This window comes from Burkholderia sp. Ac-20349 (assembly GCF_017104865.1).
Taxonomy (GTDB): domain Bacteria; phylum Pseudomonadota; class Gammaproteobacteria; order Burkholderiales; family Burkholderiaceae; genus Burkholderia; species Burkholderia aenigmatica.
Window position 1 is genome coordinate 1 of record NZ_JAAGPM010000062.1, and the last position, 45,132, is coordinate 45,132.

Below are 45,132 nucleotides of genomic sequence, written 5' to 3' on the forward strand. Positions count from 1 at the left end.
CCGCTGTTCCGCAGCATCGTGAAAACGATGGCGTTGGGGACGTCGCACTGAGCGGCAGTCATGACGTCGGGGCGAGGTGCGCCGCGTTCAGGGCTGCGGAAGGCGCCGGACAACCTGATGGACACGACGCGCCAGTATCAACCGGACGAACTGACGATTCGCGGCTCGCGCGACGTGCAGGTCGCCGCCCGGCACCGCGAGCGCTTCGTCGCGCAGTGGGCACGCCATTACGCGCTGATGCGGCGGGCGTGGCCCGCACTCACGATCGGCCGCTTCATCGCGGTGGTCGCCTGTGTCGACGTCGCGGATCTCTGGTCGTACCGGATGTTGCGCGACGACGATCTGGCGGCCGTGCTGCTCGTGCTGGCCGGCTTCCTGCGTGTGCCGGACGCGGCGGGCACCGATGCGCCGGGTCCCGACCCGCGCGCGCCGACGGTGCGCTGGGTGCGGTTCTGGTTCGACGCGAGCGTGCGCGACGTCGGCGATCTGTGGACGGCCGGCAGCGGTGCGCCAGCGCTGTTTCGCGTCGACTATCGCGAACCGCTCGTCACGCCGTATCCGACCGGCGCGCAGGTCCATGCGTGGCAGCCGGTCGACGACATGCGCGACGCGTGGGCGCAACGGATCGATGCGCAAGAGCCTGCCGTCGAAGCGGCCGATGGCGCGGCGTTCGCGCGTTTCCTGGCGCGCGCGCCGGCGCCGGGCACGCACCTGTGATGGCGGTCGTGAAGGCGCCATGGCGCCATTTCTGAAGGAGACGCACATGAAGATGCGACGAAGCGGAATCGCGACGATCGTCTGCCTGCTGCTGGCAGCCGGTGCGCACGCGCAGGGGGGACGCGCGGCGGCGAGTGCGGCCGTGCCCGCGCCGGCCAGTCCGGGCTCGGCCGCGAAGCCGGTGTGTGTCGATGCGGAAGTCGACGGCAAGCGCGCGCTGTCGTACGACTGCCTGAGCCAGCAACTGAAGCCGAAGGCCGACCCGCAGGCGGCGGCATCGCAAACGGATTCGGAGCGGCTGTCGAAGCAGCCGTCGAACCGGCTCGGCACGTTCAACCTGTCGACCGAGCGGAACCGTTTCGGCTCGAACTGGGGCCGGTCGGTGACGCCGCAGCGGCCCGATGCGCCGGTCGCGGTGCCGCCGAAGTAATGCACGCGGCCGAGCGTGGGGCGCAGGTATCGACGAGCCGGCTGCGTTCCGGTGCGAACTGACGAGGAGCAGCAACATGACGGCGGGCAAGCACACGAACCGGGCGGCGATGCTGCGAGCGATGGCCGGCGGGCTGGCATTGGCCTGCGCGTGCGGTTGTTCAACGGCAACGGCTGCCGAGCGGCCCGCGCAGCCGGGCGCCGCATCGGCAGCGCCAACGCCGACCGTCGCGCTGCCGAATTTCGCCGCGCTGGTGCGGCGTGTCGGCCCGGCCGTCGTCAACATCAGCGTCACGCGTGAAGTCACGCAACTGGGCATCCAGTTGCCGCCCGGCATCGCGCCCGATCATCCGCTCGCGCCGTTTCTGGCGCGGCGCGTGATCGGCAACCGCGAGGAAGTGAGCCTCGGCTCCGGCTTCATCGTCAGTGCGGATGGCGTGATCCTGACCAACCGGCACGTGGTCGGCGACGCCGTTGCGATCGACGTGAAGCTGACCGACAAGCGGCAGTTCAAGGGGCGCGTGATCGGCAGCGATCCGGTATCCGATGTCGCGGTGATCCGCATCGACGCGCACAACCTGCCGGTCGTCGCGACCGGCGACCCGGCGCGCACCGAAGTGGGCGACTGGGTGATGGCGATCGGTTCGCCGTACGGGTTCGCGAACACGGTCACGCAGGGCATCGTCAGCGCGAAATCCCGCTCGTTGCCCGGCGAGCGGGCGATCCCGTTCATCCAGACCGACGTGCCGATCAACCCCGGCAATTCCGGCGGCCCGCTGTTCGATCTCGGCGGCCGCGTGATCGCGATCAACTCGATGATTTTCTCGAAGACGGGCGGTTATCAGGGGCTCGCGTTCGCGATTCCGATCGATATCGCGCTCGACGTGAAGGACCAGTTGCTGCGGACCGGCAAGGTCACGCGCGGCCGGCTCGGCGTGGCCGTGCAGGAGGTGAGCCAGGCGCTCGCGCGGTCGTTCGGCCTCGCGAGCCCGGACGGCGCGTTGATCACCATGGTCGAGCCGGACGGCCCGGCCGCACACGCGGGCCTGCAGCCGGGCGACGTCGTGCTCGCGGTCGACGGCAAGCCGGTTGCCGAATCGGCGGACCTGCTCGGCACCGTGGCGGGCATGCGGGCCGGGCGGCAAGCCGACCTGCTGGTGTGGCGCGCAGGACGGGCGATGCACGTGAGCGCGACGGTTGGCGCATTCGACAGCGGCACGGCGTCGGCCGGTGGCGAGCAAGGACCCGCGCGGTTCGGGCTCGCGCTGCGCGCGGCGACCGAGCAGGAGCGGCATCGGCTCGGTGTCGGCCAGGCGCTCGTCGTCGAGCAGGCGAGCGGGCAGGCCGCCCGCGCAGGGTTGCAGCCCGGCGATATCGTGCTGTCGGTCAACGGCACGTCGGTCGCGAGCATCGGCGCGCTGATGACCGAGATCGACGCCGCGCACGGCAACGTCGCGCTGCTCGTCCAGCGTGGCGGCACGCGCTTGTATGTGCCGATCGAGATCGGTTGAGGGTCGCATGACACGACACGACGCAGCACGACGGCGAACCGTCGAAACGGGAGACGGGATGAAGCGAATGCAGGAGTGGGGCGCAGCGGGACGGCTGCGGGCGATCGTCGTCGCGTGGGCGCTGGCCGTGTGCGCCGTGCCGGCCGTCGCGCAGACGGCCGACGTGCCGCAGACGTGGATCCGCTACGGACAGCTCGCCGGGCAGCAGTTCCAGACCTGGCTCGAAGCCGACGGCGACGCGGCCGACCGTCTGCACCGCTATCTCGAGGCGCGTGTGCTGAACGCGCGTGCCGATGCGCCACCGCCCGCGATCGTCGTGCGCGCGTGGATCGGCATGAACGGCGCCGTCACGCGCGTCGAATTCGCGTCGCTCGGCGATCCCGACGCGGACGCGACGCTGCGGCAACTGCTCATGGCCGGCCCGCTGGCGGAACCGCCGCCGCCCGACATGCTGCAGCCGTTGCGCGTGCGCCTGCGGCTCGCGCCGAATCCCGATGCGGCGGCCGCCGCGCCGGCATCGGCGGCGCGCATGCCGTGATGCCCGGGGGGCGGGCGTCGACGTCGCGGGATATCGTAATAAGATATGAGGTTATTGCGTTGGCGGGACGATGACGCCTCGCTTCTTCAACAGGAGCCACCCATGCAACTGACCCCGTTGGGCGCGCATGTCGCCCAGTTCGGTTTCCCCGAGCGGCAGAGACACGTGCAGGCGCTGATCTCCGGCACGGCCGATATCAACACGTATGTTTCCGCCGGCGTCTGCTACGATGCCGCAGCCTATGTGCGGTACCTGATGCGGGCTGACGCGATGATCACGCCCAACACGCTGCTCGACACGATCGGTCAGCACTGGCGGCCGCGGTTCAACTTCGAGAACGGCGGCGAATGGGACGGGCACGCGCCCATTCAGGCCGGGACCGCGGTCGGCTTCTCGCGTGGCGGCACGGTCTTTCATGCGGCGATCGCCATCGGCGGCACCCGGATCCGCGCCGTAAACGGCGGGCTTCTCGGCAGCGGATGGCGGTATGCGGTCGACCTGGCAAGCGTGCTCGAACCGGACGCGGCCGGCGGCTTCAAGTACGACCGCACGAACATCCGGGTTCATCTGTCGCACCTGTAGCCTGCGGGCGTCTCGGCGGTCTCCGCGGTACAGGCCACGGTGGTCTCGATCAGTCGGTGGCTCGCCTCGCACACGGCCAGGCGGCGGCTGTCCCGCCGTCCGGCGATTTCCGCATGGCGTCGCGCTGCCCATCGCTGCTATCCTCTCGACCGTGAATGACTCTTCCGGGAGTCGTGGCGGCGCGTGCTGCATCGCGGCGAAGTGCGCGGGTGCAACTGCGTGCGCGCCGGGGCGGCATGACCGGCCGTCCGCGACGATCCATGACCTGTTTCGTGATTGATTTCCTCCCGTCCATGCCCACATGGCCAAGACAACGATGAGCAACGCACCCGACCAAGCCGCGCCCGGCGACGATGAATCGTCCGGCGGCGGTTCGTCCTATCTGGTGCCGGGGCTCGAACGCGGGCTGCGGATTCTCGCCGAATTCTCCGCGCGCGAGCCCGTGCTCGGCGCGCCCGAGTTGTCGAAGCGCATCGGCATTCCGCGCACGACCACGTTCCGCCTGCTGCAGACGCTCGAAGCGCTCGGTTTCCTCGAGCGCGTGAACGGCGACCGTTATTTCCGGCTCGGCGTCGGCGTGCTGCGGCTCGGCTTCGAATACCTGAATTCGCTCGAACTGACCGATCTCGGTGCGCCCGTGCTCGAACGGCTGCGCGACACGACCGGCCTGTCGACGCACCTGCTGATCCGCGATCAGCGCGACGTCGTGTTCGTCGCGAAGGCACAGAGCAACGCGTCGATGTTCGGTTCGGTGAAGGTGCATGTCGGCACGCGCCTGCCCGCGCACGCAACCGTGCACGGCCACGTATTGATGGGCGACCTGACGCGCGACGCGCTGCGCCAGCTCTATCCGGAAAAGCGCCTCGAGCAGTTCACCGAGCGCACGCCGGGCACCGTCGACGAGTTGTACGAACGCGTGCGCCATTACGCGCGGCTCGGCTACGCGGTCAGCGAGGCGGCATTCGAGAGCGGCATTTCGGCCGTCACCGCGCCTGTGCGCGATCATTCGGGCTCGATCGTCGCGGCGATCACGGCGACGGTGCCGCGCTCGGAGATCGGCGAGGCCGGCGAGAAGGAACGGCTCGTCGAAGCCGTGTGCGGCGCGGCGGTCGACCTGTCGCAGCGGCTGAACTATCGTCCGCTCGAAAGCGACCCGACGTTCGCACACGCGCGCCACAAGGTCGCGATGTTCTGAGTGTTCCGATGTGCGGCCGGCGGCCGTGCCCGTGCAATGCGCGAAAGACAAAAGCGGCCCGCGGGCCGCTTTTGTCGTTTCAGGCGGCGAAGCGCCTGCCACCGTTCGTTCAGAACGAGTGGTGGATCCCGGTGAGCACGATCACCTGGTTCGCGGTGCTCGACACGCCTGCCGTGAAGAACGCGGCCTGTGCGCCGCCCGAACCGTGCTCATACAACACGTTCGCATACAGCTGCGTGCGCTTCGACAGCGAATAGATGTCGCCGAGCTCGACCTGCGTCCAGCGGCGGCCGGCCAGCGTCGTGGTCGCCGCGCCGCCCGCGATCGTGTTGAACGCGCTGCTGCGGTAGTTCACGCCCGCGTCGTAGCTCTGGAACGTATCCGAAAAGCCGTTCGACTGCATCTTCGTGCGCGTGTACAGGCCATGCACGAGGAAGTCGCCGAACTGGTAGGACGCGCCCGCGCCGATGTTTTCCACCTTGCTCGCGGTATAGCCGGTCGCGGTGTTCTGCCCCTGGAACGACGTGATGCCGGTCGTGCTGATCAGGATCGCGCGGTCGTGCTCGTTCGAGTACACGGCCGACGCCTTGAACGGCCCGTTCGCGTAGTTCAGCGCGACGCCGACCGACTTGCCGGTCGAGAAGTTCGTCGTGTTGCCGAGCGCCATCGTCGCGGCGGCCGAGAAGCCCGCGAAGGTCGGCGAGCGGTACTTGACCGAGTTGTTGTACGGCACGTTGCCGGTCGCGGCGAGCCCGTCGATGTTGCCGGGGTGGAACGCGTACCAGCTCATCGCGAGGTAGGCCGTGCTGAGCGGATCGAGATAATCGAACGACAGCGGCGTCTGGCGGCCGAGCGTCAGCGTGCCGTAGCGTTCCGAGCTGAGGCCCACGAACGCCGCGCGGTTCCAGATCGTGTTCGCGGTCGCGAACTGGCCGTTGTTCGTATAGAAGCCGTTTTCGAGCTGGAAGATCGCGGACAGGCCGTCGCCGAGGTCTTCCTTGCCTTTCAGGCCCCACCGATCGGGCTGCGTATTGCCCTGGATCATCGCCCACTTCGCATGGCCGCCGACGTTGTTCACGTACGCGACACCCGCATCCATGCTGCCGTACAGCATCACGCTGCTCTGCGCCCACGCGCCCGACGCGGCGCCCAATCCGATCACTGCTGCTGCTACCGCATGCTTGACCATTTGATCTCCTGAATCTCCAACCTGATGAAAACGTGCCGTGGCGGCATGCGCAGGAACGGCCGGCCGTCGCGCGTTTTCGCCATCGGGCGGGCATCTTCATGTTCCATATAAGGAACGATGTGCCTCTGATGGAATGGAGTATAGAGGCGTCACGCACCGGATCAAAAATAATTTTTTCGGGACGGATGGGTTTCAGACCGATGCCCGGCGTCGGTGCGCGAAGCTCGCGTAAACCCGGTAAATCCCCGTCACATAACAAAAAATTTCATTTAATGAGATGGATGGACGTGATCGCCAACCCGACGGTCAGTGTTTTCCCTAGGGCATACACCTTTTTGTTTTACTCGTGGAAAGTCGCTCCTATAATCACCATCCATAAACTGCTGTTCCGGGTATGGAACAAATCGGAACCAACCGAGAGTCGATCAGAAGGAAGGGTGTGAGATGTCTGAACAATGGGTTTGCGCCGGACACGCCGGCGCGCTGTCGGAAGACACGCCGATCGAGTTCAAGCGGACCGACGGCGTCGAGATCGGGATCTATCGCGTCGGCGATGAGGTGTACGCGCTCGAGAACGTGTGCCCGCATGCGTACGCGCTGCTGACGCAGGGGTTCGTCGACGAAGGCACGGTCGAATGCCCGTTGCACGAGGCCGTGTTCGACATCAAGACGGGCGAATGCCTGAAGGGTCCGGGCGGACGCGCACTGAAGCAGTACGCGGTGCGTCTCGCCGGCGAGGAAATCCAGATCAAGGTGGAATGACATGAAAGAAGCGACCGTCAACTTCAATCCCTTCCTGAAGCCGTGGGTGGCGCCGCAGCCGAACAACGTCGCGGGCAAGGGGCAGATCGAGATCCCCGGCCAGGTCGAGAACCAGGTCTGGCAGAACCGCAAGGCCGCACCGACCCAGTACGAAAACGACCTCGGCGATGCGCTCGAACGCGTGTTCGAAGCCGGCGCGATCGAGCTGGACGATGTCGTCGCGGGCCTGAACCGCATCGGCTTCCGCGCGCCGGACGGCACGGCGTGGACCGCCGAGCGCTTCCGCGCCGAAATGGCCGCGCTGGCGGAATGAGCGCTTGAGCGCCGATCGCCGACCCGACGACAACCGCATCCGGAGCACACTGATGACGTCCCCCGAACAACACGCAGCACAACACGACCCGGTCCGTGCCTATCTCGACCGCGGCATCAAGAACTACTGGTATCCCGTCGCGCCGAGCTGGCAGGTGTCGAATGCGCCCGTCGGCCTCACGCGCCTGTCCGAGCAGATCGTGCTGTGGCGCGATCACGACGGCAAGGTTCACGCGCTCGAAGATCGCTGCCCGCACCGCGGCGCGCGCCTGTCGCTCGGCTGGAACCTCGGCGGCAACATCGCCTGCTGGTATCACGGCATCGAAGTCGACGGCGGCGGCACCGTGAACCGCGTGCCGGCCGTGTCGAACTGTCCGCTCGAAGGCACGAAGTGCGTGAAGTCGTATCCGGTCGAAGAGAAGGCCGGCGCGATCTTCCTGTGGTTCGGCGATGAAGCGCACGGCGAGCCGGCGCCGCTGAACCTGCCCGAGGAACTGGTCGACGACGAATACGGCCACTTCCTGTGCGTGTCGAACTGGAAGTGCAATTACCAGTACGCGATCGACAACGTGATGGACCCGATGCACGGCGCGTACCTGCACGCCACCTCGCACTCGATGGCCGAAGGCGACAAGCAGGCCGACATGCGCGTGCGCAAGACGGAAACGGGGCTGATGTTCGAGAAGATCGGCCAGCGCGACGTGAACTTCGACTGGGTCGAGCTCGGCGAAACGGGCTGCCTGTGGATGCGCCTCGCGATTCCGTACAAGCAGAAGTTCGGCCCGGGCGGCAACTTCGGGATCATCGGCTTCGCGACGCCGGTCGACGGCGACAACTGCCAGGTCTACTTCTGGCGCACCCGCAAGGTCAGCGGCTGGCAGCGCGACGTGTGGCGCTTCATGTACCGCAACCGCCTCGAGGGCCTGCACTGGGATGTGCTCGAGCAGGACCGCTACGTCCTCGAAAGCCTCGCGCCGAATGCGCGCGATCACGAATACCTGTACCAGCACGATGTCGGCATGACGCGCGTGCGCCGGATGCTGCGCACGCGTGCGCAGGAGCATCTTTCCGCGCTCGACGCGCATCGCGCGGCGCAGGCGCAGGCCGCATCGGAGCCGGCAAATGGCTGAGCGCGCTCCGGTCGTGTCGCTCGCGGGGCGCCGCGTGCTCGTCACGGGCGGCGCGCGCGGGCTCGGCGCGGCGTTCGTGACGGCGCTCGTCGAAGCGGGCGCGCAGGTCGCGTTCGGCGACGTGCTGGCCGACGAAGGCCGCGTACTTGCCGCGCAACTCGCCGAAGCCGGCCATGTCGCGCATTTCTTCGCACTCGATCTCGCCGATCCGGCGAGCGTCGATGCGTTCGTCGCGCAGGGCGCGGCGGCGCTCGGCGGCATCGACGCGCTGATCAACAACGCGGCGATCACGAACTCGGGCGGCAAGCTGTCGACGGAGCTCGATGTGTCGACGTGGGACGCCGTGATGAACGTGAACGTGCGCGGCGTGTGGCTCGTCAGCAATGCGGCGCTGCCGCACCTCGCGCAGTCGGGCCGCGGCGCGATCGTGAACCTCGCGTCGGACACCGCGCTGTGGGGCGCGCCGAAGCTGCTCGCGTACGTCGCGAGCAAGGGTGCGGTGATCGCGATGACGCATGCGCAGGCGCGCGAGTTCGGCGCGCACGGCGTGACGGTCAACGCGATCGCGCCGGGGCTCACCGAAGTCGAGGCGACGGCCTACGTGCCGGCCGAGCGCCACGCGTTCTACATGCAGGGCCGCGCGCTGACACGCGCGCAGGTGCCCGACGACGTGACGGGCCCCGTGCTGTTCCTGCTGTCGGACGGCGCGCGCTTCGTGACGGGTCAATTGCTGCCGGTGAACGGCGGCTTCGTGATGAATTGATTGAATTGAAGTTTTCACTCTGATGAAGGAGAGGACGATGGCGGACGCCGATCTCGAACGCAAGTCGTGGGACCAGCCGGAAGGCGCAAGCTTCAACGACTGGATGGAAGGGCGCGTGGCGCGCTACGCGACCCGTCGCTACGACTGGGACGCACTGAAGTTCCAGGCCGACTACGACCCGAAGTACCGCCGCGCGCAGATGCGCTACGTCGGCACGGGCGGCACGGGCGTCGCGAAGGACGTCAACACGGTGCCGGCCGGCGGCTTCACGTTTTCGACGATGGTCATCCCGGCCGGCAACATCGGCCCGAGCCACATCCACATGGACGTCGAGGAAATCTTCTTCGTGCTGCGCGGCAAGATGAAGGTGATCTGCGAGCGTGACGGCGAGACGTGGGAAGCGATCCTCGGCGAGCGCGACCTGATCTCGGTGCCGCCCGGCGTGTATCGCACGGAAATCAACATCGGCGAGGAAGACGCGCTGATGTGCGTGATGCTCGGTTCGCCGAAGCCGATCACGCCGACGTATCCGCCCGATTCGCCGCTCGCGAAGATCAAGCGCTGAGACGGAGCGGGTGAAGCAATGAGTGTCATCGACAAACGTGAACGCGACCGCACCGCGGCGTTCGCCGCGCTGCTCGGGCAGTTTCCCGAACAGCGTTGCGCGGCCGGCGCGGCGGGCACGATCGGTTATCGCGAGGCCGGCGAGCAGCATGCGGGCCGTGCGCTGCCCGTCGTGCTGCTGCACGGCATCGGCTCGGGCGCCGCATCGTGGGTCCGCCAGCTCGACACGCTCGGCGCATCGCGGCGCGTGCTCGCGTGGGATGCGCCCGGTTATGGCGTGTCGACGCCGGTGCACGGCGCGTCGCCGGCCGCCACCGATTACGCGGCATCGCTGAACGCGTGGCTCGAGGCACTCGGCATCGAACGCTGCGTGCTGGTCGGTCATTCGCTCGGCGCGATCATCGCGGGCGGTCTCGCCCGCGTGATGCCCGCGCGGATCGCCGGCCTGCTGCTGGTGTCGCCCGCGGGCGGCTATGGCAGCGCACCGGCCGAAACCCGCGAATCGCGCCGTGACGCGCGGCTCACGATGCTTGCCGAACTCGGCCCGGCCGGACTCGCCGAGCAGCGCAGCGGCAACATGCTGTCCGGTTTCGCGAACGAGGATGCGCGTGCGTGGGTGCGCTGGAACATGGCGCGCATCGTGCCGGCCGGCTACGCGCAGGCCACGCATCTGCTCGCGAACGCCGATCTCGCGACCGATCTCGCCGGCTTTCGCGGCCGCACGGCCGTGGCCGTCGGCGCGAACGACGCGATCACGCCGCCCGCCGCGTGCGAGCGGATTGCCGCGGCCGCGCACGTCGGGCTGCAGGTGATTCCGCAAGCAGGCCATGCCGGCTACGTGGAAGCGCCGGCCGTTTATTCCGCACTGATCGACACGTTCTGCCGTCAGTGCGACCAACAGCGGGGACTGGCATGAACGAACCGCTACAACAACCCGAACTCGAAAACGGGAAAGCCGAAGCCAGCTACGTGGTGCCCGGCCTCGAACGCGGGCTGCGGATCCTCGCCGAATTCTCGCCGCGCGAGCCCGTGCTCGGCGCGCCCGAATTGTCGAAGCGGCTCGGCATTCCGCGCACGACGGTGTTCCGTCTGCTGCAGACGCTCGAATCGCTCGGCTTCCTCGAGCGCGCGGACAAGGATCGCAACTATAAGCTCGGCATCGCCGTGCTGCGGCTCGGCTTCGAATACCTGAGCTCGCTGGAGCTGACCGATCTGGGCCTGCCCGTGATCGAGAGCCTGCGCGACGCGACCGGCTTCACGACGCACATCGTGATCCGCGACGGCCGCGACGTGGTGTTCGTCGCGAAGGCGCAAAGCCAGGCGCCGGTGTTCAGCTCGATCCGCGTGAACGTCGGTACGCGCTTGCCTGCGCATGCGACGACGCACGGCCACGTGCTGATGGGCGACCTGTCGTTGAAGGAACTGCATGCGCTGTATCCGGAAGGCGCGCTGAACCGGATGACGAACGCGACGCCGGAAACGGTCGACGCGCTGTACGAAGTGATCCGCGAGGATGCGCTGCGCGGCTACGGCGTCAGCAATTCGTCGTTCGAGCGCGGCATCTCGGTGGTGACGGCGCCGGTGCGCAACGAGACGCAGAAGATCGTCGCGTGCATCACGGTGACGGTGCCGCGGCCGGAGATCGACGCGGCGCTGATCGCGGATGGTCTGATCGACAAGGTGCAGCGCGCGGCGGCGGAATTGTCGCGGCGGCTCAATTACCGCTCGGATGACGAGCACACGTTTCTGAAGGCTTTAGGACTGAAATGAGACCCCCACGCATGCTTCGCACGCTGCCCCCCGAGGGGGCGGTCAATCCTCTTGGGGCGGCCCGGCGAGGATTGACATGATTCAGATCGATCTGACCGGGCAGGTGGCGGTGGTGACGGGCGGTTCGTCCGGCATCGGCCTCGCGACCGCCGAACGGTTCCTGCAGGCGGGCGCGTCGGTCGCGATTTGCGGCCGCGACAGCGAGCGCCTGGCGCGCGCCGAAGCGATGCTCGGCGAGAAATACCCGGGTGCGCAAGTGCTCGCCGCGCGCTGCAACGTGCTCGATGAGCAGGATGTGGCGGCGTTCGCTCAAGCGGTTTCGACACGCTTCGGCCGTGCCGACATGCTGGTCAACAACGCCGGCCAGGGCCGCGTGTCGACCTTCGCCGACACGACCGACGACGCGTGGCGCGAAGAGCTCGAACTGAAGTATTTCAGCATCATCCGCCCGACCCGCGCGTTCCTGCCGCTGCTGCGCGACGCGCAGGCGCCGACGATCACCTGCGTGAACTCGCTGCTCGCGCTGCAGCCGGAGCCGCACATGGTCGCGACGTCGTCGGCGCGCGCGGGCGTGCTGAGCCTCGTGAAGTCGCTCGCGACCGAACTCGCGCCGCAGCGCATCCGCGTGAACTCGATCCTGATCGGCATCGTCGAGTCGGGCCAGTGGCGCCGCCGCTACGAAGCGCAGGCGCAGGCCGGCGAAAGCTGGGAAGACTGGACGGGCGCGATCGCCCGCACGAAGAACATTCCGCTGAACCGCTTCGGCAAGCCTGACGAGGCCGCCTGGGCACTCTTTTATCTCGCAACGCATCTGTCGTCGTACACGACGGGCAGCCATATCGACGTTTCTGGAGGCTTTGCACGCCATGTCTAAAAAAACCACGGTTGGCGAGCTGATTGCCGCCTTTCTCGAGCAGTGCGGCGTGAAGACCGCATTCGGTGTCATCTCGATCCACAACATGCCGATCCTCGACGCGATCAACTCGCGCGGCAACATCCGGTATGTCGGCGCACGCGGTGAAGCCGGCGCGTTGAACATGGCCGACGGCCTGGCCCGCGTGTCGGGCGGCCTCGGCGTCGCGTTCACGAGCACGGGCACGGCGGCGGGCAACGCGGCCGGCGCGATGGTCGAAGCGCTGACGGCCGGCACCGCGCTGCTGCACGTCACGGGGCAGATCGAGACGCCGTATCTCGACCAGGATCTCGCGTACATCCACGAAGCGCCGGACCAGCTGTCGATGCTGCATTCGATCTCGAAGGCCGCGTTCCGCGTGCGCACGGTCGAAACCGTGCTGCCGACGATCCGCGAAGCCGTGCGCATCGCGCAGACCGCGCCGACGGGCCCCGTGTCGGTCGAGATTCCGATCGACATCCAGGCTGCCGAAATCGAATGGCCGGAAGACCTCGCACCGGCACACGTCACGGTGCGCGAGCACGACACCGCACGCGTCGCGAAGCTCGCCGACGCACTGGCGGCCAAGCGCCGCCCGCTGCTGTGGCTCGGTGGCGGCGCGCGCCACGCACGCGAGGAAGTCGAACGCCTCGTGAAGCTCGGCTTCGGCGTCGTGACGAGCGTGCAGGGCCGCGGCGTGCTGCCCGAGGATCATCCGGCGACGCTCGGCGCGTTCAACGTGCACGCGTCCGTCGAGGCGTTCTACAAGACCTGCGATGCGCTCGTCGTCGTCGGCTCGCGCCTGCGCGGCAACGAGACGCTGAAGTACAAGCTCGCGCTGCCGCAGCCGCTGTTCCGCGTCGATGCCGACGCGCTCGCCGACAACCGCGGCTATCGCAACGAGTTGTTCGTGCACGGCGATTCGAAGCGCGTGCTGGCCGAGCTGGCCGACCGCCTCGAAGGCCGCCTGTCGGTCGATCCGCAATTCGCCGCCGACCTCGCGGCAGCGCGCGAGCAGGCGGTGGCCGACGTGTCGAAGGGCCTCGGGCCGTACAAGCAGCTCGTCGACACGCTGCAGGGCGCCGTCGGCCGCGACTACAACTGGGTGCGCGACGTGACGATCTCGAACAGCACGTGGGGCAACCGCCTGCTGAAGATCTTCGAGCCGCGCTCGGGCGTGCATGCGCTCGGCGGCGGCATCGGCCAGGGCATCCAGATGGGCATCGGCGCGGCGCTGGCGGATGCGGCTGCGAAGACGGTCTGCCTCGTCGGCGACGGCGGCCTGATGGTCAACGTCGGCGAGCTCGTCACGGCCGTGCAGGAAAACGCGAACGTGATGATCGTGCTGATGAACGACCAGTGCTACGGCGTGATCCGCAACATCCAGGACGCGCACTACGGTGGCCGCCGCTGCTTCGTGCAACTGCACCAGCCCGATTTCGCGCAGTTCTGCGCGAGCTTCGGCCTCACGCACTACCGGATCACGTCGCTCGACCAGGCGGAAGCGATCGTGCGCGAAGGGATGGCGAAGGAAGGGCCGGTGATGGTCGAGGTCGACATGCTGTCGGTCGGCTCGTTCGCGTCGAACTTCGCGGGCCCGCCGGTGAAGAAGGAAGAGCCGTCGGAGCGCCAGTATGCGTAACGGCCACGCACCCGTCGACGTCGCGATGATCGGCTTCGGTGCGATCGGCGCGGCCGTGTACCACGCGGTCGAGCACGATGCGTCACTGCGCATCGCGCACGTGATCGTGCCGGAACACCAGCGCGCGGCGGTGCAGGGCGTGCTGGGCGGCGCGGTGGAGGTCGTGTCGTCAGTCGACGCACTGGCCCGCCGCCCCGAGTTCGCGCTCGAATGCGCGGGCCACAGCGCGCTCGTCGATCACGTCGTGCCGCTGTTGAAGGCCGGCACCGACTGCGCGGTCGCTTCGATCGGCGCGCTGTCCGATCTCGCGCTGCTCGACGTGCTCGCGCAGGCGGCCGACGAAGGCGATGCGACGGTCACGCTGCTGTCCGGCGCGATCGGCGGGATCGACGCGCTGGCGTCCGCGCAGCAGGGCGGCCTCGACGAAGTGCTGTACGTGGGCCGCAAGCCGCCGCTCGGCTGGCTCGGCACGCCTGCCGAGGAACTGTGCGACCTGCGTGCGATGACCGCGGAAAAGGTGATCTTCGAAGGCAGCGCGCGCGACGCCGCGCGCCTGTATCCGAAGAACGCGAACGTCGCGGCCACCGTCGCGCTCGCGGGCCTCGGGCTCGACGCGACGCACGTGCGCCTGATTGCCGATCCGGCCGTCGAGCGCAACGTGCACCGCATCACCGCGCGTGGCGCATTCGGCGAGATGTCGCTGGAAATGAGCGGCAAGCCGCTGCCCGACAACCCGAAGACGTCCGCGCTGACGGCGTACAGCGCGATCCGCGCGCTGCGCAACCGCGCGGCCCGCTGCGTGATCTGACCGGGCCATTGAATGTCCGCCCGCGCCACGGCGAGGGCGGACGTGCAGAGACAGATTTGTGGGACTTGTGACATGACTCCTTTCGATACGAGCCTCGTACCCGACGGCAACATCCTGATCGGCGGCGAATGGCGGCGCGGCCGTGGCGCGCCTTACGCGAGCATCTATCCGGCCGACCAGTCGCTGAACATGGAAGTGTCGACCGCGAACGCGGAAGACGCGGCCGAAGCTGTCGTCGCCGCCGATGCCGCGTGGCGCCGCGCCGACTGGGCCGGGCTGAAGCCGCACCTGCGTGCGCAGGTGCTGTACCGCATCGCCGACCTGATCATGCAGCGCCACGAGGCGCTCGCGAACCTGCAGCGCCGCGACAACGGCAAGCCGATCAGCGAGACGCGCGTGCTGGTGGCCAGCGCCGCGAACACGTTCCGCTATTTCGCGGCGTGCCTCGAAACGCTCGACGAGGAACTGACGCCGTCGCGCGGCGATTACCTGACGATGAGCGTGTACGAGCCGATCGGCGTGATCGCGGCGATCACGCCGTGGAATTCGCCGATCGCGTCCGATGCGCAGAAGCTTGCGCCGGCACTGGCGGGCGGCAACGCGGTCGTGCTCAAGCCGGCCGAAGTCACGCCGCTCGTGTCGCTCGCGCTGGCTCGGATCTGCGAGGAGGCCGGCGTGCCGAAGGGCGTGCTGAGCGTGTTGCCGGGCAAGGGCTCGGTGATCGGCGACGTGCTCGTGCGTCATCCGCTCGTGAAGAAGGTGTCGTTCACCGGCGGCACCGAAGTGGGCCGCGGCATCGCGCGCATCGCGGCCGAAAAGCTGATGCCGGTGTCGCTCGAACTCGGCGGCAAGTCGCCGACCATCGTCTGCGCCGACGCCGATCTCGATCACGCGGTCAACGGCGTGCTGTATGGCATTTTCAGCTCGTCAGGCGAAGCGTGCATCGCGGGTTCGCGGCTGTTCGTGCAGCGCGCGGTGTACGACGAATTCATGAAGCGCCTGGTCGCAGGCGCACGCAAGCTGCGCGTGGGCGACCCGACGCGTCCCGACACGCAGATGGGGCCGCTGATCACCGCGAAGCATCGCGAATCGGTGGAGCGCTACGTCGCGCTCGGTCTCGAAGAAGGCGGTCGCCTGCTGTGCGGTGGCGAACGGCCGTCGGGCGACGGGCGCGAGAACGGCTTCTTCTATCAGCCGACGATTCTCGAAGGCCTGCCGAACAGCGCGCGCATCTGCCAGGAAGAGATCTTCGGGCCCGTGCTCGTCGCGATGCCGTTCGACGACGAAGCGTCGCTGATCGCGCAGGCGAACGACAGCGTGTTCGGCCTGGCGGCCGGCATCTGGACGCGCGACTACAAGCGCGCGTGGCGCATCGCGCGTGCGCTGGAGACGGGCACCGTCTGGATCAACACGTACAAGCTGTTTTCTATTTCCACGCCGTTCTCGGGCTGGAAGGAGAGCGGGATGGGGCGCGAGAAGGGCCGCCTCGGCATCCGCGAGTACATGCAGCAAAAGAGCCTCTACTGGGGCTTGAACGACGCGCCGCTGCCGTGGGCGAACTGAGCGAAGGGGAATGACGCAATGAGCATTTTGGGAATCGAGCAGATCACGTACGGCGTCGACGACCTCGCGACCTGCCGGCGCTTTTTCGCCGACTGGGGGATGAAGGAAGTCTCGCACGACGACGCGCGCGCACGCTTCGAGACGCTGAACGGCTGCACCGTGCTGGCCGTCAAGGCCGACGATCCGGCGCTGCCGCCCGCGTTCGAAGCGGGCCCGACGCTGCGTGAAGTCACGTGGGGCGTCGCGACGCAGCAGGAACTCGACGCGCTGCGCACGAAACTGGCCGGCCAGCCCGGCTATTACGCGCAGGACGATGCGGTCGGCTGTATCGACCCGAACGGGATGGCGATCCGCATCGAAGTCACGCGCAAGCGTGAACTCGACATCACGGGCTCGCCGTCGAACGTGTGGGGCCAGACGCTGCGCGTCGACCAGCCGAGCCCGATCTATGCGCGCGCGGAACCGGTCGAGGTCGGGCACGTGGTGTTCTTCACGAACTGCCTCGACGCACAGGAAAAGTTCTATCACGAGCTGCTGGGCTTCGAGACGTCCGACCGTTACCCGGGCCGCGGCGCATTCATGCGCTGCGCGCCGCACGGCGGCCACCACGATCTGTTCCTGCTCGCGCTGCCGAACGGCAAACGCGGCCTGAACCATGTCGCGTTCACCGTGCGCGACATCCACGAAGTGTTCGGCGGCGGCATGCACATCGACCGCTGCGGCTGGGAAACGCAACTCGGCCCGGGCCGTCACCCGGTGTCGTCCGCGTACTTCTGGTACTTCCAGAACCCGGCCGGCGGCCTGATCGAGTACTACGCGGACGAAGACATGCTGACGCCCGAATGGCAGCCGCGCGAATTCGAGCCGGGACCGACCGTGTTCGCCGAATGGGCCGTCGACGGCGGCCTCGACGGCAACACGCGCCGGCAGAAGAACGCGAAGGCGCCGGAAGGCAAGTTCATGACGGAGCGCAAATCATGAGCGAAGGGAACGAACAGGCGCAAGCCGCGCCCGGCACGGTCGTCGTGATCGGCGGCGGCCAGGCCGCCGGCTGGGTGCTGAAGACGCTGCGCGCGGAAGGCTTTGCCGGCCGTCTCGTGATGATCGCGGACGAACCGCATCTGCCGTACGAGCGTCCGCCGCTGTCGAAGGCCGTGCTGGCCGGCGACGCCGACATCGACACCGTGCGCGTCGTGCGTCCCGACGAATTCGACGCGCTGAACGTCGAAGCATGGCAGCCGGAACGCGCCGCATCGATCGACCGTGCGCGCCGCGTCGTGACAACCGAAAGCGGCCGCGAGATCGAATACGACCGCCTCGTGATCGCGACCGGCGGCACGTCGCGCCGCCTGCCGGACGCGCTCGTGAAGACCCCGAACCTGCATTACCTGCGCACGCTCGACGAAGCGGCCGCGCTCGGCGAGAAGCTGCGCGCGAGCCAGCGCGTGCTCGTGATCGGCGGCGGCTGGATCGGCCTCGAAGTCGCGGCGACCGCGCGCAAGCTCGGCGTCGAGGCGGTCGTGGTCGAAGGCGCGCCGCGGCTGTGCGGTCGCTCGGTGCCGCAGATCGTGTCGGATTTCCTGCTCGACCTGCATCGTGCGAACGGCGTCGACGTGCGGCTCGGCGCGGCGCTCGCGTCGCTCGACGCGCAGCCCGACGACGCGTCGAAAGTACGCGCGACGCTGGCAGACGGCACGACGATCGACGCCGATTTCGCGGTGGCCGGCATCGGCCTCGCGCTGAACGCGTCGCTCGCGAGCGATGCGGGGCTGGCGATCGACGACGGCATCGTCGTCGACGAATTCGGCGCGACCAGCGACCCGGCGATCTTCGCGTGCGGCGACGTCGCGAACCATCACAACGGCTGGCTGAAGCGGCGCGTGCGGCTCGAATCGTGGGCCAACGCGCAGAACCAGGCGATCGCGGCGGCGAAGGCCGTGCTCGGCGTGCGTGCCCCGTACGCGGAGATCCCGTGGTTCTGGTCCGATCAGTACGACGTGAACCTGCAGATCCTCGGCGATCTGCCGGCCGATGCGCAGCTCGTCGTGCGCGGCGAGCTTGCCGCGCGCCGCGCGACGCTGTTTTTCGTGGGCGAAGGACATGTGAGAGGTGTCATCGCCGTCAACAACGCACGTGAGTTGAAGCTCGCGCGCAAGTGGATGAACCAGGGCCGGGCAGTGGATACGGAAGCCCTGGCAGACACGAGCAAGACACTGGCCTGACCGGGCGACGAGACACAGGAGACACCCCGCATGAGCACTTTCGACAACGTCGTGGCCGGTCGCGCCACGATGGAAGCTGCCGCCTCCACGCCCGGCGCGATCATCGCGCGGCTCGAGCGGCTTCCGGTCAACGCGATGCAGATCCGCGCTCGCGTGCTGATCGGCGCCGCGACGTTCTTCGACGGCTTCGACGTGATCACGATCGCGGCGACGCTGCCGCTGCTGATCCACAAATGGGGGCTGTCGCCGACGCAGATCGGCCTGCTGATCGCATCCGGCGCGATCGGCCAGCTGATCGGCGCCTTCCTGTTTCCGGCGCTGGCGGAGAAGCATGGCCGCGTGAAGGCGATCGCGTGGAGCTCGGCCGTGATCGGCATCACCAGCATCGCGTGCGGCTTCGCGCCGACCTTCGAGATCTTCGTGCTGCTGCGGATCCTGCAGGGCCTGGGCCTGGGCGGCGAGCTGCCGGTCGCCGCGACGTACATCAACGAGATCACGCGCGCACACGGCCGCGGCCGCTTCGTGCTGCTGTACGAGATCGTGTTCCCGATCGGCCTGCTCGTGTCGATGGCGCTCGGCGCGTGGCTCGTGCCGCGTTTCGGCTGGGAAATCATGTACTTCGTCGGCGGGCTGCCGCTGATCCTGTCGCTCGTGCTCACGCGCATCGTGCCGGAGTCGCCGCGCTGGCTCGCGTCGCGCGGGCGCCTGGCCGAAGCAGGGCGCGCGGTCGGCGCGTTCGAAGCGTCGGTGCGCGGCGAGCTGCCGCCGGTCACGCAGGCGGCCGCGTTCGACGAGATGGTGCGCCAGCATCCGAAGCGCAAGATGAGCGACCTGTTCAGCGCCGCGTATCGCAAGCGCACGCTCGCGGTGGCGACGTTGTGGGCGACCTGCGGGTTCATCCAGTACGGGCTGTCGACGTGGCTGCCGACGATCTACAAGAACTTCTATCACGCACCGCTGCAGCTCGCGCTGAACCTCGCGGTGATCGGCTCGGTGATGGGCGTGCTCGGGTCGCTGGCGTCCGCGCTGCTCGTCGACAAGCTCGGCCGCAAGCCGGTGATCGTGTGGTCGTTCGTGCTGTGCGCGCTGTCGCTGGCGTTCGCGGGCGTCTATCACGCGTCGTCGGTGTATGTCGTCTCGATCTTCTGCTCGCTGTCGCTCGGGTTGATGGCCTCGGGGTTCATCACCGCGTACGTCTATACGCCTGAGCAGTATCCGACGAGCATCCGCGCGTCGGGCTGCGGGCTCGGCAGCGCGTGGCTCAAGATCGCGTCGTTCGTCGCGCCGATGGTGGTGCCGCACGCGATCATCGGCGGCAACCTCGCGCCGGCGTTCTACCTGATCGGCATCGTGCCGCTGATCGCGGCGGTGACCGTGCACTTCGTCGGGATCGAGACGAAGGGGAAGGTGCTCGAAGCGCTTGAAGCGTAAGCGCGGCTGGCGGTATCGGCTGCAGTGATGAGGCCCGGGCGATGTCCGGGCCTTTTTGTTTGGCGGCGATCGGGCTGCTGCTGTGCGGCGGAGCGTGCGAACGCGCAAGATGGCCGACTTGCGGCTTGCGTGTTCTAATTCACGATCCCGTTTTTCGACCGACTGTCGCCATGCCTCTGTTCGAACCCGTCACGCTGGATACCTCCCGCCTCGTCCTGCGACCGCTACGCGACGCCGATGCGCACACCTTCTTCGAGATCTGGTCGGATGCGGAAGCGATGCGCTATTTCTCGTTCTCGCCGATGACGCACATCGAACAGGCGATCGAACGTGTCGCGCGCAACGTGAAGAATGCCGCGAGTGGGCAGGACCTGATCTGCGTGCTGGAACTGCGGGAAACCGGCGAAGCGCTCGGCGAATGCGTGCTGTTCCATGCGAACGAGCAATGCCGGCGCGCCGAGATCGGCTTCAGCATGCGGCGCAAGTTCTGGAGCGGCGGTTACATGCGCGAGGCGGCATCGGCCGTGATCGATCACGCGTTCGGCACGTTGCGGCTGAACCGGCTCGAAGCCGATATCGATCCGCGCAACGCCGCATCGGCGCGGCTGCTCGAACGGCTCGGCTTTGCGCGGGAAGGGTTACTGCGCGAACGCTGGATCGTCGGGGACGAAGTATCGGACAGCGCGCTGTACGGGTTGCTGGCGCGCGACCGGCGCGCGTGATGCGTAATGCGTGATGCGGCCGGGCCGGCGATGGCCCGGTGGTATCAATCCCAGCGGCTGTCTTCCATGTCGGCTTCCACATCGGCGGTGCCGCCGAATCCCAGCTGCTCGAGCTGCGCGTAGTAGCGCGTGTAGTCGAATTCGCCGTCCTCTTCCCACGGTTCGAGATCCCAGATCACGTCGGCCATCCACGGAATCCAGCGCGGCGGAGGCGGCCATTTCAGGAAGTAGGTCACGCGCTCGCGCTCGTGCCACGCGTGCTGTTCCCACCATTCCTGAAACACCATCATGAACGTTTCGCCGCCGCCCATGCGCCACCGCATGCTGTACGGATGCGAATCGGCCGCGACGATCCACGGCGGTGGAACCGCACCGTACTGCGCGAGGTAGTCGGCCACGCTTTGTCTGTACCAGTCTGCGTCCGCGTACTGCCCCATCTGATCTCCTTCCGCTGTCTGCCGCGTATTCCCTTAGCACGCTCACGGTTTCGCGAGCCAGCCCTCGACCTGTTCTTTCCCGCGCAGCGCCGCGACCCAGCGGGTGGGCAACGCGTGCTCGCCGTACAGCGCGCCGGCGAGGCTGCCGGCGATGGCCGCCGTCGTATCCGTGTCGTTGCCGAGTGCGATCGCGCGCTTCACACAGTCTTCGTAGCTGCCCGTCGACAGCAGGCAATGGATCGACGACCAGAAGCTGTCGACCACGTAACCGGATCCTTGCGGCGTATCGAAGCGGCCATCGAGCACGATCTTCAGTTCGCTCTCGTCGGCGGTGCCCGTGTAGCGCGCCAGCAGCTCGTCTTCGGCGGCGCGCACCGCATCGGGCGCGGGCTGGCCTTCGACGATGCCCCATGCCGTCAGGCCATAGAGCGCACAGCACAGTTGCGAGCGCACGTGGCCGTGCGTGACGACGCTCTGCTTGCACGCGAGCCGGATCGCTTCGTCGCGCGATGCGGCGACCATGACCACCGGGAAGCAGCGCATCAGCGAGCCGTTGCCGTTGTCGCGCTCGCCGTTCGGGCCGGCAACGGCTGGCGCCGCGCCGGCCGCCAGCGCGTGGAATGCACGCTGCGTCTGCAGGCCGACGTCGAACACGCGGCCGTCCGGCGTGAAGGCGCCGCGATGAAACCAGTCCTGCAGGTTGCGCGCGAACGTGTCGAGATTCAGGGCGTGGTCGTCCGACAGCGCGTCGAGCAGCGCGAGCGCCTGCGCGCCGTCGTCGCTCCAGGTGCCGGGCGGCACGCCGGCGTGGGCGCGCGCAAAGCCGGGCGGCGGCGTCATGTCGATCGCGGCCGGCGGCGGAATCGACTCGGCGTCGTGGAATTCATACGGCACGCCCAGCGCGTCGCCGATCAGCAGGCCCAGCAGGCCGCCGCGCAGGCGGGATCGTCGGTTCGGAGTGGTGGTCATCGGACAGGGATCGGGTTGGCGGCTCGCGCCGCGGAATACCGTGCAGCCTAGACCAATCGCGTGCGCGTGCCTAGCCGATGCCGCGCCGCCGGTGCGAACGAATGCCGCATGGCCCGTGTGCGCCGGTGAACTAGAGTCGAACGGTAGCGGATGAAACGACACCGGGAAGACAAGATCATGGCCAAGAAATTTCCGCTGCATCCCGTGCATCCGGAGCGGATCTGCTGGGGATGCGACAACTACTGCCCGACACACGCGATGCGTTGCGGCAATGGCTCCAGCCGTACGCAGCACCCGAGCGAGCTGCTCGGTGACGACTGGTATCGATACGGCGACTGGGGCATCGAATGCGCGGATGCCGACAGCGAGCACGAACCCGCGACCGAAGCCGGCGGGCAGTCATAGCGACAAGTTGCCTCACCTGCGCGCATCCGGTTTCTTGATCTGCATCACGGTTGCGAAACGCGTGCCGAAACATCATGGAAAAAGATGCATAAGACACGCATCTTGAAGCGGGCGGGATGCCCGGCAGCCAGGAACCCGTGTTCCGCTGTCGCTCGCGCCGACCCGCGCCCCCATGATCGAGAAAGGAGAGCACCGTGTTTTGCTATCAATGCGAACAGACTGACCGGACCGGCACGCGGCCCGGCTGTGCATCGGCGAAAGGCAACTGCGGCAAGGATGCAACGACGGCGGACCTGCAGGACCTGCTGGTCCATGCAGTGAAGGGCATTGCGCAATACGGCGCGATCGCGCGTGCGATGGGCGCACCGGATCGCGATGCCGACCGGTTCGTGTTGTATGCGATGTTCACGACGCTGACCAACGTGAACTTCCATGCGGCCCGTTTCGTCGCACTGTTGCGCGAAGCGGCGCAGATGCGCGACCGCGTGAAGGCCGCATGTGATGCGAGCGCGCGGGCGGCGGGCACGGTCGTCCCGGCGCAGCACGGGCCGGCGATGTGGCAGCCGGCGGACGATCTGGCCGGGCTGCTGGAGCAGGCCAAGAGCGTCGGCGTGGACCACGGGCTCGACAAGGTGGGCGCGGACATCGTTGGCCTGCGCGCGCTGGTGCTGTACGGGCTGAAGGGCGTGTGCGCGTACGCGCATCATGCGCGGGTGCTCGGCTACGAGCGCGACGACATCTACGAGGGAATCGAAGCGGCGCTCGCGTTTCTCGCGCGCGACCCCGACGACGTCAACGCGCTGCTCGCGCAGGCACTCGACCTCGGCCGGTTGAACCTGACGGTCATGGAACTGCTCGACAGCGCGAACACCGGCCGTTTCGGCGCGCAGCAACCGACGGCCGTGCGCGTGTCGCCGGTGGCGGGCAAGGCGATCCTCGTGTCGGGCCACGATCTCGGCGATCTGCACGCGCTGCTCGAACAGACGGCCGGCACCGGCATCCAGGTGTACACGCACGGCGAGATGCTGCCGGCTCATGCGTATCCGGTGTTGAAGGCGTTTCCGCATCTGGCCGGCAACTACGGCGGCGCGTGGCAGGATCAGCAGAGCGACTTCGCGCATTTCCCGGGGCCGATCCTGATGACGTCCAACTGCATCATCGAACCGATGCCGCAATACCGGCAGCGGATCTTCACGACGGGGCCGGTCGGCTGGCCGGGCGTGCGCCATCTCGAGCATCACGATTTCTCGACGCTGATCCGCGCCGCGCAGGCGCTGCCCGGGTTCCCGGCCACGGCGCCGGAGGAGACGATCACGGTCGGCTTCGGCCGGCATGCGGTGCTCGGTGTCGCGGACAAGGTCATCGACGCGGTCAAGGCCGGACAGATCCGCCATTTCTTCCTGATCGGCGGCTGCGACGGCGCGGCACCGGGCCGCAACTACTACACCGAGTTCGCGGAGCAGGCACCCGACGATACGGTCGTGATGACGCTCGGCTGCAACAAGTACCGGTTCAACCGGCACGCGTTCGGCGATATCGGTGGCATTCCGCGCCTGCTCGACCTCGGGCAGTGCAACGACAGCTACTCGGCGATCCGGATCGCGACGGCGCTCGCCGACGCATTCGAATGCGGCGTGAACGACCTGCCGCTGTCGCTCGTGATCTCGTGGTTCGAGCAAAAGGCGGCGGCCGTGCTGCTGACGCTGCTCGCGCTCGGCCTGCGCAACATCCGCCTCGGGCCGACGCTGCCGGCCTTCGTGACGCCGGGCGTGCTGGCGGTGCTGGTCGAGCAGTTCGGCATCCAGCCGATCGGCGACGCCGGTACCGACCTGGCCGCGTCGCTGGCGCGCCAGGCCGCTTGAGCGGGATCGTTCGATGACTTATCGCATCGAGATCACGACACGCGACGGCGAGCGCTTCGGCTTCGGCTGCGACGCCGGGCAGGATCTGCTGTCGGCAGCGGCCGAGGCCGATATCACGCTGCCGTCGCAATGCCGGCGCGGAAGCTGCGGCGCGTGCCAGGCGACCGTCGTCGACGGCGCGTACGAGACGTCGACCGACAGTGCCGGCGTGCTGCCGGCCGGCCAGCGCGGCGCGGTCCTGTTGTGCCGGACCCGGCCGCGCGGCGATCTGCGGGTCGCCGCGCCGTACGACCGCACCAAGGTGCTGCTGCATCCGGTGCCCGTGCGCACCGCGCAGATCGCGGCGCTCGAGACGATCGCGGCCGACACGATGCGCGTCGAGCTGCAGGTCGAGCCCGACGACGCATTCGGCTCGGCCGCGGAATTCGAGCCGGGCCAGTTCGCGGAACTCGAGGTGCCGGGCAGCGGTGTGCGCCGCCCGTATTCGCTCGCGAACACGAGCAACTGGGACGGCCGCCTCGAGTTCCTGATTCGGCTGCGGCCGGGCGGCTGGTTTTCGACCTACCTGCGCGAGCGGGCGCGGCCGGGCGATCCGCTGACCGTGCGCGTGCCGATGGGCGGCTTCGGGCTGTTCGCGGACAGCCTGCGGCCGCGCTGGTTTGTCGCGGGCGGCACCGGGCTCGCGCCGATCCTGTCGATGCTGCGGCGCATGGCTGAATTTCAGGAGATGGTCGACGCGCGGCTGTTCTTCGGCGTCAATCAGGAAAGCGAACTGTTCATGCTGGATGAACTCGCGCGATTGCAAGCCGACCTGCCGCAGTTGCGCGTCGAACTGTACGTCTGGCGGCCGGGCGGGGAGTGGGCCGGGGCGAGTGGCACGCCGGTCGACGCGTTGCGCGCGGCGCTCGCGCAGGGCGGCGCGCCACCGGACATCTACGTGTGCGGACCGCCCCCGCTCGTGCAGGCGGTGCGGGACGTGGCGATGACGGCCGGCGTGCCCGATGCGCAGTTCGCGAGCGAGCGTTTCACCGTGTGATGCTTGTATCCGGCACCGATGGTGCGCCGCGGGTATTGCGGCGCCAGCGGAAGGCTGCCTCGCCCGTTGTGCAACGTGCCAGCGCGGCCCGCTGGTCCGTTGCCGCGAAGCTGTCGCACGGCGTCGCACGGCGTCGCCGCGCATTCGTCCGGAGGGCGCGCGCGTCGCTGGCGGTATGCTTGCGCCCGGGACCGGCGCCGGTGACGGACGACGGACGACGGAGCGCAATCCGCGCAGCCGACGACACGGCGGCGGCATCGGGGCATGGAGTCACGACATGGAGCAGGTAGTGGTGACGCACGTCGCGCCATATTCAACCGACAGCGAGTGCGCGGCGGTGACGTTACGGTGCGGCGAACACGAGATCACGGTGTTCTCGTTCGGAGGCGACGCGCGCGTCGACGACATCGTGCGAACGCCGGTGTCGGCAGTCGACTGCGAGGTCCGGGCGGCCTGTCTCGACGATTGGCCCGACGACGCAAGACGTGCGGCCAGCCGGCAATGGATCGGGAAAACCGGGAACCCGTACGGCTACCGCGGATGCGGGTGGGTCATCGATCGGGAGCAGGGGTTGATCGACGTGGTCGGCTTCACGCTCGACGTGGGCGAGTTGCCATGCGACGGCGCGGTCGAATTCGAGTGCCTGCGGCTCGATCTCTGACCGGGCAGGCGACCGGCGGGCTTGCCGGATTGCCGGCACGAACTTACCCTTGGTCGACATCCCGGCCCCGAACAGGATCACGACCATGCAAGCCCACCCCCTGCGTCTTTCTCCCGGCGACGACCTGCGCGCGACGATCGAGCACGCATTGCGTCAGCACGACGCGCACGCGGCCTTCGTGATCCAGGGCATCGGCAGCCTGAGCATCGCGCAGTTGCGCTTTGCCGGGGCCGACGTGCCGACCGAATTGCGCGGCGACCTCGAAATCCTGACGCTGGCCGGCTCGGTATCGCCGGACGGCGCGCACCTGCACATGTCCGTTTCCGATGTGGTCGGCCGCGTGTCGGGCGGCCACGTGGCCAGCGGCTGCGTGGTGCGCACGACCGCCGAGATCCTGCTTGCCGTGCTTCCCGCGCATCGCTTTGCGCGCGAACCCGACCCGCACACCGGCTTCAACGAACTGGTGATCCGTCGCGAGCCGGGCGGCGAGGGCGCGTGACGGCTGCGAAGCGGCGTTAGAATCGGCGGTCATTCGACACTTTTTCGCCATTCACCGTTCCGCGAGGCCGCCATCCATGGATGATTCCGACATCGAACAAAAGGCGTGGGATATCGTCCGCACCTGGCTCGAGGGCGCGACGCCCGAGCAATGGCACCGCTTCGCCGCGCGTTCCAATTACGACGGTAACAGCCGCGCGCTGCGCTGGCTGCTCGACAACCGCAACATCGATCGCGCCACCGCGCTGCTGATCTACTGGAGTCTCGGCGCCGCGTGGTTCGTGCAGTACGCGAACGAAAGCGACCTGGGCAACGCGTCGTATCAACTGGACCGGTTCCGGCTGGTGCGTGAAATCGAGCAGCGTTATGCCGACGGCTATTACGCCGATCACGGGATCTGGTTCGATCCGCATGACTACGAAGGCGCGAGTCCGAACGACTATCCCGATCTCCCGGTCGCGCGACCGGTGCCGGCGCTGATGCTGCAGCCGACCGACGGCCGCGAGTATGTCGATCTCGACGAAGCGGAAGGGTACGACGAAGGCTTGCCGTTCGACGTGGTCGAGCGGCTTTACGCGCTTCACGCGTGACCGGGCCGGCGCTGCCCTCCGGCGCGGGATAAAAAAATGGCGCCGCGGGCATTCAGCCTGCGACGCCATTGCGTGGTGTGCTGCGACGTCTACCGCCCGTCGCAGCCCGCTCCGCGTGCTTACAGCTGCACGGTGTCGGCCACTTCCTTGAAGTCTTCGATCTGGTCGAAGTTCATGTACTTGTAGATCTTGTCGCCGTTCGCGCTGAGCACGCCCATGTCGGCCATGTACTCTTCCTTGGTCGGGATCTTGCCCAGACGCGAGCAGATTGCCGCCAGTTCCGCCGAGCCGAGGTACACGTTCGTGTTCTTGCCCAGGCGGTTCGGGAAGTTGCGGGTCGACGTCGACATGACCGTCGCGCCTTCGCGCACCTGTGCCTGGTTACCCATGCACAGCGAGCAGCCCGGCATTTCGGTACGCGCACCGGCCGTGCCGAACACGCCGTAGTGGCCTTCTTCGGTCAGCTGCTTCTGGTCCATCTTGGTCGGCGGCGCGACCCACAGCTTGACCGGGATGTCGCGCTTGCCTTCGAGCAGCTTCGACGCGGCACGGAAGTGACCGATGTTGGTCATGCACGAGCCGATGAACACTTCGTCGATCTTCGCGCCTGCGACGTCCGACAGCGTCTTCACGTCGTCCGGGTCGTTCGGGCATGCGACGATCGGCTCGTGGATGTCGGCGAGGTCGATCTCGATGACGGCCGCGTACTCGGCGTCGGCATCCGGCGACAGCAGTTGCGGGTCGGCCAGCCACTGTTCCATCGCCTCGATACGGCGCTGCAGGCTGCGCGGATCCTGGTAGCCCTGCGCGATCATCCACTTCAGCAGCGTGATGTTGCTGTTGAGGTATTCGATGATCGGTTCCTTGTTCAGGTGCACCGAGCAACCGGCTGCCGAACGCTCTGCCGACGCATCCGACAGCTCGAACGCTTGCTCGACCTTCAGGTCGGGCAGGCCTTCGATTTCGAGGATACGGCCCGAGAAGATGTTCTTCTTGCCTTGCTTGGCGACCGTCAGCATGCCTTGCTTGATCGCGTACAGCGGGATCGCGTTGACGAGGTCACGCAGCGTGACGCCCGGCTGCATCTTGCCCTTGAAGCGGACCAGCACCGATTCCGGCATGTCCAGCGGCATCGTGCCGGTGGCGGCCGCGAACGCGACCAGGCCCGAACCTGCCGGGAAGCTGATGCCGATCGGGAAGCGGGTGTGCGAATCGCCGCCGGTGCCGACGGTGTCGGGCAGCAGCATGCGGTTCAGCCACGAGTGAATCACGCCATCGCCCGGGCGCAGCGCGATACCGCCACGCGTGCTGATGAAGTTCGGCAGCGTCTGGTGCGTCTTCACGTCGACCGGCTTCGGATAAGCGGCGGTGTGGCAGAACGACTGCATCACGAGATCGGCCGAGAAGCCGAGGCACGCGAGATCCTTCAGTTCGTCGCGGGTCATCGGGCCCGTGGTGTCCTGCGAGCCGACCGAGGTCATCTTCGGTTCGCAGTACGTGCCCGGGCGCACGCCCTGGCCTTCCGGCAGACCGCAGGCGCGGCCGACCATCTTCTGCGCGAGCGAGAAGCCCTTGCCGCTGTCGGCCGGCTGGTGCGGCAGGCGGAACAGCGTCGACGGCGCGAGGCCGAGCGCTTCACGTGCCTTCGCGGTCAGGCCGCGGCCGATGATCAGCGGAATGCGGCCGCCGGCGCGTACTTCGTCGAACAGCACGTCGGACTTGACCTGGAATTCGGCGATCACGTTGCCGTCCTTCAGCGCCTTGCCTTCGTACGGGCGCAGTTCGACCACGTCGCCCATTTCCATCTGCGACACGTCGAGTTCGATCGGCAGCGCGCCGGCGTCTTCCATCGTGTTGTAGAAGATCGGGGCGATCTTGCCGCCGAGGCACACGCCGCCGAAGCGCTTGTTCGGCACGAACGGGATGTCTTCACCCGTGAACCACAGCACCGAGTTGGTGGCCGACTTGCGCGAGGAGCCGGTGCCGACCACGTCGCCCACGTAGGCGACCAGGTGACCCTTTTCCTTCAGCGATTCGATGAACTTGACCGGGCCGCGCTTGCCGTCTTCTTCCGGCGTGATGCCCGGGCGGGTGTTCTTCAGCATCGCCAGCGCGTGCATCGGGATGTCCGGGCGGGTGGTGGCGTCCGGGGCCGGCGACAGGTCGTCGGTGTTGGTTTCGCCCGTCACCTTGAACACGGTGATGGTCAGGCTTTGCGGCACTTCCGGACGGCTCGTGAACCATTCGGCGTCGGCCCAGCTCTGCAGCACGGCCTTCGCGTGCGCGTTGCCCTTGTCGGCGAGTTCCTTGACGTCATGGAACTGGTCGAACATCAGCAGGGTTTTCTTCAGTGCGTCGGCGGCCACGGCAGCGACGGCTTCATCGGACAGCAGCTCGATCAGCGGCTGGATGTTGTAGCCGCCCAGCATCGTGCCGAGCAGTTCGGTCGCGCGTTCGCGCGAGATCAGCGGGCAGACGGTCTCGCCCTTGGCCACGGCGGCCAGGAAGCCGGCCTTCACGCGGGCGGCTTCGTCGACGCCGGCAGGCACGCGATGGGTGATCAGGTCGAGCAGCGTCTGCTCTTCGCCGGCGGGCGGGTTCGTCAGCAGTTCCACCAGTTCGGCGGTCTGCTGAGCCGTCAGCGGCAGGGGAGGAATACCGAGCGCGGCGCGGGCGGCCACGTGAGCACGAAAGTTTTCAAGCATGGGGAGACCTGCTGATATTGCGTTTGAGGGGAAGGCCTTGCCGGCACTCCGGGGCTGTTCCAGGCACTGCTTTGAGCGGGATTCTAATCTCAATGCTCTGTAACGTCAAATGTCTTATGTCTTATATAAGAGTTGAGAGCCGCGGCACGGGAAAGCCCGATGGGACGGGGGAGTTGGGTTTTTCGGGCGTGTTTCGCGGGCTTGCCTGGCCGTGAACGCGGGCGAGGGGTTCCGGGTGGTTCCGACCGCCGCCGGGACGCGCGGCGGTCGGCGGGGCGGGGTGGTCAACTGCGGCCCGGGATCGTCCGTTCGCGCCAGGCCGCTCCCGTCGGATCAGGCATGCCGTCATGCGGAACGGGCGCGGGCCGTTGGGGACGGCAGGCGAGGTGCGCGACCGGTAACGAAGTCCCGGGAGCCCGGTTGCCGGGGCCGTGGCGCACATATCTGCACAAGCACGCAAGGAAACGGTACACACATGCCGCTTTCGCGCGCCTACGCTCCATTTCGCGCGACTTTCAATCAGGTTTCAAAAGCCGAGGCGAGCAGCGGTGCGTGCCGATCGCCCCGTCCTGAACGGCCGCGCGCCCCTCAGTCCTTTCGATCAACAGCATGCGATACAGAGAATCGGTTTTCGTGGTGGTGTCGCTCGTCGCCTCGTCGGTCGTGCAGGCGGCCGCGGCCGGCGACGAAGCGCGCGGCTCCGCCAGTGGTCCCGTCGCACTGGTCTATCGCGGCCCGGCTGCGTGCGATGGTTGCCCCGAGACGATTGCGAGGCGCCTGCGGGAATCGGAACACAAGTTCCGCGTGATCTACGTCGGGCCGGCGGAAAAACTCAAGATCACGCCGGCTGTCCTGGCGGGCGCCGCGCTGTATGTCCAGCCCGGCGGCGGGCAGGACATCCCCGGCGCGGCGGCCAGCATCGGGAAGCGCTCGATCGAGGCCGTGCGGCAATACGTGTCGAACGGCGGGCGCTATCTGGGCATCTGCATGGGCGCCTACCTGGCGGGCAACCCGGGTTTCGGGCTGGTCGATGGCGAGATCGACACCGAAGTCGACCGGCCGCGCTCCACGCTCCACGGTATCGCGGACACGGTGACGCCGGTGGTATGGCGCGGGAAAAGGCGCTGGATCTACTTCCAGGACGGCGCGATGCTTCCGGCCGCTCCCGGCGCGGTCGTGCTGGCGACCTATCCGAACCGCGATATCGCGGCCGCGACCTATCGCTACGGCAAAGGCCGCATCGGGCTCGTCGGCCCGCATCCCGAAGCCGACGAAAGCTGGTACGGCGAGTACGGTCTCAAGAATCCGGACGGCGTGCTGCCGGACATGGCTTACGACCTGATCAATGCGACGATGAAGCCATAACGGAGGGTGCTATTTCCGTTTGGCGCGATACGCGTCGAGATTTTTCCGCGCCTGCGCGCGGATCGCGCGTTGCACGAAAGGCGTCCAGCCGAGCAGCGCGCCTTTCAGTCCCAGCGCCTGACGCGCCCAGCGCCACAGGTCGAAGCTGTCGCGATGCTCGACGATGAGTCCGTCGCGAAACCGGAACCGCGCGTCGATCCGGTTGACCACCATCCGGCCGGTCGCGGTGAACCGGTAGTGGGCGATCCACTCGGCACGCCCGGCCTGTTGATCCGCGTCGACGTCGCCGAACGTCAAGGAAAAGTCCTGCGCCCGCGCGACCAGCATGCGCCACATGTCGCGTGCGAGGTCGCCGCGCAACTCGCCGAATGCGGGATCGCTGAAGACGACGTCATCGGCATAGCAGGCGAGCATGGCGTCGATGTCGCGCTGCTGGAACGCCGCGTAGAAGCGCTGGATCAACTCGGTGTGCGGATGGTTCATCTCTGGATCGGGTGTTGCTGCGGATGAAGCGGAGCCGCGACGCGGTGGCCGGAATTCCGCCGGTCAATCGAAGGGGGCATGCTGGACGGCAAGGATCCGCCGATCGAACCGACGTCGACGCGTTTGCCCCGCGACAATGCCGGTCACGTGCAGGCGTTCGGCGGCACCGCCGTCCGGGCCGTGACATGCGTCGCGACTTCGGTCGAACAAAGCGGGATTGAATGTGGGCGCACGTGGCGCCGGTTCAGGCCTTGTGACCCGGGCGCGACCGGCGCGTCAACTGACATACGTCAGCGATTCGCCAGCGCGACGTCCTGGTTGCCGCGCCCCGTCACCAGGCAGCCCGACATGAATGCCTCGCTCTGGCTGCCGGCGGCCGCTTCGCCGAAGCCGCGGCCGAGCGCGTCGACCTTCACCTGCGCGGCGCCCTGTTCGCACGCAAGCGGGCTGGTGTCGCGGCCCTGCGCATGCAGGATCGCGCGATCGCCAATGAGATACGCCAGCAGCGCGAAAACAGCGATATGTACGGCTCGTCTCATGGTTCGTCTCCTCGTCGCTCAAGCGTAACGCGGACCGGTTTGACGAAGCACTTGGGGGTTCCCCCGGTAAACGTCTGCTGAAACGGGGGAAGCGCGGTGATCCTGTCCCGTTTTTCGTACTTTGCGTGCGGAAGGAGGGCGCGGCTTCAATGCGGCCGGCAGGCGAAGCCGGACGTGCGGCGCGGCATTCGCGCGACGGTTTTCAGCGCGGCAGGCACGCGATTCGCGCGAGTTTGACGAATGTCAGGGTACGGGTGGGGCGGGGCGGTCGCGCGGCCGTTCAAAGCGATAGCATGAATGCATGATTTGACGGAACGCGATCGCGGACGAATGCATCGGTTCCGGCAAGCAGGTGCGTGTTGAATATCGCTATCGAAATAGTGAGGAATCCAAATGCTTAACGTCTCTTCCGTCCTGATCAGCCTCGCCCCGATGTGGGCCATCCTGCTCGTTGCATCGTCGGCCGCCGCCTATTTCGTGTTCTGGCGCAAGGTCATCGATTGAGCGCTGCGTGAAGGCCGGTGCGCGTGCGGGCGGCAACGCGCACACGTGTCGCACGGCTCGTTCGTCCGTCGCGGGTGCTGGCCTGCGGCCCGTCAGCGAACGCCCGTCGACGCGCCGCCGCGCTTCATCGCCGTCATTGCACGGCGGTTACCGGCACATTCGAAATCCGCACCAGCTGGCTCATCACACTGCGGCGGAACACTGACATCAACGCATGCAACGGGTCGTGCCGCGGCGCGACGACCACGATCTCGTCGCATCCTGTCTCCGCTGCCACGGCCGCGATCGTATCGGCTACCGGGCCCACCTTCATCACGACGCTGTACTTGACGCCGGCTTCCTGCAGGATCCGCTCGGCCATGGTCAGATCGTCGGACGCGAACTTCTCCTCGATCGAACGCAACCGCGACAGCGGATGGTAGGCCTCGAGCCGCGTCGATTCGAGCGGTGCCTGAACGTTGATCAGCACGATCTCCGACGCGCAACGTTCGCGATACAGGAAGGTCGCATGGCGAACCGCCTGAAGCGATCGTGGAGAGTGGCCGACCGGAACCAGCAGCTTGAGCATGAATATTGTCCAGGGAACGAGATGATTCCAGCGTAGCGCGCCGCCGGGCCGAACAATCTAAAGAGAGTGGGCGAGCGCGTAAAAATGTCGTTAACGCGCGCGGCCTCGTGCCGCACCTAATAGAAATATAAGAAATTTAAGTTTATGCGCATAAACGATTTCATCGGCCGGGCCGGTGTGTGCGACGCGTGGCCCGCCGCCCCGATTCAGTCGAAACCGCAATGAATCGCGGCGGAAAATATCGGAGGTTGCCGATCCGGCGTCGCGTAGAGTAGTGCATCGGCCGCGGCGCGGCCGCTCCCGGCCGGTTCGGGAGCGACCGCCGCCACGCGGCCCGCCATTCCATTCCGATTCCAGGAGACTCCGCATGCCGCACGGCGCCCCGCAGCTTCTCGCTCCCGCTTCCATCCCCGTCGATCCGATCGTGCGCCTGTCGGCGGGCGAGCTCGCGTCGGCGATCCGCGGCAAGGCCGTGTCGTGCGTCGAAACGATGCGCGCGTATCTCGATCACGTCGAGCGCGTGAACGGCGCGGTCAACGCGATCGTCGCGCTGCGCGATCGCGACGCGCTGCTCGCCGAAGCCGCGGAGAAGGACGCCGCGCTGGCGCGCGGCGAGTACCAGGGCTGGATGCACGGGATGCCGCAGGCGCCGAAGGATCTGGCGATGACGAAGGGGCTGCGGACGACCTACGGCTCGCCGATCTTCCGCGAAAACGTGCCGCAGGCCGATTCGGTGGGCGTCGCGCGGATGCGCGCGGCCGGCGCGATCTTCATCGGCAAGACCAACACGCCCGAATTCGGGCTCGGCTCGCACACGTTCAACGAAGTCTACGGCGCGACGCGCAACCCGTACGACCTGACGAAGAGCGCGGGCGGCAGCAGCGGCGGCACGGCGGCGGCGCTCGCGTCGCGGATGCTGCCGGTGGCGGACGGCAGCGATTTCGGCGGTTCGCTGCGCAATCCGGCCGCGTTCTGCAACATCTACGGCTTCCGCCCGTCGCAGGGCCGCGTGCCGCGCTGGCCGGGCGTCGACGTGTTCGTGCAGCAGCTCGGCATCGAAGGGCCGATGGGCCGCACGGTCGGCGACGTCGCGCAGCTGCTCGCGATCCAGGCCGGCTATGACCGCAACGATCCGCTGTCGCTTGCGGATGATCCGGCCGTGTTCGCCCAGCCGCTCGACACGGACCTGCGCGGCAAGCGCATCGCATGGGTCGGCGACTGGAACGGCTATCTCGCGACCGAGGCTGGCGTGCTCGCGCTGTGCGAACAGGGGCTGGCGACGCTGCGCGAGATCGGCTGCGACGTCGATGCCGCGCTGCCGGCGTTCGCGCCCGACCGGATCTGGCGCCTGTGGCTCACGCACCGGCACCTGCTGTCCGGCGGCGGCCTGCTGGCGCACTATCGCGACCCGGCGCGCCGCGCGCTGCTGAAGCCCGAGGCGATCTACGAGGTTGAAGGGCTGCTCGCGATGCAGGGTGCGGCCGTGTTCGACGCGAGCGTCGAGCGCACCGCGTGGCATCAGGCCGTGCTGAGCTTCTTCGACCGTTACGACTTCATCGCGGCGCCGACCGCGCAGGTGTTCCCGTTCGACGTCGACCAGCGCTGGCCGAAGGAGATCGCGGGCCGCGCGATGGATACCTACCACCGCTGGATGGAAACGGTCGTGCCGTGGACGCTGGCCGGCTGCCCGGTGATCAGCGTGCCGGTCGGCTTCAACGACGCGGGGCTGCCGATGGGGATGCAGCTGATCGGGCGTCCGCGCGCCGATCTCGCGGTGTTGCAGCTTGCGCGTGGCTATGAGCAGGCGACTGATTTGGTGGGCGGACGGTTGCCGGGGTGGATGGCTGCGTAACGCTGCGCTGGTCGATAGCCGATAGCCGAAGCCGAAGCCGATAGCCGATAGCCGATAGCCGATAGCCGATAGCCGATAGCCGAAGCCAAAGCCAAAGCCAAAGCCAAAGCCAAAGCCAAAGCCAAAGCCAAAGCCAAAGCCAAAGCCAAAGCCAAAGCCAAAGCCAAAGCCAAAGCCAAAGCCAAAGCCAAAGCCAAAGCCAAAGCCAAAGCCGGTCCGGATGGGCGCATGGCAGATCGAGAAGCGGGCGGCGACAAGCCGCCCGTTTTGCTTTGATTCCCGAACGTGTTGTTCGACGGCGCGGGGCACGCCCGGCACGGACACAGGCGTGTTTTGCGACGGCGTGGCGTCATGTCATTGATGCTGCACGGTACATTCCGCGTCGCTGCTTTGCCGGTCGATGGTGAATTCGACGCGCAGTGCGACACGCGCGACGGCTGGCCGCCCCCTCCGGCATCGTCTGCGAAACCCGGCAACGCCACCATTGACGCGGCTCGCGAACGAATTCCAGCTCCCGCCCGATATCGCCCGGCAAACGCGGACGAATCCGTCCGACCGCGTACGCCGGTCGCGGAATTGCAAGCCATCGCATGGCGCGATTTCGTTTCGATGTGTTTCAGTCGTTGCGGCCGCGCGCGGCGCGCTTCGACAATATCGGCCTCAACAATTCGGGCACGAGGAAAACACATGAAGCAGATTCGCGCGACGGGCCGGTACCTGGCCTCGGCAGGCATCGCGTTCGGCATGCTGGCAAGCGGCGCCGCACACGCGCAGCTCGACCTGCAGTCGCTCGGCGCATCGCTGCTCGGCGGCGGGCAGCAGCAGGCGGCGCCTGCGCAGGGCGGTGTCGGGCAACTGCTGCAGGCCTATGTCGGCGCGAACCAGCAGGTGCTGACCGGCCAGTCTTCGCTTGCGTCGGCAATGGGGCTCACCGGCGCGGCCGGGCAGGCGCAGCAGGCCGCGAGCCAGCTCGCCGGCGGCGATGCGCTGACGCCGGCCGCACTGTCGCAGATGGGCGGCGCGCAGCAATCGGTGTCGCAGGCGCTCGGCCAGGCATTCGCGAGCGGTGGCGCGACGCACGGGCCGATCGACAAGCAGGCGTTCAGCAACGGCCTCGCGTCGCTCGGACAGGGGCTCACCCAGTATTCGCAGCTGCAGTCGGGGCTCGGCAATCTCGGCTCGACGAGCGCGGCGTCGCTGTTGCAGTCGGGCCTGAATCCGCAGAACATGCAGGCTGCGTCGTATATCGCGCAAAGCGCGCCGGGCCAGTTGCAGTCGCTCGCGGCGACGCTCAGCCAGGCCGTGCAGTTCGCGACGAGCCAGGGCATTTCGGTGCCATCGGTCGCCTCGTCCGCGCTGAAGCTGCTGCCGTAACGTTGCGCGGGGCTGCGCGCGATGCGGTGCCGGCATCGCGTGCGACGACGAAGATCGCCCCGCCCAACATGGGGATTCCGCGCGATGCTATCGTGGCGTGTCCCTTTTTTCGGTGCAGGTTCATGACAGACTCGTTCGACCTCTCGCGCTATTTCTCCCGCATCGGCTATGACGGCCCGGTCGAGCCGACGCTCGACGTGCTGCGCCGGCTGCATCTGCTGCACCCGCAGGCGATTCCGTTCGAAAACCTCAATCCGCTGACCGGTGCGCGCGTCGCGCTCGACCTGCCGTCGATCGTCGACAAGGTGCTCGCGCATCGCCGTGGCGGCTACTGCTTCGAACTCAACAAGCTGTTCTACACCGCGCTCACGACGATCGGCTTTCGCGTGACGCCGATGATCGCGCGCGTGCGCTGGATGCTGCCGCCGGAAGTCGCCACCGCGCATACGCACATGCTGCTGCGCATCGATCTCGACGGCGCGGCGTGGCTCGCGGACATCGGCTTCGGCAGCGCGACGCTGACTGCGCCGCTGCGTTTCGTGCCGGACGAGCGGCAGCTGACGCCGCACGGCGCGTTCCGGGTCGTCGCCGCGCCGGTCGACGGTGAATTCGACATGCAGATCGAGACGCCCGACGGCTGGCAGACCACCTACCGCTTCCAGCCGAAGCGGGTCGAGTGGATCGATTACGACGCCGCGAACTGGTTCACGTCGACCTATCCCGAATCGATCTTCCTGCACAACCTGATCGCGTGCCGCGTGCTGCCGGACGGCCGTGCGGCGCTGCGCAACACCACGCTGACGATCCGCGACGCGGCGGGCGTCGGGCGCACCGTCACGTTCGACGATGTGGCCGCCTGGGGCGCGTGCCTGCGCGACACGATCGGCATCGACACCACGGGATTCGATCTCGACGCGCTGTTCGCGCGGCTGGCGGCGCGCGCCGCGACGTAACCGGGACTCACGATCGATAGCCAACGGCGGCCTGCGAACACGGGCCGCGGCTGCGATTGACATTTGCTAGATTGCTAGCATACTAGCGCCATGACCGACGAAGAAGTGAAGCAATTCAACGTGTACCTGCCGCTCAGCCTGATCCGGCAGGTCAAGCATCGCGCCATCGAAACGGAGCAATCGCTGTCCGCGCTGGTGGCCGATGCATTGCGCGCGTACCTGGCCGCGCCGCCGCCGGGCGCGGGGCCATCCACCAAGGAGGAGTGACATGTCATCCGAGCGAATCGAAGCGGTGTACCTGACGACGCACAACTGGGGCAAGTCGGCGAAATTCTTCCAGGCGCTGGGCTTCACGCTGGAGTTCGAAACCGATCATCACTCGGGCCAGCTGCGCAGCGGCGACGGCCCCTTTCTGTTCATCGCCGAAGTGCCGCCGGGCGAGACGCCGGACATGCAGGTCGTGCTCAAGGTGCCGGATGAACAGGCGGTGCAGCCGCAGCCGATCGTCGACGTCGTTACGCCGTTCGAGGATACCCACTGGGGCACGCGCGACATGACCGTGCGCGACCCGGACGGCCGCGTGTGGCGCCTGCAGGCGCCGGGCAAGCAGGGCGCGTGAGGCGGCCATGACCGAACCCCGCGAAAGCGCCCCCGACAGCACGGCCGCGCGCGTCGCGCTGTGGCGTGCACTGCACGTCGAACTCGACGCGCCGCCGCATGTGCTCGCCGACGAGGTCGGGCTGCAACTGCTCGCACCGGAACCCGGCTGGCAGCAGCGCGGCGACATGGATCCGCAGTTCACGCGGCCGTTCCGTGCGTCGATCGTCGCGCGGGCGCGCTTCATCGAAGATCTGGTGACCGAGCAGGCCGCGCGAGGCGTGAGCCAGTACGTGATCCTCGGCGCGGGCCTCGACAGCTTCGTGCAGCGCCGGCCCGACATGGCGTCCCGCGTGACCGTCTTCGAAGTCGATCCGCCCGCGCCGCAGGCATGGAAGCAGCGCCGTCTGGTCGAGCTCGGTTTCGGCGTGCCCGACTGGCTGCGTTTCGTGCCGGTCGATTTCGAAGCGAAACAGTCGTGGCGCGCGGCGCTCGTCGGCGCGGGTTTCGATGCCGGCAAGCCGGCGGTCGTGGTGTCCACCGGCGTCAGCATGTACCTGTCGCACGAAGCGAACGCGGCTGCGTTGCGCGAAGTCGCATCGCTCGCATCGGGCTCGACGCTCGCGATGACGTTCCTGCTGCCGCTGGAGAATGCGGATCCGGACGTGCGTCCCGGGCTGGAAATGGCCGCGAAGGGCGCGCGCGCAAGCGGCACGCCGTTCATCAGCTTCTTCATGCCGGCACAGATCCAGGCGCTTGCGCGGGAGGCCGGCTTCGCGCAAGCCGCGCACGTCTCGGCCGCCGAACTGACGCGCCGCTATTTCGCCGATCGCACCGACGGCCTGCGGCCGCCGAACAACGCGGAAGAGCTGCTGGTCGCGACGGTCTGAGCCGTCGCGTTCATCACGCCCGTCAAGCGCGTTCGAGCACGGCCATTTCCCGCACGACCACGAGCAGCACCGCGAGGCTCGCGCCGCCGGACGCGCGCAGGTCCGCGAGCAGGTGCTCGTAGCGCACGAGCGCGGCTTCGCGGCGCGCGCGCCACGCGCCGACGATCGTCTCCGGCGTGGTCGAATCCGGCGATTCCGCGAGCGCGCTCGTCGCGAGCGTGCGCTTGAGGCGCGCGACTTCCGCGAGCGCGGCCGCGCGCGCCAGCATGTCCCAGTGGGTCGGCGTCGGCAGTGTCGCCGCGCGTTCGCCGATCCAGCTGTAATTGAGCAGCGTGCCGAGCGAGAAATAGACGCCCGCGACGAGTTCGAGGCTGCGGTTGCTCGCCGCGGCCACCTCGGCGATGTCGAGCAGCGCGGCCGAGATGTCGCCGCTCGCGACGCGCACCGCCAGCGCGCTGTCGACGCCGGCTTCGACCAGCAGGCGCTGCCGCTCGGACAGCGCTTCGAGATCGTCGGCCGGCAGCAGCGACGGCAGCTGTGGCGCAAGCCGTTCCGCCGCGTCGCGGCAGCGCGCGATCAGCTCGACGACGCCGCCGTCGGCCACCGCGCCGGATTGCAGATGCCGCAGGAACCACAGCGCCGCGCGCTCCAGCAATCGTGCGACGTCGACGAACATGCGCGCCTGCACGTCGTCGGCGACGCGGTTGTCGAGCGCGTCGATGTCGCGCCACACGGCATCGAGGTCGAACACGTCGCGCGCCATGATGCACGCCCGCACGATGTCGCCGGGCTTCGCGTCGGTTTCCTCCATCAGCCGGTGCACGAACGCGCAGCCGACGCGGTTCACGAGCGCGTTGGTCAGGTGCGTCGCGAGGATCTCGCGGCGCAGCGGATGGCGGCGCATCGGTTCGCTGAAGCGCTGCTGCAGCGGCTTCGGGAAGTAGTCGACGAGCATCGCGGCCACCAGCGGATCCTCGGGCACGTCGGATTCGAGCAGCGCGTCGTAAAGCCACATCTTGCTGTACGCGAGCAGCACCGCGCGTTCCGGCGACGTGAGGCCGAGCTTCGCGGTCTGGCGCTCGGCGACTTCGTCGTCGGTCGGCAGGAATTCGATCACGCGGTTCAGGCGGCCCGCGCGTTCGAGCCAGCGCATCAGGCGCGCCTCGGCGTCGAGCATCTCGACCGCATAGCGGCCGGCGATCGACAGCGCCTGCGTCTGGTAGTAGTTGTCGCGCAGCACGAGCAGCCCGACTTCGTCGGTCATCTCCGCGAGCAGCGCATTGCGTTGCTTCTCGGTCATCTCGCCATCGGACACGACGAGCCCGAGCAGGATCTTGATGTTGACTTCGTGATCCGAACAATCGACGCCGGCCGAGTTGTCGATCGCATCGGTGTTGATGCGGCCGCCGCGCTGAGCGAACTCGATCCGGCCGAACTGCGTGCAGCCGAGGTTGCCGCCTTCGCCGACCACCTTGCAGCGCAGGTCCGTGCCGTTCACGCGCACCGCGTCGTTCGCGCGGTCGCCCACCTGCAGGTGGGTTTCGCGCGCGGCCTTCACGTAGGTGCCGATGCCGCCGTTGTACAGCAGGTCGACCGGCGCCTGCAGGATCGCGCGGATCAGCTCGGCCGGCGGCAGCGCGTGCGCGTCGATGCCGAGCGCGGCCTGCACGGCCGGCGACAGCGGGATCGTCTTCGCGGTGCGCGGATAGACGCCGCCGCCCGACGAGATCGACGCCGGATCGTAGTCGGCCCAGCTCGAGCGTTCGAGCGCGAACATGCGCGCGCGCTCCGCGAAACTCGTCGCGGGATCGGGGTTCGGGTCGAGGAATACGTGCCGGTGATCGAACGCGGCGACCAGCCGGATATGCGGCGACAGCAGCATCCCGTTGCCGAACACGTCGCCTGACATGTCGCCGACGCCGACCACCGTGAAGTCGGTCGTCTGCGTATCGATGCCCATTTCGCGGAAGTGCCGCTTCACCGATTCCCACGCGCCGCGTGCGGTGATCGCCATCTTCTTGTGGTCGTAGCCGACCGAGCCGCCGGACGCGAACGCGTCGTCGAGCCAGAAGCCGTATTCGTGCGAGATCGCGTTCGCGTAGTCGGAGAAGGTGGCCGTGCCCTTGTCGGCGGCGACGACCAGGTACGGGTCATCCGGATCGTGGCGCACGACGTCGGGCGGCGGCACGATCGCGTTGCTCACGAGGTTGTCGGTCAGGTCGAGCAGGCCGCGCAGGAAGGTCTGGTAGCACGCGATGCCTTCGCGCATCCACGCTTCGCGATCGCTCGGCGGCGGCGGGTTCTTCACGACGAAGCCGCCTTTCGAGCCGACCGGCACGATCACGACGTTCTTCACCATCTGCGCCTTCATCAGCCCGAGCACTTCGGTGCGGAAATCCTCGCGGCGATCCGACCAGCGCAGGCCGCCGCGCGCGACGCGCCCGCCGCGCAGGTGCACGCCCTCGACCCGCGGCGAATACACCCAGATCTCGAACATCGGCTTCGGCTCGGGCAGGCCCGGTACCTTCGCCGGATTGAACTTGAACGACAGGTACGGTTTCGAGTTGCCGTTCGCGTCGGCCAGGAAGTAGTTGGTGCGCTCGGTCGCGTTGATCACGCCGAGGAACTGGCGCAGGATGCGGTCCTCGTCGAGGTTCGGCACCTGGTCGAGCGCGCCTTCGATCTCTTTCAGCAGCCGTTCGGCCTGCACGTCGCGCGTGTCGCCGGTGGCCGGGTCGAAGCGCAGCAGGAACAGCTCGACGAGCTGCCGCGCGATCGCCGGATTGCCGGTCAGCGCGCGTTCGATATAGGCGTCGCTGAAGGTCGAGCCGACTTGCCGCAGATACTTCGCATACGCGCGCAGGATCGTCACTTCGCGTGCGCTCAGGTGGGCGCGCAGCACGAGTCGGTTGAAGTCGTCGTTCTCGATCCGGCCGCTCCAGATCTGGTCGAACGCATCTTCGAACAGGCCCTTCACGCGCTCGATGTCGAATTCGGTATCGTCGGCGAGCTCGAGGCCGAAGTCGTGTACCCACGCATGCGCGGCGTCCTGCGTCTGGATCCGGTACGGCCGCTCCTCGTCGACGCGCACGCCGAGATGCTCGAGCATCGGCAGGCTGCGCGACAGCGCGATCGGGTCGCCCGCGCGATAGACCTTGAAGCGGAACGCGCGCGCCTCGGCCTCGATCGGCCGGTACAGGTTCATCGCGAGCTGCCCCGAATCCTTCACACGCTCGATCAGCTCGATGTCGCGCACGGCCGTGCGCGCCGGATAGTCGTCGCGATAGCCGGCCGGGAACGAGTCGGCATAGCGCTGCAGCAGGCGGTTGCCTTGCTCTTCGCCGAATACGTCGAGCAGCGCGTCGGCGAGATCGTCCTGCCAGCGGCGGGTGACCTGCACGAGCCGCGTTTCGAGCTCGCGCGTGTCGACGTCGGGCATCGTGCCCGGTTCCGCATGCACGACGAAATGGATGCGCGCGATCGCCGATTCCGACAGCAGCGGCGTGAATTCGACGTTCACGCCGTTGTACGCATCGACGAGCAGCTTCGCGATGCGCCGGCGCAGGTCGGTGTTGTACTTGTCGCGCGGCACGAACACGAGGCACGACACGAAGCGGTCGAAGCGGTCGCGCCGCACGAACAGGCGCGTGCGCTGGTGTTCCTGCAGCCGCAGGATGCCGAGCGCGATGTCGTAGAGCTGGTCTTCGTCGGCCTGGAACAGCTCGTCGCGCGGATAGGTTTCGAGCACCGTCACGAGCGACTTGCCGAGATGCCCCTTCGGCAAGAAGCCCGCGCGCCGCACGATGTTCGCGCACTTGCGGCGCACGATCGGAATCTCGGCGCTCGACACCATGTAGGCGGTCGACGTGTAGAGCCCGATGAAGCGGCGTTCGCCGGTGACCTTGCCATCGGGGCCGACGAGTTTCACGCCGACGTAGTCGAGATAGCCGGGCCGGTGCACGGTCGCGCGCGAATTCGCCTTGGTCAGGAAGATCGGCCAGGAGCCGGTGATGATGTCGGCTGCCGCCGGTGGCAGCGGTGTGACGTCGGGCGCGCCCGACGTGCGCAGCGACTCGCGCAGGATGCCGAAGCCGGTGCCTTCGATGCCGCGCAGCCCGAAGCCGGTGCCGTCCGATACCAGCGCGTAGTCGCGCTGGCCGAGGAACGTGAAGTGATCGGCGGCCATCCATTCGAGGAACGCGCGTGCCTCGATGTCTTCCGCGGTCGATTCGCGCGCCTTCATTTCCTTGATCGTCGCGCGCGCGATGTCGACGATCTTCGGCCAGTCTTCCACCGACGCGCGCACGTCGCCGAGCACGTGCGCGATGTCGTTGCGCAACGTGTTGAGCAGCGCGGCATCGCCGCAGCGGTCGACTTCGAAATGGATGAACGACGCGAGCTGCGACTGGCCGTCGCCGGGCGTCGCGCCGCCCGCATCGACGCGCTCGATGCGGCCATCGCGACCGCGCCAGATGCGGAATACCGGGTGCAGCGCCGAGTGCAGCGCGAGCCCGAGGCGGTTGACGGCCATCGTCACCGAATCGACGAGGAACGGCATGTCGTCGTTGACGATTTCGATGACCGTGTGGTCGGAATGCCAGCCGTGCTGTTCGAGGATCGGGTTGTACACGCGCAGCCGTTCGCTGCCGGTCACGAATTTCTGGGCGGTCTGCCAGTGCGCCATCGCGGCGCCGTAGAGATCGGCGATGCTGCGGCTCTGCAGATCGTCGGCATCGACGAAGTCGTAGTAATGACGCAGGAAGGGTTCGACGATCCGGAACGTGGCTTCGGGCAGGCGCCCGCGCGCGAATTCGACGACGTCCGAGAGCAGGTGTGCGACGACTTCCTCGTTCTTCGCTTCCATGGCGGTCTCCTCGTCGGGTGGCCATCGGCTGCTGCGTCTGTCCGGCATTATGCGCCGATTGCGTGACAAAGCGATGTGCGGGCGCACAACGAAGGGCGGGCCGGAGGAAGCCGCGTGCGGCGCCCGTTGCGGGCGCCGCAGTAGGTGAATCAGTGCAGGGCAGGCAGCGCCGAAGCGACGCCGCCTTTGACGCTCAGCGCTCGTCGCTCCACAGCTTGCCGGCCGTCGCCCAGTTCTCTTTCTTCACGTCGGTGAGAATGATGTCGACCGAGCCCGGCTCGCAGCCGAGCGTCTCGCACGTGACACGCGTGATCGCTTCGACGAATGCGCGCTTCTGGTCGACGGTGCGGCCTTCGAAGAGCTGGATATTGAAAGTCGGCATGACGGATGCTCCGATGGTTGGGGTGAATGATGGGTTGGGAATCGGCGGCGTCAGTCGCGATACGTCGGATCGATCCGGTCGAGCCGGCGCAGCAGCGCCGGCCATTCCAATTCTCCTTCGATCGCGCCGCCGTCGCGCAGCTGTTCGGCGGTTCGGTCGGCGATGGCCGGGTCGGGCAGCACGAGCGGCCCGCCGCCGGCCTGCGCGCGCACCTGGATGTCGCACGCCTTGATCAGCGTATCCATCAGCACATAGGCTTCGGCCACGGTGCGCCCGACCGTCAGCGTGCCATGGTTGCGTAGCAGCATCGCGGATTTCGCGCCGAGGCTCGCGGTCAGCCGCGCGCCTTCGGCTGGCGAGAACGCGAGCGCCTCGTAGTCGTGGTACGCGAGGTCGCCATGAAACCGCAGCGCGTGCTGCGACGCGGGCAGCAGCCCGTCGCGCTGGATCGACACGGCGATGCCGGCCGTATTGTGCAGGTGCATCACGCACACGGCGTCGGCGCGCGCGGCGTGCACGGCCGCGTGCAGCGCGAAGCCCGTCACGTTGACCGCATGCTCGCTGTCGCCGATCCGGTTGCCGGCCAGGTCGATCTTCACGAGATTCGAGGCGCGGACTTCGTCGAACGTGAGGCCGAACGGGTTGATCAGGAAGTGGCCGGGCTCGCCGGGGACGGTCGCGGAAAGGTGCGTATAGATCAGGTCGTCCCAGCCGTTCAGCGCGACGAGCCGGTATCGGCGGCGACCCGATCAACGGTCTGAAGCACATCGACGTAATGAAGATGTTCAACGACGATCCGGACACGGATGCGGTCGTGATGATCGGCGAAATCGGTGGTCCGGACGAAGCCAATGCG

44 protein-coding genes and 2 pseudogenes are annotated in these 45,132 nt (G+C 67.6%); 35 read left to right on the top strand and 11 right to left on the bottom strand.

Translation table 11 applies throughout. From position 1 onward, the window contains the following. The first annotated feature begins 117 nt into the window (after positions 1-117). The 6 genes from G3N61_RS20625 to G3N61_RS20650 all read left to right on the top strand — a co-directional run bounded on the left by G3N61_RS20625 (position 118) and on the right by G3N61_RS20650 (position 4,972). A complete protein-coding gene (locus tag G3N61_RS20625) occupies positions 118-717 on the top strand; it encodes a hypothetical protein (protein WP_241017834.1) in 600 nt (199 codons plus the stop codon). 46 nt (positions 718-763) lie between these two features. Next, positions 764-1,147 (top strand): hypothetical protein, encoded by a 384-nt coding sequence (locus G3N61_RS20630; RefSeq protein WP_043177367.1) that lies wholly within the window; start codon positions 764-766, stop codon positions 1,145-1,147. Positions 1,148-1,223: 76 nt separating this feature from the next. After that, positions 1,224-2,657, top strand: coding sequence for a Do family serine endopeptidase (locus G3N61_RS20635; protein ID WP_205823446.1), 1,434 nt, complete (start codon positions 1,224-1,226; stop codon positions 2,655-2,657). A gap of 58 nt (positions 2,658-2,715) precedes the next feature. After that, the gene (locus G3N61_RS20640) at positions 2,716-3,195 is read left to right on the top strand and encodes a YbaB/EbfC family DNA-binding protein (protein WP_205823447.1); all 480 of its coding nucleotides are present in this window, start codon (positions 2,716-2,718) and stop codon (positions 3,193-3,195) included. A 102-nt stretch (positions 3,196-3,297) separates the two neighbouring features. After that, positions 3,298-3,777, top strand: coding sequence for a type 6 secretion system effector deamidase TecA (gene tecA, locus G3N61_RS20645; protein ID WP_043177360.1), 480 nt, complete (start codon positions 3,298-3,300; stop codon positions 3,775-3,777). 301 nt (positions 3,778-4,078) lie between these two features. Further along, entirely contained in the window at positions 4,079-4,972 is an 894-nt protein-coding gene (locus tag G3N61_RS20650; RefSeq protein WP_043177359.1) for an IclR family transcriptional regulator, read from the top strand. A gap of 109 nt (positions 4,973-5,081) precedes the next feature. On the opposite strand, the gene G3N61_RS20655 is transcribed toward G3N61_RS20650, so the two are convergent. After that, entirely contained in the window at positions 5,082-6,161 is a 1,080-nt protein-coding gene (locus G3N61_RS20655) for a porin (protein ID WP_043177357.1), read from the bottom strand. A 444-nt stretch (positions 6,162-6,605) separates the two neighbouring features. Between G3N61_RS20655 and G3N61_RS20660 the strand changes: the two genes are divergently transcribed. The 15 genes from G3N61_RS20660 (at position 6,606) to G3N61_RS20730 (ending at position 20,742) form a co-directional block, all read left to right on the top strand. Beyond that, on the top strand, positions 6,606-6,923 hold the full coding sequence (locus tag G3N61_RS20660; protein ID WP_006758060.1) for a non-heme iron oxygenase ferredoxin subunit: 318 nt from the start codon (positions 6,606-6,608) through the stop codon (positions 6,921-6,923). A gap of 1 nt (position 6,924) precedes the next feature. Then, positions 6,925-7,236, top strand: a complete 312-nt coding sequence (locus G3N61_RS20665) for a recombinase-like helix-turn-helix domain-containing protein (RefSeq protein ID WP_043177351.1) — start codon at positions 6,925-6,927, stop codon at positions 7,234-7,236. Between the two features lie 52 nt (positions 7,237-7,288). After that, complete coding sequence (locus G3N61_RS20670; RefSeq protein WP_089452518.1) at positions 7,289-8,365, top strand: aromatic ring-hydroxylating dioxygenase subunit alpha; 1,077 nt, start codon at positions 7,289-7,291, stop codon at positions 8,363-8,365. Continuing rightward, a complete protein-coding gene (locus tag G3N61_RS20675) occupies positions 8,358-9,128 on the top strand; it encodes an SDR family oxidoreductase (RefSeq protein WP_205823448.1) in 771 nt (256 codons plus the stop codon). Before G3N61_RS20670 ends, G3N61_RS20675 begins: the two co-directional genes overlap by 8 nt. A gap of 37 nt (positions 9,129-9,165) precedes the next feature. Further along, positions 9,166-9,693, top strand: a complete 528-nt coding sequence (locus G3N61_RS20680; RefSeq protein ID WP_043177345.1) for a cupin domain-containing protein — start codon at positions 9,166-9,168, stop codon at positions 9,691-9,693. A gap of 18 nt (positions 9,694-9,711) precedes the next feature. Then, complete coding sequence (locus G3N61_RS20685) at positions 9,712-10,608, top strand: alpha/beta fold hydrolase (protein WP_205823449.1); 897 nt, start codon at positions 9,712-9,714, stop codon at positions 10,606-10,608. Next, positions 10,605-11,462: an IclR family transcriptional regulator gene (locus G3N61_RS20690; protein WP_205823450.1), complete on the top strand. Its 858-nt coding sequence runs from the start codon at positions 10,605-10,607 to the stop codon at positions 11,460-11,462. Before G3N61_RS20685 ends, G3N61_RS20690 begins: the two co-directional genes overlap by 4 nt. A 76-nt stretch (positions 11,463-11,538) precedes the next feature. Next, positions 11,539-12,336 carry an SDR family oxidoreductase gene (locus G3N61_RS20695; protein ID WP_205823451.1) on the top strand — a complete coding sequence of 266 codons (798 nt, stop codon included), beginning with the start codon at positions 11,539-11,541 and terminating at the stop codon, positions 12,334-12,336. Further along, positions 12,329-13,996, top strand: coding sequence for a thiamine pyrophosphate-binding protein (locus G3N61_RS20700; RefSeq protein ID WP_043177334.1), 1,668 nt, complete (start codon positions 12,329-12,331; stop codon positions 13,994-13,996). Before G3N61_RS20695 ends, G3N61_RS20700 begins: the two co-directional genes overlap by 8 nt. After that, the gene (locus G3N61_RS20705; protein WP_043177331.1) at positions 13,989-14,804 is read left to right on the top strand and encodes an aspartate dehydrogenase; all 816 of its coding nucleotides are present in this window, start codon (positions 13,989-13,991) and stop codon (positions 14,802-14,804) included. Before G3N61_RS20700 ends, G3N61_RS20705 begins: the two co-directional genes overlap by 8 nt. Positions 14,805-14,876: 72 nt before the next feature. Then, positions 14,877-16,367 carry an aldehyde dehydrogenase gene (locus G3N61_RS20710; RefSeq protein WP_205823452.1) on the top strand — a complete coding sequence of 497 codons (1,491 nt, stop codon included), beginning with the start codon at positions 14,877-14,879 and terminating at the stop codon, positions 16,365-16,367. An 18-nt stretch (positions 16,368-16,385) separates the two neighbouring features. Beyond that, positions 16,386-17,348 carry a VOC family protein gene (locus G3N61_RS20715; protein ID WP_089452525.1) on the top strand — a complete coding sequence of 321 codons (963 nt, stop codon included), beginning with the start codon at positions 16,386-16,388 and terminating at the stop codon, positions 17,346-17,348. After that, positions 17,345-18,589 (top strand): FAD-dependent oxidoreductase, encoded by a 1,245-nt coding sequence (locus G3N61_RS20720; RefSeq protein ID WP_205823453.1) that lies wholly within the window; start codon positions 17,345-17,347, stop codon positions 18,587-18,589. Before G3N61_RS20715 ends, G3N61_RS20720 begins: the two co-directional genes overlap by 4 nt. A gap of 30 nt (positions 18,590-18,619) precedes the next feature. After that, complete coding sequence (locus G3N61_RS20725) at positions 18,620-20,020, top strand: MFS transporter (protein ID WP_205823454.1); 1,401 nt, start codon at positions 18,620-18,622, stop codon at positions 20,018-20,020. Between the two features lie 170 nt (positions 20,021-20,190). Then, positions 20,191-20,742 (top strand): GNAT family N-acetyltransferase, encoded by a 552-nt coding sequence (locus G3N61_RS20730; RefSeq protein WP_205823455.1) that lies wholly within the window; start codon positions 20,191-20,193, stop codon positions 20,740-20,742. A gap of 44 nt (positions 20,743-20,786) precedes the next feature. Here G3N61_RS20730 and G3N61_RS20735 read toward each other — a convergent pair whose 3' ends face one another. Together G3N61_RS20735 and G3N61_RS20740 are read right to left on the bottom strand one after the other, a co-directional pair. Next, the gene (locus G3N61_RS20735; protein ID WP_205823456.1) at positions 20,787-21,179 is read right to left on the bottom strand and encodes a hypothetical protein; all 393 of its coding nucleotides are present in this window, start codon (positions 21,177-21,179) and stop codon (positions 20,787-20,789) included. Between the two features lie 42 nt (positions 21,180-21,221). Then, entirely contained in the window at positions 21,222-22,148 is a 927-nt protein-coding gene (locus G3N61_RS20740; RefSeq protein ID WP_205823457.1) for an ADP-ribosylglycohydrolase family protein, read from the bottom strand. Positions 22,149-22,325: 177 nt separating this feature from the next. On the opposite strand from G3N61_RS20740, the gene G3N61_RS20745 reads away from it, so the two are divergent. From G3N61_RS20745 to G3N61_RS20770, 6 genes are all read left to right on the top strand, one after another. Next, positions 22,326-22,553 carry a DUF3079 domain-containing protein gene (locus G3N61_RS20745; RefSeq protein WP_205823458.1) on the top strand — a complete coding sequence of 76 codons (228 nt, stop codon included), beginning with the start codon at positions 22,326-22,328 and terminating at the stop codon, positions 22,551-22,553. Between the two features lie 194 nt (positions 22,554-22,747). Continuing rightward, positions 22,748-24,415 carry a hydroxylamine reductase gene (hcp, locus tag G3N61_RS20750; RefSeq protein WP_043177310.1) on the top strand — a complete coding sequence of 556 codons (1,668 nt, stop codon included), beginning with the start codon at positions 22,748-22,750 and terminating at the stop codon, positions 24,413-24,415. Positions 24,416-24,428: 13 nt separating this feature from the next. After that, positions 24,429-25,451, top strand: a complete 1,023-nt coding sequence (locus G3N61_RS20755) for an FAD-binding oxidoreductase (protein WP_205823459.1) — start codon at positions 24,429-24,431, stop codon at positions 25,449-25,451. Between the two features lie 277 nt (positions 25,452-25,728). Further along, the gene (locus G3N61_RS20760) at positions 25,729-26,112 is read left to right on the top strand and encodes a hypothetical protein (RefSeq protein ID WP_205823460.1); all 384 of its coding nucleotides are present in this window, start codon (positions 25,729-25,731) and stop codon (positions 26,110-26,112) included. Positions 26,113-26,197: 85 nt separating this feature from the next. Further along, positions 26,198-26,611, top strand: a complete 414-nt coding sequence (locus G3N61_RS20765) for a PPC domain-containing DNA-binding protein (RefSeq protein WP_205823461.1) — start codon at positions 26,198-26,200, stop codon at positions 26,609-26,611. Positions 26,612-26,687: 76 nt separating this feature from the next. Next, entirely contained in the window at positions 26,688-27,200 is a 513-nt protein-coding gene (locus G3N61_RS20770; protein ID WP_043177302.1) for a DUF4274 domain-containing protein, read from the top strand. Between the two features lie 119 nt (positions 27,201-27,319). Here the strand turns inward: G3N61_RS20770 and acnB are convergent, their stop codons facing one another. After that, entirely contained in the window at positions 27,320-29,905 is a 2,586-nt protein-coding gene (gene acnB, locus G3N61_RS20775) for a bifunctional aconitate hydratase 2/2-methylisocitrate dehydratase (RefSeq protein ID WP_043177301.1), read from the bottom strand. Positions 29,906-30,514: 609 nt separating this feature from the next. Here acnB and G3N61_RS20780 point away from each other — a divergent pair. After that, positions 30,515-31,270, top strand: a complete 756-nt coding sequence (locus tag G3N61_RS20780; protein ID WP_089452534.1) for a BPL-N domain-containing protein — start codon at positions 30,515-30,517, stop codon at positions 31,268-31,270. Between the two features lie 9 nt (positions 31,271-31,279). Here G3N61_RS20780 and G3N61_RS20785 read toward each other — a convergent pair whose 3' ends face one another. The 3 genes from G3N61_RS20785 to G3N61_RS20795 form a co-directional block, all read right to left on the bottom strand. After that, positions 31,280-31,753: a nuclear transport factor 2 family protein gene (locus tag G3N61_RS20785; RefSeq protein ID WP_089452535.1), complete on the bottom strand. Its 474-nt coding sequence runs from the start codon at positions 31,751-31,753 to the stop codon at positions 31,280-31,282. Positions 31,754-32,043: 290 nt separating this feature from the next. Then, complete coding sequence (locus tag G3N61_RS20790; RefSeq protein ID WP_043177294.1) at positions 32,044-32,292, bottom strand: hypothetical protein; 249 nt, start codon at positions 32,290-32,292, stop codon at positions 32,044-32,046. 637 nt (positions 32,293-32,929) lie between these two features. Continuing rightward, positions 32,930-33,364, bottom strand: coding sequence for a universal stress protein (locus G3N61_RS20795; protein WP_205823462.1), 435 nt, complete (start codon positions 33,362-33,364; stop codon positions 32,930-32,932). Positions 33,365-33,731: 367 nt separating this feature from the next. On the opposite strand from G3N61_RS20795, the gene G3N61_RS20800 reads away from it, so the two are divergent. Beyond that, positions 33,732-35,216, top strand: a complete 1,485-nt coding sequence (locus tag G3N61_RS20800) for an amidase (RefSeq protein WP_205823463.1) — start codon at positions 33,732-33,734, stop codon at positions 35,214-35,216. Here G3N61_RS20800 and G3N61_RS20805 read toward each other — a convergent pair. Next, the gene (locus G3N61_RS20805; protein ID WP_205823464.1) at positions 35,159-35,905 is read right to left on the bottom strand and encodes a hypothetical protein; all 747 of its coding nucleotides are present in this window, start codon (positions 35,903-35,905) and stop codon (positions 35,159-35,161) included. The two genes, G3N61_RS20800 and G3N61_RS20805, sit on opposite strands and share 58 nt — an antisense overlap. Between G3N61_RS20805 and G3N61_RS20810 the strand changes: the two genes are divergently transcribed. From G3N61_RS20810 to G3N61_RS20830, 5 genes are all read left to right on the top strand, one after another. Then, a complete protein-coding gene (locus G3N61_RS20810) occupies positions 35,904-36,590 on the top strand; it encodes a hypothetical protein (RefSeq protein ID WP_205823465.1) in 687 nt (228 codons plus the stop codon). The genes G3N61_RS20805 and G3N61_RS20810 overlap by 2 nt on opposite strands. Positions 36,591-36,712: 122 nt before the next feature. Further along, positions 36,713-37,543, top strand: a complete 831-nt coding sequence (locus G3N61_RS20815; RefSeq protein ID WP_205823466.1) for an arylamine N-acetyltransferase — start codon at positions 36,713-36,715, stop codon at positions 37,541-37,543. 90 nt (positions 37,544-37,633) lie between these two features. Continuing rightward, positions 37,634-37,810 carry a ribbon-helix-helix domain-containing protein gene (locus G3N61_RS20820; protein WP_039344130.1) on the top strand — a complete coding sequence of 59 codons (177 nt, stop codon included), beginning with the start codon at positions 37,634-37,636 and terminating at the stop codon, positions 37,808-37,810. A 1-nt stretch (position 37,811) separates the two neighbouring features. Then, entirely contained in the window at positions 37,812-38,162 is a 351-nt protein-coding gene (locus tag G3N61_RS20825) for a glyoxalase/bleomycin resistance/dioxygenase family protein (RefSeq protein ID WP_043177283.1), read from the top strand. A gap of 7 nt (positions 38,163-38,169) precedes the next feature. After that, positions 38,170-39,030 carry a class I SAM-dependent methyltransferase gene (locus G3N61_RS20830; RefSeq protein ID WP_205823467.1) on the top strand — a complete coding sequence of 287 codons (861 nt, stop codon included), beginning with the start codon at positions 38,170-38,172 and terminating at the stop codon, positions 39,028-39,030. 22 nt (positions 39,031-39,052) lie between these two features. Here the strand turns inward: G3N61_RS20830 and G3N61_RS20835 are convergent, their stop codons facing one another. The 3 genes and pseudogenes from G3N61_RS20835 to G3N61_RS20845 form a co-directional block, all read right to left on the bottom strand. Continuing rightward, positions 39,053-43,894, bottom strand: a complete 4,842-nt coding sequence (locus tag G3N61_RS20835) for an NAD-glutamate dehydrogenase (protein WP_205823468.1) — start codon at positions 43,892-43,894, stop codon at positions 39,053-39,055. A 193-nt stretch (positions 43,895-44,087) separates the two neighbouring features. Then, positions 44,088-44,276 carry a 4-oxalocrotonate tautomerase gene (locus G3N61_RS20840; protein WP_039344138.1) on the bottom strand — a complete coding sequence of 63 codons (189 nt, stop codon included), beginning with the start codon at positions 44,274-44,276 and terminating at the stop codon, positions 44,088-44,090. A gap of 50 nt (positions 44,277-44,326) precedes the next feature. Beyond that, positions 44,327-45,010, bottom strand: a pseudogene (locus G3N61_RS20845) (class II aldolase/adducin family protein); the annotation flags it as partial. Between G3N61_RS20845 and G3N61_RS20850 the strand changes: the two are divergent. Further along, positions 45,007-45,132 (top strand): annotated as a pseudogene (locus G3N61_RS20850) (succinate--CoA ligase subunit alpha); the annotation flags it as partial. The pseudogenes G3N61_RS20845 and G3N61_RS20850 sit on opposite strands and share 4 nt — an antisense overlap.

Excerpts from the sequence above, each read along its gene's own strand:
- G3N61_RS20790 (WP_043177294.1), bottom strand. The coding sequence starts at position 32,292 with ATGAGACGAGCCGTACATATCGCTGTTTTCGCGCTGCTGGCGTATCTC.
- G3N61_RS20725 (WP_205823454.1), top strand. The coding sequence starts at position 18,620 with ATGAGCACTTTCGACAACGTCGTGGCCGGTCGCGCCACGATGGAAGCT.
- G3N61_RS20820 (WP_039344130.1), top strand. The coding sequence starts at position 37,634 with ATGACCGACGAAGAAGTGAAGCAATTCAACGTGTACCTGCCGCTCAGC.
- G3N61_RS20765 (WP_205823461.1), top strand. The coding sequence starts at position 26,198 with ATGCAAGCCCACCCCCTGCGTCTTTCTCCCGGCGACGACCTGCGCGCG.
- G3N61_RS20625 (WP_241017834.1), top strand. The coding sequence starts at position 118 with ATGGACACGACGCGCCAGTATCAACCGGACGAACTGACGATTCGCGGC.
- G3N61_RS20730 (WP_205823455.1), top strand. The coding sequence starts at position 20,191 with ATGCCTCTGTTCGAACCCGTCACGCTGGATACCTCCCGCCTCGTCCTG.
- G3N61_RS20710 (WP_205823452.1), top strand. The coding sequence starts at position 14,877 with ATGACTCCTTTCGATACGAGCCTCGTACCCGACGGCAACATCCTGATC.
- acnB (WP_043177301.1), bottom strand. The coding sequence starts at position 29,905 with ATGCTTGAAAACTTTCGTGCTCACGTGGCCGCCCGCGCCGCGCTCGGT.
- G3N61_RS20785 (WP_089452535.1), bottom strand. The coding sequence starts at position 31,753 with ATGAACCATCCGCACACCGAGTTGATCCAGCGCTTCTACGCGGCGTTC.
- G3N61_RS20760 (WP_205823460.1), top strand. The coding sequence starts at position 25,729 with ATGGAGCAGGTAGTGGTGACGCACGTCGCGCCATATTCAACCGACAGC.
- G3N61_RS20635 (WP_205823446.1), top strand. The coding sequence starts at position 1,224 with ATGACGGCGGGCAAGCACACGAACCGGGCGGCGATGCTGCGAGCGATG.
- G3N61_RS20815 (WP_205823466.1), top strand. The coding sequence starts at position 36,713 with ATGACAGACTCGTTCGACCTCTCGCGCTATTTCTCCCGCATCGGCTAT.
- G3N61_RS20695 (WP_205823451.1), top strand. The coding sequence starts at position 11,539 with ATGATTCAGATCGATCTGACCGGGCAGGTGGCGGTGGTGACGGGCGGT.
- G3N61_RS20670 (WP_089452518.1), top strand. The coding sequence starts at position 7,289 with ATGACGTCCCCCGAACAACACGCAGCACAACACGACCCGGTCCGTGCC.
- G3N61_RS20825 (WP_043177283.1), top strand. The coding sequence starts at position 37,812 with ATGTCATCCGAGCGAATCGAAGCGGTGTACCTGACGACGCACAACTGG.
- G3N61_RS20740 (WP_205823457.1), bottom strand. The coding sequence starts at position 22,148 with ATGACCACCACTCCGAACCGACGATCCCGCCTGCGCGGCGGCCTGCTG.
- G3N61_RS20735 (WP_205823456.1), bottom strand. The coding sequence starts at position 21,179 with ATGGGGCAGTACGCGGACGCAGACTGGTACAGACAAAGCGTGGCCGAC.
- G3N61_RS20835 (WP_205823468.1), bottom strand. The coding sequence starts at position 43,894 with ATGGAAGCGAAGAACGAGGAAGTCGTCGCACACCTGCTCTCGGACGTC.
- G3N61_RS20720 (WP_205823453.1), top strand. The coding sequence starts at position 17,345 with ATGAGCGAAGGGAACGAACAGGCGCAAGCCGCGCCCGGCACGGTCGTC.
- G3N61_RS20780 (WP_089452534.1), top strand. The coding sequence starts at position 30,515 with ATGCGATACAGAGAATCGGTTTTCGTGGTGGTGTCGCTCGTCGCCTCG.
- G3N61_RS20715 (WP_089452525.1), top strand. The coding sequence starts at position 16,386 with ATGAGCATTTTGGGAATCGAGCAGATCACGTACGGCGTCGACGACCTC.
- G3N61_RS20705 (WP_043177331.1), top strand. The coding sequence starts at position 13,989 with ATGCGTAACGGCCACGCACCCGTCGACGTCGCGATGATCGGCTTCGGT.
- G3N61_RS20770 (WP_043177302.1), top strand. The coding sequence starts at position 26,688 with ATGGATGATTCCGACATCGAACAAAAGGCGTGGGATATCGTCCGCACC.
- G3N61_RS20690 (WP_205823450.1), top strand. The coding sequence starts at position 10,605 with ATGAACGAACCGCTACAACAACCCGAACTCGAAAACGGGAAAGCCGAA.
- G3N61_RS20840 (WP_039344138.1), bottom strand. The coding sequence starts at position 44,276 with ATGCCGACTTTCAATATCCAGCTCTTCGAAGGCCGCACCGTCGACCAG.
- G3N61_RS20655 (WP_043177357.1), bottom strand. The coding sequence starts at position 6,161 with ATGGTCAAGCATGCGGTAGCAGCAGCAGTGATCGGATTGGGCGCCGCG.
- G3N61_RS20685 (WP_205823449.1), top strand. The coding sequence starts at position 9,712 with ATGAGTGTCATCGACAAACGTGAACGCGACCGCACCGCGGCGTTCGCC.
- G3N61_RS20680 (WP_043177345.1), top strand. The coding sequence starts at position 9,166 with ATGGCGGACGCCGATCTCGAACGCAAGTCGTGGGACCAGCCGGAAGGC.
- G3N61_RS20795 (WP_205823462.1), bottom strand. The coding sequence starts at position 33,364 with ATGCTCAAGCTGCTGGTTCCGGTCGGCCACTCTCCACGATCGCTTCAG.
- G3N61_RS20665 (WP_043177351.1), top strand. The coding sequence starts at position 6,925 with ATGAAAGAAGCGACCGTCAACTTCAATCCCTTCCTGAAGCCGTGGGTG.
- G3N61_RS20630 (WP_043177367.1), top strand. The coding sequence starts at position 764 with ATGAAGATGCGACGAAGCGGAATCGCGACGATCGTCTGCCTGCTGCTG.
- G3N61_RS20830 (WP_205823467.1), top strand. The coding sequence starts at position 38,170 with ATGACCGAACCCCGCGAAAGCGCCCCCGACAGCACGGCCGCGCGCGTC.
- G3N61_RS20650 (WP_043177359.1), top strand. The coding sequence starts at position 4,079 with ATGGCCAAGACAACGATGAGCAACGCACCCGACCAAGCCGCGCCCGGC.
- G3N61_RS20640 (WP_205823447.1), top strand. The coding sequence starts at position 2,716 with ATGAAGCGAATGCAGGAGTGGGGCGCAGCGGGACGGCTGCGGGCGATC.
- G3N61_RS20755 (WP_205823459.1), top strand. The coding sequence starts at position 24,429 with ATGACTTATCGCATCGAGATCACGACACGCGACGGCGAGCGCTTCGGC.
- G3N61_RS20745 (WP_205823458.1), top strand. The coding sequence starts at position 22,326 with ATGGCCAAGAAATTTCCGCTGCATCCCGTGCATCCGGAGCGGATCTGC.
- G3N61_RS20700 (WP_043177334.1), top strand. The coding sequence starts at position 12,329 with ATGTCTAAAAAAACCACGGTTGGCGAGCTGATTGCCGCCTTTCTCGAG.
- G3N61_RS20805 (WP_205823464.1), bottom strand. The coding sequence starts at position 35,905 with ATGTGTTTTCCTCGTGCCCGAATTGTTGAGGCCGATATTGTCGAAGCG.
- G3N61_RS20675 (WP_205823448.1), top strand. The coding sequence starts at position 8,358 with ATGGCTGAGCGCGCTCCGGTCGTGTCGCTCGCGGGGCGCCGCGTGCTC.
- G3N61_RS20800 (WP_205823463.1), top strand. The coding sequence starts at position 33,732 with ATGCCGCACGGCGCCCCGCAGCTTCTCGCTCCCGCTTCCATCCCCGTC.
- G3N61_RS20660 (WP_006758060.1), top strand. The coding sequence starts at position 6,606 with ATGTCTGAACAATGGGTTTGCGCCGGACACGCCGGCGCGCTGTCGGAA.
- tecA (WP_043177360.1), top strand. The coding sequence starts at position 3,298 with ATGCAACTGACCCCGTTGGGCGCGCATGTCGCCCAGTTCGGTTTCCCC.
- G3N61_RS20810 (WP_205823465.1), top strand. The coding sequence starts at position 35,904 with ATGAAGCAGATTCGCGCGACGGGCCGGTACCTGGCCTCGGCAGGCATC.